The sequence below is a fragment of the Streptomyces sp. MBT53 genome, assembly GCF_016654115.1.
GTDB lineage: Bacteria > Actinomycetota > Actinomycetes > Streptomycetales > Streptomycetaceae > Streptomyces.
The window spans coordinates 1-57,398 of record NZ_JAEQAZ010000050.1 but is presented as its reverse complement, the minus strand read 5'-3'; the positions used below and the strand labels follow the sequence as shown (position 1 = coordinate 57,398).

General features: G+C 69.2%; 49 protein-coding genes (1 of these 49 running past the window's edge). 20 read left to right on the top strand and 29 right to left on the bottom strand.

All coding sequences use genetic code 11. From position 1 onward, the window contains the following. A protein-coding gene (locus tag JHN45_RS20405) for an LAGLIDADG family homing endonuclease (protein WP_201049934.1) crosses the window boundary here: on the top strand, positions 1 to 678 show its 3' portion. 123 nt of this gene lie to the left of the window's left edge; the window shows 678 of its 801 coding nt (coding positions 124-801); the start codon falls outside the window, past its left edge; its stop codon occupies positions 676 to 678. A 41-nt stretch (positions 679 to 719) separates the two neighbouring features. Here the strand turns inward: JHN45_RS20405 and JHN45_RS20400 are convergent, their stop codons facing one another. Then, positions 720 to 1,913, bottom strand: coding sequence for an RtcB family protein (locus JHN45_RS20400; protein ID WP_201049933.1), 1,194 nt, complete (start codon positions 1,911 to 1,913; stop codon positions 720 to 722). A gap of 219 nt (positions 1,914 to 2,132) precedes the next feature. Between JHN45_RS20400 and JHN45_RS20395 the strand changes: the two genes are divergently transcribed. The 3 genes from JHN45_RS20395 to JHN45_RS20385 all read left to right on the top strand — a co-directional run bounded on the left by JHN45_RS20395 (position 2,133) and on the right by JHN45_RS20385 (position 5,480). Beyond that, positions 2,133 to 2,969 carry a DUF3558 domain-containing protein gene (locus JHN45_RS20395; protein WP_200715617.1) on the top strand — a complete coding sequence of 279 codons (837 nt, stop codon included), beginning with the start codon at positions 2,133 to 2,135 and terminating at the stop codon, positions 2,967 to 2,969. Between the two features lie 133 nt (positions 2,970 to 3,102). Continuing rightward, entirely contained in the window at positions 3,103 to 3,990 is an 888-nt protein-coding gene (locus JHN45_RS20390; RefSeq protein WP_234469323.1) for a DUF3558 domain-containing protein, read from the top strand. A 194-nt stretch (positions 3,991 to 4,184) separates the two neighbouring features. Continuing rightward, positions 4,185 to 5,480, top strand: a complete 1,296-nt coding sequence (locus JHN45_RS20385) for a DUF2637 domain-containing protein (protein ID WP_200715621.1) — start codon at positions 4,185 to 4,187, stop codon at positions 5,478 to 5,480. 49 nt (positions 5,481 to 5,529) lie between these two features. Here JHN45_RS20385 and lysS read toward each other — a convergent pair whose 3' ends face one another. Beyond that, on the bottom strand, positions 5,530 to 7,278 hold the full coding sequence (gene lysS, locus JHN45_RS20380; protein ID WP_201049932.1) for a lysine--tRNA ligase: 1,749 nt from the start codon (positions 7,276 to 7,278) through the stop codon (positions 5,530 to 5,532). Positions 7,279 to 7,635: 357 nt separating this feature from the next. On the opposite strand from lysS, the gene argS reads away from it, so the two are divergent. Then, positions 7,636 to 9,402: an arginine--tRNA ligase gene (gene argS / locus JHN45_RS20375; protein WP_201049931.1), complete on the top strand. Its 1,767-nt coding sequence runs from the start codon at positions 7,636 to 7,638 to the stop codon at positions 9,400 to 9,402. 82 nt (positions 9,403 to 9,484) lie between these two features. Here argS and JHN45_RS20370 read toward each other — a convergent pair whose 3' ends face one another. From JHN45_RS20370 to JHN45_RS20350, 5 genes are read right to left on the bottom strand one after another with little or no spacing between them, the layout of a single operon-like run. Beyond that, positions 9,485 to 9,961, bottom strand: coding sequence for a barstar family protein (locus JHN45_RS20370; RefSeq protein WP_201049946.1), 477 nt, complete (start codon positions 9,959 to 9,961; stop codon positions 9,485 to 9,487). An 11-nt stretch (positions 9,962 to 9,972) separates the two neighbouring features. Next, on the bottom strand, positions 9,973 to 10,473 hold the full coding sequence (locus tag JHN45_RS20365) for an Imm21 family immunity protein (RefSeq protein ID WP_201049930.1): 501 nt from the start codon (positions 10,471 to 10,473) through the stop codon (positions 9,973 to 9,975). Next, entirely contained in the window at positions 10,457 to 17,332 is a 6,876-nt protein-coding gene (locus tag JHN45_RS20360) for a polymorphic toxin-type HINT domain-containing protein (RefSeq protein ID WP_236583847.1), read from the bottom strand. Before JHN45_RS20360 ends, JHN45_RS20365 begins: the two co-directional genes overlap by 17 nt. Positions 17,333 to 17,386: 54 nt before the next feature. After that, the gene (locus JHN45_RS20355) at positions 17,387 to 21,007 is read right to left on the bottom strand and encodes a LamG-like jellyroll fold domain-containing protein (protein WP_201049929.1); all 3,621 of its coding nucleotides are present in this window, start codon (positions 21,005 to 21,007) and stop codon (positions 17,387 to 17,389) included. Between the two features lie 32 nt (positions 21,008 to 21,039). Beyond that, on the bottom strand, positions 21,040 to 22,596 hold the full coding sequence (locus JHN45_RS20350; RefSeq protein ID WP_201049928.1) for an integrin alpha: 1,557 nt from the start codon (positions 22,594 to 22,596) through the stop codon (positions 21,040 to 21,042). A gap of 245 nt (positions 22,597 to 22,841) precedes the next feature. Between JHN45_RS20350 and JHN45_RS20345 the strand changes: the two genes are divergently transcribed. Continuing rightward, a complete protein-coding gene (locus tag JHN45_RS20345; RefSeq protein ID WP_201049927.1) occupies positions 22,842 to 24,773 on the top strand; it encodes a glycosyltransferase family A protein in 1,932 nt (643 codons plus the stop codon). Between the two features lie 6 nt (positions 24,774 to 24,779). Here JHN45_RS20345 and JHN45_RS20340 read toward each other — a convergent pair whose 3' ends face one another. The 3 genes from JHN45_RS20340 to JHN45_RS20330 form a co-directional block, all read right to left on the bottom strand. After that, on the bottom strand, positions 24,780 to 25,736 hold the full coding sequence (locus JHN45_RS20340) for a GlxA family transcriptional regulator (RefSeq protein WP_201049926.1): 957 nt from the start codon (positions 25,734 to 25,736) through the stop codon (positions 24,780 to 24,782). A 27-nt stretch (positions 25,737 to 25,763) separates the two neighbouring features. After that, positions 25,764 to 26,810, bottom strand: coding sequence for an acetylserotonin O-methyltransferase (locus JHN45_RS20335; protein WP_234468518.1), 1,047 nt, complete (start codon positions 26,808 to 26,810; stop codon positions 25,764 to 25,766). Between the two features lie 63 nt (positions 26,811 to 26,873). After that, positions 26,874 to 27,290, bottom strand: coding sequence for an organic hydroperoxide resistance protein (locus JHN45_RS20330; protein WP_234468517.1), 417 nt, complete (start codon positions 27,288 to 27,290; stop codon positions 26,874 to 26,876). 304 nt (positions 27,291 to 27,594) lie between these two features. Here JHN45_RS20330 and JHN45_RS20325 point away from each other — a divergent pair, with 304 nt between their 5' ends. From JHN45_RS20325 to JHN45_RS20310, 4 genes are all read left to right on the top strand, one after another. Next, entirely contained in the window at positions 27,595 to 28,170 is a 576-nt protein-coding gene (locus JHN45_RS20325; protein ID WP_200712597.1) for a hypothetical protein, read from the top strand. A gap of 7 nt (positions 28,171 to 28,177) precedes the next feature. After that, positions 28,178 to 29,242, top strand: coding sequence for a DUF4331 family protein (locus JHN45_RS20320; RefSeq protein ID WP_200712596.1), 1,065 nt, complete (start codon positions 28,178 to 28,180; stop codon positions 29,240 to 29,242). Between the two features lie 95 nt (positions 29,243 to 29,337). After that, positions 29,338 to 29,886, top strand: coding sequence for a SigE family RNA polymerase sigma factor (locus JHN45_RS20315; RefSeq protein WP_200712595.1), 549 nt, complete (start codon positions 29,338 to 29,340; stop codon positions 29,884 to 29,886). Further along, positions 29,883 to 30,602 (top strand): hypothetical protein, encoded by a 720-nt coding sequence (locus JHN45_RS20310; protein WP_201049925.1) that lies wholly within the window; start codon positions 29,883 to 29,885, stop codon positions 30,600 to 30,602. The genes JHN45_RS20315 and JHN45_RS20310 overlap by 4 nt, the downstream gene beginning before the upstream one ends. 11 nt (positions 30,603 to 30,613) lie before the next feature. On the opposite strand, the gene JHN45_RS20305 is transcribed toward JHN45_RS20310, so the two are convergent. Beyond that, the gene (locus JHN45_RS20305; protein ID WP_200712593.1) at positions 30,614 to 31,018 is read right to left on the bottom strand and encodes an ATP-binding protein; all 405 of its coding nucleotides are present in this window, start codon (positions 31,016 to 31,018) and stop codon (positions 30,614 to 30,616) included. A gap of 122 nt (positions 31,019 to 31,140) precedes the next feature. On the opposite strand from JHN45_RS20305, the gene JHN45_RS20300 reads away from it, so the two are divergent. Both JHN45_RS20300 and JHN45_RS20295 read left to right on the top strand, forming a co-directional pair. Continuing rightward, on the top strand, positions 31,141 to 31,950 hold the full coding sequence (locus JHN45_RS20300) for a helix-turn-helix transcriptional regulator (protein WP_200712592.1): 810 nt from the start codon (positions 31,141 to 31,143) through the stop codon (positions 31,948 to 31,950). Continuing rightward, positions 31,950 to 32,198, top strand: a complete 249-nt coding sequence (locus tag JHN45_RS20295; protein ID WP_200712591.1) for a DUF397 domain-containing protein — start codon at positions 31,950 to 31,952, stop codon at positions 32,196 to 32,198. Before JHN45_RS20300 ends, JHN45_RS20295 begins: the two co-directional genes overlap by 1 nt. Here the strand turns inward: JHN45_RS20295 and JHN45_RS20290 are convergent. Continuing rightward, positions 32,195 to 33,013, bottom strand: coding sequence for a helix-turn-helix domain-containing protein (locus JHN45_RS20290; protein ID WP_200712590.1), 819 nt, complete (start codon positions 33,011 to 33,013; stop codon positions 32,195 to 32,197). The two genes, JHN45_RS20295 and JHN45_RS20290, sit on opposite strands and share 4 nt — an antisense overlap. A gap of 113 nt (positions 33,014 to 33,126) precedes the next feature. Between JHN45_RS20290 and JHN45_RS20285 the strand changes: the two genes are divergently transcribed. The 3 genes from JHN45_RS20285 to JHN45_RS20275 all read left to right on the top strand — a co-directional run bounded on the left by JHN45_RS20285 (position 33,127) and on the right by JHN45_RS20275 (position 35,389). Then, entirely contained in the window at positions 33,127 to 33,729 is a 603-nt protein-coding gene (locus JHN45_RS20285) for an NADPH-dependent FMN reductase (RefSeq protein ID WP_200712589.1), read from the top strand. 41 nt (positions 33,730 to 33,770) lie between these two features. After that, complete coding sequence (locus JHN45_RS20280; RefSeq protein ID WP_201049924.1) at positions 33,771 to 34,538, top strand: DUF4253 domain-containing protein; 768 nt, start codon at positions 33,771 to 33,773, stop codon at positions 34,536 to 34,538. Between the two features lie 101 nt (positions 34,539 to 34,639). After that, the gene (locus JHN45_RS20275; RefSeq protein ID WP_201049923.1) at positions 34,640 to 35,389 is read left to right on the top strand and encodes an SDR family oxidoreductase; all 750 of its coding nucleotides are present in this window, start codon (positions 34,640 to 34,642) and stop codon (positions 35,387 to 35,389) included. Positions 35,390 to 35,396: 7 nt separating this feature from the next. On the opposite strand, the gene JHN45_RS20270 is transcribed toward JHN45_RS20275, so the two are convergent. From JHN45_RS20270 to JHN45_RS20255, 4 genes are all read right to left on the bottom strand, one after another. Beyond that, a complete protein-coding gene (locus tag JHN45_RS20270; protein ID WP_201049922.1) occupies positions 35,397 to 36,221 on the bottom strand; it encodes an arylamine N-acetyltransferase in 825 nt (274 codons plus the stop codon). Positions 36,222 to 36,256: 35 nt separating this feature from the next. Then, entirely contained in the window at positions 36,257 to 38,158 is a 1,902-nt protein-coding gene (locus JHN45_RS20265) for an FHA domain-containing protein (protein WP_201049921.1), read from the bottom strand. Between the two features lie 134 nt (positions 38,159 to 38,292). Then, positions 38,293 to 39,510 (bottom strand): PLP-dependent aminotransferase family protein, encoded by a 1,218-nt coding sequence (locus JHN45_RS20260; RefSeq protein WP_201049920.1) that lies wholly within the window; start codon positions 39,508 to 39,510, stop codon positions 38,293 to 38,295. 83 nt (positions 39,511 to 39,593) lie between these two features. After that, a complete protein-coding gene (locus JHN45_RS20255) occupies positions 39,594 to 40,496 on the bottom strand; it encodes an SAM-dependent methyltransferase (protein WP_201049919.1) in 903 nt (300 codons plus the stop codon). Positions 40,497 to 40,777: 281 nt separating this feature from the next. Here JHN45_RS20255 and JHN45_RS20250 point away from each other — a divergent pair, with 281 nt between their 5' ends. Then, entirely contained in the window at positions 40,778 to 40,930 is a 153-nt protein-coding gene (locus JHN45_RS20250; protein ID WP_200712582.1) for a hypothetical protein, read from the top strand. Positions 40,931 to 40,945: 15 nt separating this feature from the next. Here the strand turns inward: JHN45_RS20250 and JHN45_RS20245 are convergent, their stop codons facing one another. From JHN45_RS20245 to JHN45_RS20210, 8 genes are all read right to left on the bottom strand, one after another. Next, the gene (locus JHN45_RS20245; protein WP_201049918.1) at positions 40,946 to 41,311 is read right to left on the bottom strand and encodes a DUF805 domain-containing protein; all 366 of its coding nucleotides are present in this window, start codon (positions 41,309 to 41,311) and stop codon (positions 40,946 to 40,948) included. A gap of 49 nt (positions 41,312 to 41,360) precedes the next feature. Beyond that, the gene (gene hemB, locus JHN45_RS20240; protein WP_200712580.1) at positions 41,361 to 42,356 is read right to left on the bottom strand and encodes a porphobilinogen synthase; all 996 of its coding nucleotides are present in this window, start codon (positions 42,354 to 42,356) and stop codon (positions 41,361 to 41,363) included. Positions 42,357 to 42,431: 75 nt separating this feature from the next. Continuing rightward, positions 42,432 to 43,298 carry a lipopolysaccharide assembly protein LapB gene (locus JHN45_RS20235; RefSeq protein WP_201049917.1) on the bottom strand — a complete coding sequence of 289 codons (867 nt, stop codon included), beginning with the start codon at positions 43,296 to 43,298 and terminating at the stop codon, positions 42,432 to 42,434. A 201-nt stretch (positions 43,299 to 43,499) separates the two neighbouring features. Next, positions 43,500 to 45,206, bottom strand: coding sequence for a bifunctional uroporphyrinogen-III C-methyltransferase/uroporphyrinogen-III synthase (locus JHN45_RS20230; protein ID WP_200712578.1), 1,707 nt, complete (start codon positions 45,204 to 45,206; stop codon positions 43,500 to 43,502). After that, positions 45,203 to 46,162, bottom strand: a complete 960-nt coding sequence (gene hemC / locus JHN45_RS20225; protein WP_200712577.1) for a hydroxymethylbilane synthase — start codon at positions 46,160 to 46,162, stop codon at positions 45,203 to 45,205. Before hemC ends, JHN45_RS20230 begins: the two co-directional genes overlap by 4 nt. Continuing rightward, positions 46,159 to 47,871, bottom strand: a complete 1,713-nt coding sequence (locus JHN45_RS20220) for a glutamyl-tRNA reductase (protein WP_200712576.1) — start codon at positions 47,869 to 47,871, stop codon at positions 46,159 to 46,161. The genes hemC and JHN45_RS20220 overlap by 4 nt, the downstream gene beginning before the upstream one ends. After that, positions 47,868 to 48,632 carry a redox-sensing transcriptional repressor Rex gene (locus tag JHN45_RS20215; RefSeq protein ID WP_200712575.1) on the bottom strand — a complete coding sequence of 255 codons (765 nt, stop codon included), beginning with the start codon at positions 48,630 to 48,632 and terminating at the stop codon, positions 47,868 to 47,870. Before JHN45_RS20215 ends, JHN45_RS20220 begins: the two co-directional genes overlap by 4 nt. 247 nt (positions 48,633 to 48,879) lie before the next feature. Beyond that, the gene (locus JHN45_RS20210; protein WP_234468516.1) at positions 48,880 to 49,119 is read right to left on the bottom strand and encodes a glutaredoxin family protein; all 240 of its coding nucleotides are present in this window, start codon (positions 49,117 to 49,119) and stop codon (positions 48,880 to 48,882) included. A 114-nt stretch (positions 49,120 to 49,233) separates the two neighbouring features. On the opposite strand from JHN45_RS20210, the gene JHN45_RS20205 reads away from it, so the two are divergent. The 3 genes from JHN45_RS20205 (at position 49,234) to JHN45_RS20195 (ending at position 52,721) form a co-directional block, all read left to right on the top strand. Further along, positions 49,234 to 50,175: an HAD family phosphatase gene (locus tag JHN45_RS20205; RefSeq protein WP_201049916.1), complete on the top strand. Its 942-nt coding sequence runs from the start codon at positions 49,234 to 49,236 to the stop codon at positions 50,173 to 50,175. 315 nt (positions 50,176 to 50,490) lie between these two features. Continuing rightward, the gene (locus tag JHN45_RS20200) at positions 50,491 to 51,264 is read left to right on the top strand and encodes an ECF subfamily RNA polymerase sigma factor, BldN family (RefSeq protein ID WP_200712572.1); all 774 of its coding nucleotides are present in this window, start codon (positions 50,491 to 50,493) and stop codon (positions 51,262 to 51,264) included. Positions 51,265 to 51,497: 233 nt separating this feature from the next. Next, on the top strand, positions 51,498 to 52,721 hold the full coding sequence (locus tag JHN45_RS20195) for a DUF5667 domain-containing protein (protein WP_200712571.1): 1,224 nt from the start codon (positions 51,498 to 51,500) through the stop codon (positions 52,719 to 52,721). An 84-nt stretch (positions 52,722 to 52,805) separates the two neighbouring features. Here JHN45_RS20195 and JHN45_RS20190 read toward each other — a convergent pair whose 3' ends face one another. From JHN45_RS20190 to JHN45_RS20170, 5 genes are all read right to left on the bottom strand, one after another. Next, positions 52,806 to 53,885, bottom strand: coding sequence for a lysophospholipid acyltransferase family protein (locus JHN45_RS20190; protein ID WP_200712570.1), 1,080 nt, complete (start codon positions 53,883 to 53,885; stop codon positions 52,806 to 52,808). Positions 53,886 to 53,899: 14 nt separating this feature from the next. Continuing rightward, positions 53,900 to 54,961: an NAD-dependent epimerase/dehydratase family protein gene (locus JHN45_RS20185; protein ID WP_200712569.1), complete on the bottom strand. Its 1,062-nt coding sequence runs from the start codon at positions 54,959 to 54,961 to the stop codon at positions 53,900 to 53,902. A gap of 187 nt (positions 54,962 to 55,148) precedes the next feature. Then, positions 55,149 to 55,247 (bottom strand): 30S ribosomal protein bS22, encoded by a 99-nt coding sequence (locus JHN45_RS20180; protein WP_003948845.1) that lies wholly within the window; start codon positions 55,245 to 55,247, stop codon positions 55,149 to 55,151. Between the two features lie 111 nt (positions 55,248 to 55,358). Next, the gene (locus JHN45_RS20175) at positions 55,359 to 55,571 is read right to left on the bottom strand and encodes a helix-turn-helix domain-containing protein (protein ID WP_004984898.1); all 213 of its coding nucleotides are present in this window, start codon (positions 55,569 to 55,571) and stop codon (positions 55,359 to 55,361) included. Between the two features lie 129 nt (positions 55,572 to 55,700). Next, positions 55,701 to 56,516, bottom strand: coding sequence for a phosphatase (locus JHN45_RS20170; protein ID WP_200712568.1), 816 nt, complete (start codon positions 56,514 to 56,516; stop codon positions 55,701 to 55,703). Positions 56,517 to 56,683: 167 nt separating this feature from the next. On the opposite strand from JHN45_RS20170, the gene JHN45_RS20165 reads away from it, so the two are divergent. Next, on the top strand, positions 56,684 to 57,160 hold the full coding sequence (locus JHN45_RS20165) for a spore-associated protein A (protein ID WP_201049915.1): 477 nt from the start codon (positions 56,684 to 56,686) through the stop codon (positions 57,158 to 57,160). Positions 57,161 to 57,398: the final 238 nt, after the last annotated feature.

Sequence of the window (57,398 nt, the reverse complement as noted above, 5' to 3'; positions counted from 1 at the left end):
CTCCTGCGCGAGTTCCAAAAACTGACGCCGTACAACAGCAGCATCACCGAGCGCAGGCGGTCGACGAACTTCGCCGAGTCTCACCACACGGCGACCTGGCGACTGTGCTCCCTCGAAGCCAGGACCAAGGTCAATGAACTCGGCCTGCCTTACGGCCGTAAGTCGAAGACGATAGTCCCGCCACACGGCGAGTTCTCACGCCGCGACTACTTGCGCGGCCTCATCGACGCCGACGGCTCAGTGGGCCACACGAGCGAGGGCTTCCCCTTCGTCTCCCTGACCACAGCCAGCACGGCCATCGCACACTGGGTGCGCCAGTACGCGAAGGACGTGACAGGTATCGAGCGCAACGTCAAACGCAACGCACGCGACAGCATCTACAACGCCCTCTACGTCAAGGAACCGGGCCAGAGCCTGGCCGCCCACCTCTACTATCCCGACTGTCTGTCCCTGGAACGAAAGCGTGCCGCCGCCCAGTCGATCGCCACCTGGCTACGCCCTTCTGGCATGCGGGCCGCCTATACCGCACGCCGCTGGGAAGAGTGGGAAGACCGGGTCCTGCTGGAACTCAACAGCCCATCGACAGCGGCGGAGAAGTTGGGCAGGACCGCCCAGAGCTGCAATCTCCGCAGTTGGCGCCTGCGAACCGGCCAGGTCCCCGTGCCAAACCCTGAGTGACTCGATGGGCGAGACCCCCGGTCAGCCGGGGGCCTCGCCCGTCAGCCCTTCACGCAGATGAACTGCTTCAGCTTCGCCACGACCTCCACGAGGTCCCGCTGCTGCGCCATCACCTGGTCGATGTTCTTGTAGGCACCCGGGATCTCGTCCAGCACGCCGGAGTCCTTGCGGCACTCCACACCCCGCGTCTGCTCCTCCAGGTCCCGCACAGTGAAGTGTCGCTTCGCCGCGTTGCGGCTCATACGCCGACCCGCCCCGTGCGAGGCCGAGTTGAAGGCCTTCTCGTTGCCGAGGCCCTTCACGATGTACGAGCTGCTGCCCATCGAGCCCGGGATGATCCCGTACTCACCGGAGCCGGCCCTGATCGCACCCTTGCGGGTCACGAGCAGGTCCATGCCCTCGTAGCGTTCCTCGGCAACGTAGTTGTGGTGACAACTGACCTCCGTCTCGAAGGTCGGCTTCGCCTTCTTGAACTCCTTGCGGACCACGTCCTTCAGGAGTCCCATCATGATCGCCCGGTTGTGCTTGGCGTACTCCTGAGCCCAGTAGAGGTCGTTCCTGTACGCCGCCATCTGCGGGGTGTCCGCAACGAAGACGGCGAGGTCACGGTCGACCAACCCCTGGTTGTGCGCAAGCTTCTGTGCCACGCCGATGTGGTGCTCGGCCAGTTCCTTGCCGATGTTCCGGGACCCGGAGTGCAGCATGAGCCAGACCGAACCCGTCTCATCGAGGCAGAATTCGATCATGTGGTTGCCGGATCCGAGCGTTCCCATCTGCTTTTGCGCACGCTCGTGACGGAATTTGACCGATTCGGCAACCCCCTCGAACCGCCCCCAGAAGTCGTCCCACCCCGCAGTCGCGAACCCGTGCATCCGCCCAGGCTCCACCGGACTGTCATGCATCCCCCGCCCCACCGGAATCGCCTGCTCGATCTTCGAGCGCAGGCGGGACAGGTCGCCGGGGAGGTCGTTGGCCGTGAGGGAGGTCTTGACCGCTGACATGCCGCAGCCGATGTCGACGCCCACCGCCGCGGGGCAGACCGCGCCCTGCATCGCGATGACCGAGCCGACCGTCGCGCCCTTGCCGTAGTGCACGTCGGGCATGACGGCGAGGCCCTTGATCCAGGGGAGGGTGGCCACGTTGCGGAGCTGCTGGAGCGCGCCCTCCTCGACCGACGCCGGGTCGGTCCACATGCGGATGGGGACCTTCGCCCCGGGTATCTCTACGTACGACATTTCGTCCTCATTCCCCCGGAAAACAACAGAAGTCTAAAATCGCAAAACCGGCGCCAAGGTCAACGAAAGGGACAGCGGACCGGCGTTCACGGCTGTGCGTGCGATACACATTGTCTCCAGGGGGTCCCCCGGTGCGGCAAGCGATTAACCAGCGGGGACACTGGCAGGACCCTTGATCATCGTCCAGGACCCTTGATCGTCGTCGAGAGGAACCCGACCGTGCAGCGGAAGGCATACGTACCCGGCGCCGCCGCGCTCCTCCTGGCGCTGCTGGCCGGCTGTACGAGCGGTTCGGGCGATGGCGGTACCACGGACGACGCCAACCCCGGCGACGCCGGTACGGCGACCGCGGTGGCCCAGCCGGGCAAGTACCGCACGCTTCCGGAGCCCTGCGGTGCCGTCGGCCAGAGCACGCTGGACTCCCTGCTCCCCGGAATCAAGCAGATCACGGACGCGGACCAGCGCGCGGCGGCCTACGCGGGCGAGGCGACGCTGACGTTCGACACGGACCGCAAGGTGGGCTGCCGTTGGAAGGTGGAGTCCACGGACGCGACCGATCATCTGCTGGTCGATTTCGAGCGGGTGGTGTCGTACGACAACGCGGTGAGCGACGACAGCGAGGCGAAGACGATCTTCGCGACGAAGGAGGTGGCGGCGGATCTCCCGGAGCCTGCCGCCAGTACCGGCGCCGCGTCGGACTCGGCGAGCCCTTCGACCTCCGACTCCGCGACTCCCTCGACCACCCCCACCTCTTCCTCCTCCGCGTCCTCCGCGTCCTCCTCTGTCTCCCCCTCCGCCTCCACCACCCCGACCGCCCTCCAGCCCCGCACGCTCTCCGATCTCGGTGACGAGGCGTTCCTCGACGACGCGTTGAGCAGCTCCGGTTCGACGGCCAAGCAGCGGACGGTGACTGTGGTGTTTCGCACGTCCAACGTCATTGTGACCATCGAGTACGAGGAGCAGGCGGCGACGGTCGGGGTGGTCCCGGACAGCCAGAAGATGCAGGACAGGGCGCGGAAACTGGCCTCGCAACTGGCCGACTCGCTCAACGGTTAGGGGCTCGGGGGGCCGCTTTCGGGGGCCCGCTCAAAGCCTGTGAACGGAGACCGCACAGCTGGCTCACCGCGTACCGTGGCCCCTCGGACCCGATCCGACGGCAGGAACCACGAGCGTCATGAGTGAAGGAACCATGCATCAACCAGCACAGCGTGACCGGCAGGACCACCAGCGAGCGAAGCGTCTTCACCGCGTCCTTGTCTGCGCGGCAGCGGTCCCGGTGATGCTGATCGCGGCCGGCTGTTCCTCGGACTCCGGTTCGGGGGACGACGCGGGCAAGGACCCGAGCGGTCTCGGCGCGACGACCTCCGCCGACGCGACGGCCGCTCCGACGGTGCAGGCGGCGGCGTACAAGAAGTTGCCGGAGCCGTGTGCGGTGCTGTCGAAGAAGACGTTGACCGATCTGGTCCCGGAGGGGGTCAAGTCGGGCAAGGAGGGGACGTCGAGCGACACGGCGTCGCGGGGCAGTTGCTCCTGGACGAGCCTGGACAACAACGGGGTCAAGGGTTCGCAGTTCCGCTGGCTGAACGTGTCGTTGCTGCGGTTCGACTCCTCGCAGACGCAGGGTGAGGGCGACCAGCTGGCCGCGTCGTACTTCACGAAGCAGGTGCAGGAGGCGCAGTCGGTCACCGGAGCGAAGAACGTCAAGTCGGAGCCGGTCGCGGGTGCGGGCGCGCAGGCGACGGCGGTGCGCTACGACCTGAAGAAGAAGGAAGGCGCCTTCAAGCAGCAGACGGTGGTGGCGCGGGTCGAGAACGTGGTCGTCACGATCGACTACAACGGCGCGGGTCTGGCGGGCGACAAGACGCCGGACGCGGCCGCGTTGACGAAGGCGGCGGAGAAGGCCGTGAAGGAGGTCGTGGCGGCGGTCACGTCGGCCAATGGCAGCGGGAGCGGCAGCACCGGCTCGCCCTCCGCGTCCGCGTCGAAGACCCCCTCCAAGTCCGCGTCCCCCTCCGCCTCGCCGTCCAAGTCCGCGGCCAAGGCCTCTCCTTCGGCTTCCGCCGGCAAGAAGAGCTGACCGTCACATCCACACCGTTTTTCGGCCTCAACTCGCAGGTCAGCCAAGCCTTTTGACGGAGCTCGGCCCCTCCTGGGTGCCGGGCTCCTGGCGGACCGGGGCCCGGGACGCCGCACACATGTGCCACCCTGTTCCGCGCAAGACCATGCAAGGGGAGGGGAGTACGGGTGTCCGCGCCCATTCAGCTCACACGTATGCACCGGGTGCTCATCGGCGTGGTCGTCTCCGGTGCGATGGTCATCGCCGGTATCGGCTTCGCCGGTTCGTACGCCGCCGTACGCGAACTCGCCCTGAAGAAGGGCTTCGGCAACTTCGCCTACGTGTTCCCGGTCGGTATCGACGCGGGTATCTGCGTCCTGCTCGCCCTGGACCTGCTCCTGACCTGGATCAGGATTCCCTTCCCGCTGCTGCGCCAGACGGCGTGGCTGCTGACGGTCGCGACGATCGCGTTCAACGGCGCCGCGGCCTGGCCCGACCCGCTCGGTGTCGGTATGCACGCGGTGATCCCGATCCTGTTCGTGGTCTCCGTGGAGGCGGCCCGGCACGCGATCGGCCGGATCGCCGACATCACGGCCGACAAGCACATGGAGGGCGTCCGCCTCACCCGCTGGCTGCTCTCGCCCCTGCCGACGTTCCTTCTGTGGCGCCGGATGAAGCTGTGGGAGCTGCGTTCCTACGAGCAGGTCATCAAGCTGGAGCAGGATCGTCTCGTCTATCAGGCGCGCCTCCACTCCCGCTTCGGCCGCGCGTGGCGCCGCAAGGCTCCGGTGGAGTCCCTGATGCCCCTGCGCCTGGCCCGCTACGGCGTCCCGCTCGCGGAGACGGCTCCCTCGGGTCTGGCGGCGGCGGGCATCGAGCCCGTACTGCTGCCCCCCGCCCCGCAGTTGGAGCCGGCGCGCGAGCCGGAGCCGCAGCAGGCACCGGTCCGGGAGCAGTTGCCGCCCCCCGCGGTGAACGAGCAGCCCCAGCGCCAGCCCCAGCGCCAGCCCCAGCAGCAGGAGTACGTCGAGCCGCAGAGTCAGTGGCTCCAGGCGCGCGACCCCCAGGCGGTGGCGTACCAGGGCGGCTACGACCCGACGTACGACCCGGACGCCGCGTACCGGGAGTGGTACGCGGAGCAGCAGCAGGCGGAGCAGTTCCAGCAGTACGAGCAGGAACAGCAGCAGTACGAGCAGCGGCGGTTCCCGCAGCAGTACGACGAGGAGCCAGTTCCGGAACCGTCGCCCGAGGACACCGGTACGTTCCCGATCCCGGCCGGTCCCGGCCGTACCCGTGAGCTGGGTGAGGGCGGCGGTACGGAGCTGTCCGAGGAGGACTACTACCTGGTCTTCAAGAAGTCGATAGACGGCAGTTATCCGACCTCGGGCCAGTTCCGGGGTGACGTGGAGGCCACGTACGGCGTCACGCTCCCGCAGCGCGAGGCCGACCGCATGGTCAACCGCTTCACGAACCGCCACACGGCGGAACTCCAGGAAGACCACATCGCCTGAAATGAGTGAGGGGCCCTCGGCTGAGGGCCCCTCACTCATTTCGGTCGCTCTACTCCCCGAGCAGGGCCCGCACCCGCTCCTGTCCCACCGCGAGGAGCAGCGTGGGCAGGCGCGGGCCGGTGTCGCGGCTGACGAGCAGGTGGTAGAGGAGGGCGAAGAAGGTCCGCTGGGCGGTCTTGATCTCCGGCGGGAGTTCCTTCGCGGTCGCGTCGGCGGAGAAGCCGGCCTGGACCTTCGGGACGCCGTAGACGAGGTGGCTCAGGCCGTCCAGGGACCAGTGGTCGGCGAGTCCGTCGGTGAGCAGGCGCAGGGACTGCCGGGCGGGCTCGTCGAGGGACTTGAGGAGGTCGATGTCGGGTTCGTCGCGCACGATGGTCCGCTGGTCGGCGGGGACGTGCGTGTTGATCCAGGCCTCGGCCTTGTCGAGCCGGGGGCGGACCTCGTCGAGGGTGGACAGGGGGTTGGCGGGGTCGAGTTCGCCGAGGATGCGCAGTGTCTGGTCCTCGGCCCCGGCGGTGATGTCGGCGACGGACGCGAGGGTCCGGTACGGCAACGGGCGGGGTGTGTGCGGGAGTTCACCGGCGGCGGTGCGTACGGCACGGGAGTGCGCGGCGACGTCGGCGGGCAGGGCGGAGCCGTCGGCGACCTTGCCGTCGAGCTTGTCCCACTCGTCGTAGAGGCGCTGGATCTCCTGGTCGAAGGCGATCTTGAAGGACTGGTTGGGGCGGCGGCGGGCGTAGAGCCAGCGCAGGAGCTGCGGTTCCATGATCTGGAGCGCGTCGGCCGGGGTGGGGACCCCGCCCTTGCTGCTGGACATCTTGGCCATGCCGCTGATGCCGACGAAGGCGTACATGGGCCCGATGGGCCGCTCGCCCCCGAAGATCCCGACGATCTGCCCGCCGACCTGGAAGGACGAGCCCGGGGACGAGTGGTCCACACCGCTCGGCTCGAAGATGACGCCCTCGTAGGCCCAGCGCATGGGCCAGTCGACCTTCCAGACCAGCTTGCCGCGGTTGAACTCGCTCAGCAGGACGGTCTCGGTGAAGGCGTCCTCGGTGCAGACGTAGGTCAGCTCGGTGGTGTCGTCGTCGTAGGCCGTGACGGTGGTGAGGTCCTTGCCGCAGGCGCCGCAGAAGGGCTTGTACGGGAAGTACCCGGCGGAGCCGGAGCTGCCGTCGTCCTCCTCGGCGGCACCGGACCCGGCCTCGGCCTCCAGCTCGGCGGCGTCGACAGCCTTCTGCGACTGCTGCTGCTTCTTGGGCGGGGCCTTCTTGGTGCGGTACTGCTCCAGGATGGCGTCGATGTCACCGCGGTGCTTCATGGCGTGCAGGATCTGCTCGCGGTACACGCCGGAGGTGTACTGCGAGGTCTGGCTGATCCCGTCGAACTCCACGCCCAGCTCGGCGAGCGAGGCGATCATCGCGGCCTTGAAGTGCTCGGCCCAGTTCGGGTACGGCGATCCGGCGGGCGCCGGCACGGAGGTCAGCGGCTTGCCGATGTGCTCGGCCCAGCTGGCGTCGGTCCCCTCGACCCCGTTGGGGACCTTGCGGTAGCGGTCGTAGTCGTCCCAGGAGATGAGGTGCCGGACCTCGTGCCCCCGGCGGCGGATCTCATCGGCGACAAGATGCGGAGTCATCACCTCACGCAGATTGCCGAGGTGGATGGGCCCTGACGGGGACAGCCCGGACGCGACGACGACCGGTTTGCCCGGGGCCCGACGCTCCGACTCCTCGATGACCTCATCCGCGAAACGGGAGACCCAGTCGGTGGTCTCGGTGCTCTGAGCCACGATCGGCACGTCCTCTTTTTCTGACAGTTCTGCACGGGCAGCCGGTACGGTCGCACGACTGACCCTGCCATTGTCCCAGGCGACCCGACATCCACGAAAACGGCTTTTCCAAGGCCGTGACTCTGAAGCGGAGGAATGGCCCTGAGGGTGGCGGGTTTTGGCTGCGGGCCGGGGAACTGCGCGACCGGCCCCCACCGGGCCCGCGGCCGACAAGGGCCGAGCCCCGGACGGCGGCGCAGCCGCCTCCTAGGGGCGCGGGGAACTGCGCGACCCGCCCCCACCGGCCCGCACGCGAGAAACTCGCTTTACCCCCCGTGGGATACTGACCGTGTCTACCAAACCCACGAGGAGAACGGCTCTCACCCCATGGCTCCGGTCACGTCGCTCACCGACCTAGTCCACCAGCGCCTCGCGAACGCCCTCTCGGCCACCCTGCCGGAGGCGGACGCGGACCCCCTGCTGCGACGGAGTGACCGTGCCGACTTCCAGGCGAACGGCATCCTCGCCCTCGCCAAGAAGGCCAAGGCCAACCCCCGGGAGCTGGCGACGCAGGTCGTCTCGCACATCACGACCGGCGATGTGATCCAGGACGTCGAGGTCTCAGGCCCCGGCTTCCTGAACATCACGGTCGGCGACAGGGCGATCACCGAGAACCTGGCGGCGCGCTACGCGGACGCGGACCGCCTCGGCGTGCCCGTGGCCGAGCACCCGGGCACGACCGTCATCGACTACGCGCAGCCGAACGTGGCGAAGGAGATGCACGTAGGTCACCTCCGTTCCGCGGTGATCGGTGACGCGCTGGTCCAACTCCTGGAGTTCACCGGCGAGTCGGTGGTCCGGCGGCACCACATCGGCGACTGGGGAACGCAGTTCGGGATGCTGATCCAGTATCTGGACGAGCACCCGGGCGAGTTGGACCACGGCGACGCGCAGGTCACCGGCGAGGAGGCGATGTCGAACCTCGACCGGCTCTACAAGGCGGCGCGCAAACTCTTCGACTCCGACGAGGAGTTCAAGACGCGGGCCCGGCGCAGGGTCGTGGACCTTCAGGCGGGAGACCCGCAAACCCTCGCCGCGTGGCAGAAGTTCGTGGACGAGTCAAAGATCTACTTCTTCTCCGTCTTCGAGAAGCTGGACATGGAGATCCGGGACGCGGACATCGTCGGCGAGTCGGGTTACAACGACATGCTGGACGAGACCTGCCGGATGCTGGAGGACTTGGGCGTCGCGGAGATCTCGGACGGCGCGCTGTGCGTGTTCTTCGACGACATCAAGGGCCCGGACGGCAACCGGACCCCGCTGATCGTCCGCAAGTCCGACGGCGGCTACGGCTACGCGGCGACGGACCTGTCCGCGATCAGGGACCGGGTCTTCAACCTCAAGGCGACCAGCCTGCTGTACGTGGTCGACGTCCGGCAGTCCCTGCACTTCAAGATGGTCTTCGAGACCGCGCGGCGGGCCGAATGGCTCAACGACGACGTGTCGGCGTTCCAGTTGGCGTTCGGCACGATCCTCGGCAAGGACGGCAAGCCGTTCAAGACGCGTGAGGGCGTGTCGGTGAAGCTGGAGGATCTGCTCGACGAGGCGGTGCAGCGGGCGACCGCGGTCGTCCGGGAGAAGGCCGAGAAGGTGGGCCTGACCGAGGAGGAGATCGTCGAGAACGGGCGGTACGTCGGGATCGGCGCGGTGAAGTACGCCGACCTGTCGACGTCCGCGGTGCGGGACTACAAGTTCGACCTGGACCAGATGGTGTCGCTGAGCGGTGACACGTCGGTGTACCTGCAGTACGCGTACGCCCGTATCCAGTCGATCCTGCGCAAGGCCGGCGAGGCCCGGCCGCTGGCTCATCCGGAGCTGGAACTGACCGGTGCGGAGCGGGCGTTGGGCCTGCACCTGGACCAGTTCAGCGAGGTGGTGGCGGACGCGGCGAAGGAGTACGCCCCGCACAAGCTGACGGCGTACCTGTACCAACTGGCGTCCGCGCTCACGACGTTCTACGACCAGTGCCACGTGCTGTCCCCGGACAACGCGCCGGAGGTCGTCGAAAATCGTCTGTTCCTGGTGGACTTGACGGCTCGGACGTTGCAGCGGGGGATGGCGCTGCTGGGGATCAGGACGCCCGAGAAGCTCTAGGCAGCTGGACGCCGTTGGCGAAGTTCTTGGTCACTCGTCGAGTGAGACGGTCACGTATCGCCCGACCACCTCGACCCGGAGGTCATCGCCCGTCAGCCTTGAAGCGAAGTCTCCCGTCGACGCGGTGCGGGAGACGAAGGCGAAGTGCTGGGCGATGCGGCCGGTCCCACGGGTCGCCGTCGGAGTCCACCGCGCTGTTCGCTCGCGCGGCGGCCTGGCACAGCACGGAGACGAACAGGCGCAGGTGATCGGCTTCGAGCAGGAGGTCCGCGTCGTCGATGACGACCGCGATTCCCCTGCCGCCGTGCCAGGACCCGTGCAGGTCGTCCAGGCAGTCGACCATCGCGTCCCAGTTGCGGCCGAAGTAGCCGGGAAACTCCAGCGTCCGAGCAAACGCGGCGAAAACGCCTTCCGGCGTGGCCAGTTCCTCGGCGGGCACGCGGAAGACGAGCCCGCCCCTCTCCTCCAGGGCGACCAGTTGCCGAGCCAGCAACTGGTCGCCCTGTGGAGCGATGACGACCCAGGGTTCCTCGCGACGAGTGAAGTCGTACGCGGTCATGGGTCGCTGGATCACTTCATTGGCACCAGGCGGTGAAGCTTCGCCGCGCAATGCGGAGCGAGCGGCACCTCCGCGCTGTCGACGCGGACCTTCCCGGTTTCGCACTCGAACACGAGCATGTTTTCCTCGGTTGCCTCGGTGCCCGGTGTCGCCGAGTCGACGAGGGCGAGGCTTCCGTCGCTTTCCAGCACCGGTCCCTCACGCCACACAATGGAATCGAGGTCGATCTCGGAGGAATTCTCCAGGATGTCGTCCTCTGAATTCGAGTAGATCCATTGGACGATCAGCGACCGGGATTCCAATACCGTGGTCCTGAGCGACTCGTCTCCGAGGATCGCCACGTTCCGGCCAGGGATTGCATAGCACTCCGATTGCCCGGAGTCCGTCGCGTCGATGACGAGATCGTAGTCACCTTCGTACCCTGTCCAGGAGGGAAGGACCGAGACGGGCGCCAGGAGAAAAGGTCCTCCGTCCGTCTCCAGCCATCGACGCTCCTCAGTCTTTCGCGCCATAGAGACCTCTCATCACTTTCTTCAACTGGCCTGCCCAACCGCCTTGCCGGCTACTGCACGGACGGCACTGGGGGTAAAGCCGCTGGGGGGTTCCGTCCGGCACCCAGGAGCTGATCGGCTGATGGTCCGGGACGTACCTGCCATTGCCACCTGGATCGAGTATGCCGCAGGTGTGGCATCCGTACATGAAGCCCAGTTCGTCGATCTTGTCGTGCTCGGCGTCGGTGAACACCTGTGACTTGCTGCGAGCGGGAATGGATTCGACGGCGTACGCCCCGATGGGGCACACCTGCTCAGGGTTGCTGCGTTTGCCGGCATTGTGGACGAGAACCGCTTCCGTGCCCGCCATCACGTAATACGTGTGCAGATCACTGACCGTGAGGTTGTGCACCGTGGCCGTCAGCAGGGTCCACCGCTTGACCGCGGTGATCTGTACCCGTGTTCCGCTGCTGGTGCTCAGCCACTCGCCCGCTTCGAGGTCGGTGGCGCGGAGCCACTCGCCGAGTTCCGGTACCCAGAAGGGGTGTCCGTCGGTCGCGGTGACCGATGCCGTCCTGGCGCCCTTCTTGCCGTCGGTGTCGACGGTGACCTTGACGAGGTGCTTGAGTCCCGTGCCCTTGATCTCGGCCGTGACGGTCTCGGTTTTGGTCTTGCCGGTCTCCGGATCGGTGGCGAGGACCTTGTCGCCGATGTCGACGTCCTCGATCCTCTTCGTCGAGCCGTCCGCCATCAGCACCCGTGTGTCAGGCGTGAAGCTGTTGCACTCCTTGACGGCGGTCTCGGCCGCTTCCGCCGCCTTCTTGCTCTTCTTCCAGTCCTTGAATCCGGCCCAGAGCTTCTTGCCCAGCCCGACGATCCGCTTCCCCAGCGCGTACGCCTTGTCGACCCGCCAGAAGTACTTCGAGACCAGCTTGCCGATCGGGCCGCCGCCGATGAGTGACGTGACGACGTTCGCGGCGGTCGCGCCGCAGGAGCCGAGGCTTCCTGTCGTGAAGCAGTCCAGCGCGTCCGTGATCCCCAACTCGTCGGCGATGATCTTGCCGAGTTCCTTGGCGACAGCGATCGCTTTCGCCTTGGCCGCGTCCTCCTTCGCGCGGGCCTCGTCCGCTTTCGCCTTGGCCGGCGAGTAGGTGGTGCTGTCGTTCGTGCCCCCGTTCCCGTTCCCGTTGCCGGAGTCGCCCGAGGTCGGCGCCGTGCCGGTCTCGTTGATGGTCTTGATGGTGTCTCTGGTGCAGCTGTAGTTCGGGTAGCAGCTCTCCGTACCCGTGGGATCGCTCATCGAGACCGGGCTGTTGTTCGCGTACGCGTAGCCGTTGATCTGTTGTGGGTCGGTGAAGTCGACGATCGGGTCCGCCGAGATGAACCGGCCCGTGTCCGCGTCGTACTCGCGCGCGCCCAGTGTCGTCAGACCCGTGGACGCCTGGATGGTGCCGCCCACGAAGCCCTTGTCGTTCACCCAACCCGTCGAGGACGACGACGACTCGTCCCGCGCGTTGCCGAAGGGGTCCGTGCGGCGGCGCGTCGTCGTGCCCGTCTTCGCGTCGACCGCGAGTTCCGCCGTGCCCTGGTGGTCCGAGGCGAGGAAGTGGACGCCGTCCGCCTCCCGCATGGCGACCGTCGCGCCGCCGAAGGAGTAGTACCGGGTGGCCGTGACCTTCGCCGTGGACTTGTCGTAGTGGAGTTCCATGCCGGGCAGGTAGAACGTCTTCTCCGTCGGGGTGTCCTGGAGAAGCCGTTCACCGGACGCGTCGTACTTGTACGACGTCACCGTCCCGTCGGCGTTCGTGACCGTGGTCAATTCGCCCTGCTTGTCCCAGGCCAGTGACTGGGTGTCACCGGACAGGACCCGCGTCGCCGTGTTGCCCGACGCGTCGTACGTGTACGAGTCCTGGGAGGTGACCTGCGGGGTCGTGGCCGTGGCGTCGGTCTTGGTCGTCACCGACGACACCGTGTGTGGGCCCGAGTCCGTGCCGTTGGGGCCGGAGCCGTCGCCGTAGACGTACGAACGGGTCGACGTCGCCGCGCCGTTGAGGCCGTGACGGGTCTCGCTCTTGCGGTTGCCGAGCGTGTCGTAGCCGTACTCCGTCCAGAACGGCGAGACGCCGCCGACCGTCGAGGAGGACGCGCCCGAGGCGCAGGCCGACTCCGAACTGCCCGTGCCCCTTGCGCCGTTGGGCGTCACCGACGACGTCCACGTGTCGGACAGCCGCTGGAGGCCGTCGTACGTGAAGCACTGCACGTCGCTCGTGCCGCCGGTCGGCGTGTCCGCGATCGAGAGGACGTTGCCGGAGGCGTCGTACGTGTAGTCGGCGTCGTACGCGACGCTCGACGCTCCCTCCACGTCCACCCGTGAGTTGGTCAGACGGTCCGTGCCCTGCTCGAAGGTGTTGGTGATCCACGTCTTCTTCGCCGTGGACTCACCGGTGTACAGCTCCAGTTGCTCCAGGTTCGAGGTCGGCGAGTACGACGCGTCCGTTACGTAACTCAGGCCTCCCAGCGACGAGTTGAGACCCACCGGACGCTGGAGGTCGTCGTAGACGTACCCCAGCGACTCACCGGACAGGTCGGCCGCCGCGGGCAGGCCCTCGCCCTGGACCGAACCGTCGCGGTTGTACTGGGTCGTGTACTCGTAGGTGCCGCCGAGCTGCGGCTCGGCCGTCTTCGACAGGTAGTACTTCGTCGAGGTCGGCTTGAAGTCGTTGGTCTCGTCGAGGACCGGATAGGTCACCGACGAGTAGACCGCGCCGTCCTTGTACGTGTAGACGCCGTACAACTCGCCCTTGGCGACCGTGTCGTACTTGGTCACCGAGAGCCTGGTGCCGGTGGTCGCCTCGCCCTGCCAGGTCGAGACCGCGCGGCCCAACTCGTCGTAGACCGTCGACGTCTTGTCGCCGTTGACCGTGGCCGACGTCTGCCGGTCCAGGTCGTCGTACGTGTAGGACGACGAACCCGTGTCGGGGTCGACGGCGCTCTTCTTGCGGCCCAACTGGTCGTATTCGTAGGACCAGTTGTTGCCCTGGTCGTCCGTGACCTTCTTCAGCTGGCCGGCCGCGTTGTAGCCGTACGACGTGGTGACGGCGTCGCCGTCCGTCGGATACGCGATCTGGGTCGTGGTCAGGTCCCGGCCGTTGGTGACCACCGTCGTCTTCGTGCCGCCGGTCGGCGGGGTCGTCGTGACGCGGTCGCCGCCGTACGTGTACGTCGTGCGGTTCTTCTCCGTGCCCTGGACCTTGAAGATGGAGGCCGTGGTGCGGCCCGCGCCGTCGTACTGGGTGACCGTCGTCGCGTCCAGGTCGGCGAGGACCGGATCGAAGAGGGTCGAGGACGGAGCGCCCGACGTGTAGTAGGTGTCGTTGACCTGCACCACGCGGCCGGAGCCGTCGTAGAGCGTGTCGGCCACCATACGACCGCCCTCGCCCTGCGTCTGTTCCTGACGTGGCCTCAGATAGCCGTCGTACAGCGACCATTCACTGCCGTACGTCGCACCGTCGGCCTGGATCTTCTGCGTGTGGACGGCAGTTGGGCCGTCGCTCCCGCGCACCAGGTACTCGTACTTGAGGGAGGCGGTGAAGCTCGACGCCTTGGGGCGGTCCGGGAGCCAGACCGACACCAGGCGGCCGAGACCGTCGTAGGCGAGGTCCGTGCGCTTGCCGTTCATGTCGACCTTGGCGGTCGCCAGGCCCCACTGCGGCGCGTACTCGGTGGAGGTGGTCCAGCCGTCGATGTTGGTGACCGTTGACTTGGTGGCCAGGCCGTAGGTGTCCGTGTAGGCGGTGGAGGACGTGTACTGCGTCGACGAGGACGCCGTCGTCGCGTCCTTCGCCACCAGCGGACGGCCGTAGGCGTCGTACGTCGTCACGGCGGTCGTCCGGTACGTCGCCGTCGTGCCGCTGTACGACGAGAGCCGCTTCGTCGTGGTCACGTCGCCCTTGGTGGGGGCCGCGCCCAGCGTCGTCGAACCGTCGTAGTACGTCAGGTCGTCGGAGATGACGTCCTTGGTGCGGTCGGGGGTCGAGGCGCAGTCGACACCGACCTTCTCCACCCGCGAGACGTACGTGTAGAGGTGCAGGCTCGCGCTGTCGGCGTACTCGGTGCGGGTGCACTGGTTGTCGGAGACGCCGACCTCGCCGTCGTCGTCGACCTGGGTCGCCCGGCCGGTCACGCCGTCGTACGTCGTCGTCGACTTGGTGTGCCGCCAGCCGCCCACCGCGAGAGCGGTGTACGTGTCCGTCGAACCCGTGGACATGTAGCGGGACTTGCGGGTGCCCCAGCTCTCGGTCTGGGTGCCGGTCACGCTCGTCCACGGCACCGTCACCGACTTCTCGGTGACCGCGGAGCCGTTGTAGGTGATCGTCTCCAGCTCCTGGCCGGCCTTCCAGTCGGTGTCCTCGTAGGAGACGCCGTTGGAGTCGGTGACCGTCGCCGAGCGGGTGTCGCCGTCCTTGTCGACGTCACCGTCGAGGCCGCGGAAGAAGACGTGCTCGGTCTTGGTGTTGGAGGCGGAGTTGGTGCCGTCGGAGGTGACGACGGTGACCTTGCCGTAGCCGCGCCAGTCGCTCCAGGTGCGGTCCTCGTCCTTGGTGATGCCGTCGGCGGGGTTCTTGCGCCAGCCCGCGTCACCGCCGTAGGTGTACGAGGTGACCTGGTCGGCGGTGTCGCCGGTGAGGTCGGTCTGGACGACCGAGGCGACCACGTACTTGTGGAACCAGTCGACGATGGTGTCCGTCGCGCCCGGCGGAATCCACTTCACCGGGAAGCAGCGCTTGGTGGAGGAGTCCTCGGCCGGGACGGTGCTCGGTGTGCACTGCGTGTCCGCGTAGTTGACGCTGAGCGCGCCGCCCGTCTCGTTCTTCACGCCGGACAGGCGGAAGCGGTAGAAGGGCTGGAGGTTGTCGCCGGTCGTGTCCACGCGGTTGGCGAGCTGGGTGCCGTACAGCTCCACGGAGGGCACAGACACATCGGTGCCGACCTTGCCCGTGTGGTCGATCTTGCTCAGCCAGAGGGACTTGGAGCCGTCGCCGTTGTCGGTGAAGACGTGGGTGAGGCTCCACTCGTCGACCGGGGTGTAGGTCGCGTCACCGGTGCGGATCTGCGTGGTGACCTTCGTCAGTTCCTTGCGGGTCCAGAACGTCGGGGAGTTCTGGCCGGGGCACTTCGTGTCGGCCTTGCAGTTCTGGTCCCAGGGGACATCCGGCCAGTCGGCGGCCGTGGAGTCCGTGAGCGCTCCGGCGGAGCAGTCCGTCAGGGAGCCGATGCAGCGCTCGGCGGTGGTGAAGACGACCTGCGCGGCCGGCTTGGTGGAATAGACCGTGCCCGCGCGCTGACCGTAGTCGATGCGCTTGAGGTAGCCGCCGCGGATGTAGGCCTTGCCGTTCTCCGTGGTCTTCAGGCCCTGCGTGTAGTAGTTCGTCTCGGTGCCGTAGTAGAACGACATCGCGTCACCGTGCGGGTCCACGACGTAGTCGAGGTTCCAGCGCCAGGCCTGGGTGCAGTAGGCGTCGGCGAAGGTCGCGTTGTAGCAGGGCTCGCCCGAGTCGTCGCCGTAGACGGGGGTCGTCCAGGTGGAGGCCGTCTGCTCGTTGCCGGTGGCGTAGCCGGGCAGCTGGTTGAGGCCGAAGAAGTACTGGGTGCCGTCGCCGGTGGTGATCTTCCAGTACTCACCGTTGTTGTCGCCGTTGGTGGCGCCGGTCAGGTGCTCGACCTTGGAGTTGTCGTCGGAGCTGATCCGCCACGCGCCGGTCGTGTCGTCCTTGATCAGCTGGCCCGAGGTGCCGCCGGCGAGAGCGATCGTGGCGTTGTCGTACGCCCAGCACTGGTCGCCGTTGGTGTCGTCGTGGCCGTCGTCGGCGCAGGCCTTGTAGCTGCGCTCGATGTAGCCGGGGTCGTAGGAGAAGCCCTGGCCGACCCATGAGCCCTGGTTGTTCGTGGTCGCCGTCTGGCCGTCGATCGACTGGGAGTTGTAGCTCAGGCCGACGGTCGGCTGGAGGCCGCCGGGGACGGGAGGCGTGGTCAGCGGGTAGTTCCACGTGAACGCGCCCGACGAGGTGTCCACACCCCACTGGGAGGACGCGGACAGGCTCGTCGCCTTGTAGTCGCCGCCTTCACCGCCGCTGCTCGCGGTGGCCGCGAGGACGGTGGCGGAGGAGTCGGAGGACGCCTCCAGCAGCTGGCTGGAGAGACCCGAGGTGTCGCCCGCCGCCTGAACGGTCGCCGAAAGCGTCTGCTTCGCCGCGTTGTTGGTGCTCTTCAGGTACGTCGGGGTCGAGCACGCCTTCTTCTCCGGCGTGGTCAGGACGCACTCGGGATACTGCACGAGCTGCAGGCGTGAGCCGTAGTTGCCGCCGTAGGCGTCCGCGAAGTCCGAGTAGTCCAGGCTGACCTGGGCCGGGCCGCTCGCCGTGTCGCCGTCCGAGCGGGCCACGGTGAACAGGACGCCGTCGACGCCCGCCGCCTTGGTCGCCTTGCGGCCGAAGACCTGGACGCGGACGGAGTCGGCCGCCTTCGTGCCGCGGGCCGCCTTCGCGGACACCGGCAGCCCCTTGGCCCTGACCGCCTTGCCGGACAGGGTGACGTCCGCGCTGCCCGCCGCCGGCCAGTGCGTCGTGTCGGCCTTCTTGACCGCGGCCTTCTTCGCCTGGTCGGTCTTCTTGAAGGTCTTGGCCGTGGCGTTCTCGCCCCGGACCGGGTCGTCGAGGTTCGTCTGGGTCTTCGGCTTGGTCAGGCCCGTGTCGGCCGTGGCCTCGGGCGCGTACTGCGGGAGCAGACCGATGGACAGCGCCAGTCCGAGGACCAGCGCCGCCCGTCTGCGACCGCTCCGCCAGACCGGTCTCGTGGACCGGTACCAGGGAGACTGGGACATCAACTCTCCTAGTTGATAAAGGGGGACGGCCGGTCAGGCCAAGGTCCTGTCGGTTCAGGCCGAGGACTCGTCGATGCTGTCGCCGCCCGGCAGCACCGCCACGAGCGCCACCAGCGAGGCGTCCAACGGCCCCTGGTACATGCGGACTTCGTCGACCGCGCCGGAGAAGTACTCGCTCGCCGTCGTCCCGGTCAGCGTCCGGCCGACCTGGAGGCTCGTCGTGCTGAAGTCCCAGGTGTTGTCCCAGGAGGCGTCGGCCACGGCGGTGCCGTTGACGTACAGGAGCACGTCACCGAAGACCGCGTTGTAGACCAGCGAGAGGTGGTCGCCGTCACCCTCCGAACTCGGCGGGTCGACGTTGTCGAGCAGCGACGTGGTCACCGATGTCGCCGAGTCGGCGGAGGTCACCACGAGCTGCCAACGGGCGCTGGCGGCAGCGTACTTGACCTTGACCGCACTGCCGTTGACACCGGTCAGCGAGAGCACCGTCTCGTCCACCGTCGGGCTCGCTGAGGCGAGCCGGGCGCGGGCGGTCACGGTGAAGCTGTCCTGCGCGGTGAACGGTCCGGTCGCCGCGCGGGTGGCGTAGGCGGAGGTGCCGTTGAGAGCCAAGTGCCCGTCGCCCCACAGGGGTTCGGCCGGCGGCAGGCAGTCGGGGTCGGCCTCCGGGTCGCAGGAGTCGTTGGGCAGATAGACGGAGGCGCCGCCGCCCAGCGTCAGTCCGGTACCGCCACCCGTCTCCGGCGAGACTCCACCGGTGGCCGAGTCGAGTTGCCAGTAGGCGAGTTGGTGCGGCTGGATGCCGCCGAGTTCCTGGCCCTCGGTGGGCGGGATGACCCGGTCGTGCAGCTTGACGTCGGCGACGCTGCCCTTGAGCTGGTTGGTGTAGCCGTCGAGGGCGAGCTTGCGGCCGATCTGCACACCGCCGGTCGCGCTCCACGTGGTGTGGCGGGCCTGCACGTCGTCGGCGACGAGGACGCCGTTGACGTACAGCATCATCTTGGCGAGTTCGGCGTCGTACACCCCGATGAGGTGGGTCCAGCTGCCCGCGACGGCCGCGGCACCCGAGACCTTCCAGGTGCCGAGCGACTCCATGTCGCTGACGGGGATGCGGAAGGTCCAGGACGCGGTGTCGACGTCGTAGCCGAGTTCGAAGCCGGGCTGGGCGGTGCCGTCCTGGCTGACGACGGTGACGTTCGAGGTGGGCAGCGTGGGCAGCATGACCCAGGCGCTCACGGAGAAGGTCTTGCCGGTTTCGACGCCGGCCGTGCCCGCGTCCAGGTAGGCGTTCTCGGTGCCGTCGAAGGAGGCGGCGGTGTCGGTGGAGCCGAGTGGGCCCGCCGCGCCGAAGGTCACTCCGGAACCGGCACTCGCGTCCGGGGTGTCGCTGCTGCCCGCCGCCTTCGTCGACCCCTTGGCGTCGCCGAGGGTCCAGCCGGCCACGGGCGCGCGGCCGTCACTGACCAGGAAAATATGGACAGTTGGCGTCTTCTGCGCGTTGCCCGCACCGTCGATCGCGGTCACGTGCAGGGCGTACGTGCCCTCGCTCGGCGGCATCCAGCGGACGGTCGCCGGACCGCCGGTGGACTCGGCGGCGATCGTCTTCTTCGTGTTGTCGGCTTTCGGGCCGGTGAAGTAGTACGAGTACGCCGTCACGTCGGTCGACGGGGAGTCCATGGTGAAGTTCCCGTAGTCGCCGACGCCCGCGTGCCAGGCCTCGTCGTCCGGGTACGCGGCCGAGGTGATCGCGGCCGAGGCAGGCTTGCTGGTGTCGTAGATGAACTCGCAGCGGGTCTGGTCCCCGTCGGTGGACCAGGCGCCGTACGACTGCTGGTCGTAACCGCGCACCGCCCAGGCGACGGTGGTGTTCGACGGGACGGTGAAGCCCGCCTCGCCGTCGCCCGAGACATCGCTGCCGATGGTGTAGAAGAACGTGGCGACGCCCGTCTGTTCACTCCAACTGGAGTCCACCGTCGTCTTCTTGGCGGTCGTCGCGTAGTGCGTGACCGTGTTGCCGGAGCTGTCCGTCCAGGTGACCTTGAACTGGGCTTGCAGGGTCTCCGAGTTGGAGCCGGTGTCGCCGTGGTCGTAGTCCCGGATCACCGCGGTGACACGCGGGGCCTGGGTCACGTAGTGCTCGGTGGCACTGCCGTACTCGCAAGAACCGCCCGGCTTCATCTGGAGGTCGTCCTGGACCGGCTCCAACGGCGGCCGGTTGTACGTGACTTCGAGGTGCGCGTTGCCGCAGAAGCGGCGCCAGTACGAGGTGTCGGACTCGACTCCGGCCTTGAGACGGAACGTGGTGGTGTCCCAGCCCTTGTCGGCCGCGGTCTGTACGGTGCTCGTCGCGTCGAAGCGGACGTTCTGGTTGGTCGAGGTGCAGGAGCCCGCCGTCTGCGTGGTCGACTGGGTGTCGACCACCGCCTTCGAGGAGGGCTGATTCGCCCAGTCCGTCGACGAGTTGATCGCGCTGGCGCCCGTGCTGTTGACGCGGGCCAGCTGCACATCGCGGGCCGCGGAGCTGTAGGTGAACACCTGCGTCACCGCGAACTCCGCGCTGATGATGTCCTTGTCCGCGAAGCTGCCGGTCGGGATCGCGAAGAACTGCCGCTTGACGTCGGAGGTACTGGAGCAGCGCACCGAGACGTTGGAAGGACACAGGCCGACGCCTTCGTCGTCGTCGAACTTCCAGAACGAGTCGCCCGGGGAGTCCGAGGACACCATGGTCCAGCTGCTGCGGTTGGCGGTCTTGATCACCGGGTCGATGTAGACCGGGTAGACGGTGTCGTCGTCGGTGAGCAGACTGGCGTCGGGGGTGAGCGTCATCGTGTCGGACGTGACGTCCACGCCGACGTCGGCCACCTGGGCGCCCTCGGGCGGCGTCTGCGTGACCTCCTCGGCGGCGGGCTGCTGCGCCGTGCCGTGACTGGAGTCCCACATCAACGGCTGGGGTGCCTCGAAGACAGCGCCCCCGGCCCCGGTGTCGGTGGCTTCCAGCCCGCCACCTTCGGTCTCCTTCAGGTCCAAGGACGCGCTGTCGAGCGGGAGTTGGAGCTGTTGCAGCTCAGGATTGGCCGCCGCCCCGGCATCCTTGACCACGAGCACGTGCGAGAAACCCTCGGCGCTCGCGGTGACCTTGAGGTCGACTCCGTCCAGGACGTTCTTGTACGTCGCGGTGGAACCGTCGATCGTCGGCTCGGGCAGTTTCCCGGGCCAGTCGAGGGAGAGCGAGCGCCCGTCCTTCTCGATCTCGGCGAAGGTCGTGTCACCGCCGCCGGAGAAGGCCATCGCGGACAGCGCGGCCTTCGGGGCGTAGGTCCCGTTCTTCTGCTTGACCAGCGTGGTGTCGATGTCGGTCCACTTGCCGTCGACGCGGGTGCGGACCGGCTGGACGTACTCGGTGGTCGTGAAGGTGCCGTCCGGGTTGGCGACGGTGGTGCTGCGCTCATCGCGCAGGCTCTGGATCTCGACGGCCTTGCCGGACTTCTTGGCCTTGGTCCGGGCGTCGGTCGCGGAGAGGGACGTGGTGGTGCTCGCGTCGGTGCCGCTCGTGCCGTCCGCTGCCGTGTGCTCGGCGGCGGGGGCGGGGAGGGCGTTCAGGCCCGCGGTCAGCAGGGCCGCGATGGTGGCGGTGACGATCAGGGGGCGGCGGCCGGGTCTCGCACGCGTGCTCATTGCGCTCTGCTCTCTTCTCTTCCGTCCTTCGCTCATCGGATCGCTCCGAGTGCCGCGCCCGCGTCGGGCAGACCGCCCGCGCCGGGCTGGTAGGTGGTGGCGCCGACGCTCGTGGTGCCGTCGACGTCCGTCCAGCGCGTGACGTAGAGGACGCCCTTCGACGTGTCCGAGGCCTTGCTGAAGGGCACGCCCACATAGAGGTTGGTGCTGCCCGCTCCGAGTGCGATGCCCGTGTAGTCCCGGGCCGTCGCCGTGCCGGGCAGTCCCGAGCCGCGGGTGAGTTCCTTGTCGGCGGCGCCGATGGCCGTGTCGAGCGGCCGGAAGATGTGGACGGCGCCCGCGTCCTTGACCGTGGCGGTGTCCTTGCCGGGCTCGCCGACGGCCAGGCGGACGTTGGCCGAGACGGTGACGACAGTGGTGTCGGTGTTGGCGATCGCCACCCGCTGGCCCATGAAGTCGCCGGCGGCGGCGTCGCCCTCGGCGTCCGTCGCGTTGCCGTCGGCCGCCGCGACCTGGGTGTAGGCACCGGACGGCTGGACGCGTACGACCAGCATCCCGCCCGCGTCCGCCAGCGTCCCGACGTCCTCGCCGGGCATCCCGATGGCGAGCAGCACGTCGGAGTTGTACGTCTGATCGCTCGGCCGGTAACCGGTCATGGAGACCGAGCTGCCGAAGCCGTCCCCCGCTTCGGCCGTTCCGGCGATCCCGGTGCTGTTCTGGTCGAGGCCCAGAAGTGGCGTGGGCATGCCACTTGAGAGTGTGTGACTGAAGACCGCCACCCCGCCGGCGAACTCCTCGTCGCCGATGGCCTCTCCCGGACTGCCGACCGCGAAGTAGCGGTTGGTCCCGGCCAGCGAGTAGCCGAACTTGTCGTTCGTCTCGACCTCGCCGGGCACCCCCGGATCCTTCTCGGTCACGCCGATCGTGGTGGTGCCCTGGCGGTACTCGATGGAGCCCGCGTCCCCGTAGGTGGTGCTGCCCACCGGGACGTTCTCACCGGGGACCCCGATGACCAGGTACGGCGTGCCGCTCGCGTTCGCGCCCGCCTTGATGGCGAAACCGAACCAGTCGTACGCCTCTGTGGTGCTGTTCGCGTTGAAGGCGGCCTGGCTGTATCCGTCGATCACGGAGCCCGCGCCGATACCGGTGGCGGAGCCGTGGACGACGTAGACCGCCCCGGCGTCGACGAGATTGACGCCGCCCTTCACGACGTCCTCGAACGGCGTGCCCACCACCAGGTCGGTGCAGCCGTCGCCGTCGGCGTCGTAGGTGTCGTAGGCGGATCCGAAGCCGTCACCCGCCTCCGGCGTCGCGGGCATTCCGGTAGTGGCCTGGGATATCTCGGACACCCCCTTGCCGCCCCCGAGGACCACGCGCACGAGCCCGGCCTTCTGGGCTCCGTTCACCGTGGCGTCCGGGTCCGCGAGCACCGTGTCGGTCACGCCGTCGCCGTTGAAGTCGTTCGATGTCCCCGCCGTGCACGTGGCAGCCACCGCCGGTGGCGATGCCAGTGTCACGACCCCCATGGCGGCCAGGCACAGACCGGCCAGACCGGCCAGCCCCCCGGCCAGATGCGTGCGAGTACGCACACCCCACCCCTCGTTAGCCTTCCGGGTAAGGCCAGGTAAGGCCACCCTGTGAATGACGTAAGAGGAGACTAAATACGAGTTAAATAAAGACCGTCAAGGACATTTTAGAAACTGGATGCACATAGCAATCGCACAGGATGTGACCATCTTCACCTCCGGGGCGAAAAGCCACACCCCTCACATCTCAAGGCAAGCCAGCAAGCCGACAGTTCACCGAACCTTCATCGGACGGTAGGGTCCATGGAATGCCGAGAGTCAAAGTCAGCGTGATCGTTCCCGTCTACAACACCGGGAAGTACGTCGACGAGTGCGCGCCGTCGCTGCTGGGACAGAGCCTGCCGGCCGACGAGTACGAGGTCATCTACGTCGACGACGGTTCGACCGACGACACCCTCAGCCGCCTGGAGAAGATCGCCGCCGGCGCTCCGAACGTCCAGGTGCACACCCAGCCCAATTCCGGCTGGCCCGGCGCTCCCCGCAACCTCGGCATGAAGCACGCCAAGGGCGAGTACATCCAGTTCGTCGATCATGACGACACGCTCGGGCCCGAGGCCCTTGAGCGGCTGTACGAGCACGCGAAGCGCAACGACGCCGACATCGTCCTCGGCAAGATGTCCAGCACGATGGTGCGGCCCCGGCGGCTGTTCCGGCACACGGTGGACGCCTGCACGATCGAGAACGACGAGCTGACGCAGAGCATGTCGCCGCACAAGATGTTCCGGCGCGCGTTCATCGAGGAGCACGGACTTCGTTTTCCGGAAGGGCCCTGGATTCTTGAGGATCTGGCCTTCGTCAGCGCCGCCTATCTGAAGGCGGAACGCATTTCGATCCTTGCCGACTATCCGGTCTACTACTGGATGAAAAGGGATGACGGCGGCAACAACACCCAACACCGGTTCAACCCGCGCCACGGCTTCTGGCCGAACACCCGCACCGTCGTCCGCCAGATCAAGGACGGCACGCCCGCGTCCGACGACATCGACGCGCTCCAGAACCGGCTCCTCCACCGCCTCTACCACGTGGAGATCCTCTCCCGCACCCGCGAGCCCGAGATCCTCCGCGAGGACCCGGCCGAGCAGCGGCAGCGTTTCGAGGCGGCGCGGGAGGTGGCGGTCGAGGAGTTCCCGGCAGCCGTACGCGAGGGTCTCCCCGCCGTGTCACGACTGCGCGCGGAATTGCTGGAACGCGGCGACTTCGACGGCGCCGTCACCCTCGCCGAGCGCGTCCGTGAGGTGAAGGTCCGCACCGAGGTCGGCGAACTCCGCTGGGAGGACGGCCTCTTGGTCGCCGACGTCACGCTGGACCTGCTGCGCGGGGACGGCGAGCCGCTGGTTCTCGTCGAGCGGGACGGAAAGCAGTGGCTGGACCCGGAGTTGATCGCCGGAGTGCCGGGGACCGAGGACGGCTGGGAGGTCCCGGACCCGTTCCGGCGGGCGTACGCGGAGTTGGTGGTCAAGGACCGGGACCGCGAGGACTGGTGGTACCCGGAAGGCGACCTGGAAGTACGGCTGAGGCCCCTGGGGGACGGCCGTTCGCAGGTGATCGCCTCCGGCCAGCTGCGTCTGGACCCCGAAAAGCTCGCGGGCGGACGGCCGTTGGAGCGCGGGGTGCACGATGTATGGGCGTACGTCCAACTGCTGGGCGTGGACCGGATGGTGCGGGTCACCAGCGACAGCAGCACCGGCACCCCGGCCGCGGCCCCCGCACTGACCGAAGGCCGGCTTGCCCTGCCGTACTGGACGATCAAGGGCCAACTCGCGCTCGACGTGGACCAACGGCTGCGCAAACTCGGCCCGGACACGGCCCCGGCCGCCGCCCGGAACACGGCACGCGGCAGACGCTCCCTCCCGTTGCCGTACATCGTGACGACACCGACCGCAGCCCCGGCCCGCGTGAAGGTCACCGTGGCGACCCTCTCGGTCCAGGCCGACCTCCTCCCCACCCCCGAAGGCTCGACCGCCTATCTCCGCCTCCCCACCCGTCTCGAACTCCCCTCCGGCCGCCACCCGGTCAGCCTCCCCAAGACCGCCGGCCCCATCGCGTACGCCGTCGTCCGCAACGGCACGCTGCTTCGCGTGGAGGGCCCGGCGTACGAGGCCGGTGCCGGGCGGCGCCTGCTCGACACAGTCGCGGACAACCGTCAAGTACGCCGGGCGCGGCGGCTGTTGGGGCGTTGAAGGGATTCACCTGCCGCGCAGGGCGGCCGTGGTCTTGCCGGTGCGTTCGCGCAGGAGTACCCGCAGAGTGTTGGGGTGTTCGTAGCCGACCTTCCGGGAGATGGTCTCGAGTGACAGGTCGGTGGAGCGCAGCAGGTGGGAGGCGTGTTCGATCCGCAGGTCCTGGACGAAGCGGATGGGGGACGTCCCGACGGCGCGCTGCACGGCGCGTTGCAGGGTCCGTTCGCTGACGCCGACGGCTTTGGCCGCTTCGAGGATGCTGATGGGGTCGGCCAGATGCTCGCGGGTCCAGAGTTCGAAGGCGGTGACCGTGGGGTCGCTCTGGGCCAGGGCGCTGGCGATGGTGTAGGCCGCCTGTGAGGGGCGTTCGTCGATGACGAGGTAGCGGGCGACGATGTCGCAGAGGGCGGGGCTGCCGGTCCGGACGATCGACAGTGCGAGGTCGACGTGGCCGAAGGCGGCGCCTGCGGTGGTGATGCCGTCGCTGCCGACGACCATCCGGCTGTGGTCCAGCCGCACCTTGGGGTAGCGGTCGCGGAAGGTCGGCGACAGCCACCAGGTGGTCGTGGCGCGCAGTCCGTCGAGCACTCCCGCCTCGGCCAGCAGGAAGGTGCCCGCGCACGCGGAGGCGATGGTCGTGCCGCGGGCGCGGGTGCGGGCGATCAGGTCGCGGACGGGCCGGGACGCGTCGCCCGCGACATGGTCGACCAGCGCGGAGGGGTCGCTCTCCGCCGGTGCCGGTACGACCAGCAGGTCCGTCGTCTCGGCGTGCGCGAGGGGGCCGGGCGTCACGGTGAGCCCGGCCCCGGTCCGCACGGACGGGGCGGCGCCGACCATGGTCACGTTCCAGGTCGGCGGTCGGTGGATCTGTCCGCCCAGCGCGTTGGCGTTGCTCAGGATGTCGAGGATCGCTGCGAGCCCGGAGTCGAAGACCCCGTCATAGACGACGACTGCTACGTGCATGGCGGGGCTTCTTCTCTCCGGAGGGGGTCAGGCCGTGGGTTCGGCCTCGATGACGGCGAAGGCCCCGGCAGTGCTCACCTTGACCCGCCGTAGGCCGGCCGCGGTGAACAGGGCGTCGAATTCGGCGAGTTGGCGTTCCCGGCCGCCGGTCATGCCGAGCATGTTCATATCCATCAGAGGAGCGAGCCCGGGCTGACCGATGTCCCCGACCAGGTGGTCGACGACGGCGATACGGCCGCCCCGGATCAGCGCCGCCCGGCAGTTGCGGAGTACGCGGACACAGTGGGCGTCGTCCCAGTCGTGGAGGATGTATTTGAGGACGTAGAGGTCCGCGGCCGGAACGGACTCGAAGAAGTCGCCGCCGACCGCGATGAACCGCTCTTCCAGTCCCTCGGCCCGGGCGGCTTCGGCAGCGGCGGGGACGATGTGGGGCAGGTCGAGGACGCCGCCGTCGAGTTCGGGGTTGGCCCGCATCATGGCCAGGACGACGTCACCGCCGGCTCCGCCGATGTCCAGGGCGCGGGTGACGCCCTTGGTGTCCAGTACCTCGGCGATGTCGAGGGCGGCGGCGCGGGAGAGGTTGCTCATCGACTCGGTGAAGGAGGACGCCTCGTCGAGGTGCTTGGCGAAGTAGTCGAAGATGTTCGCCTCGCCGTGGGCCGCGGTCACCTGGTGCCGGCCCGTGCGGACGGCTTCGGGGAATCGGCCCCAGGGCAGCCAATGGCCCGGTGCGGACTGGGAGATGGCGAAGTGCCGCAGTGAGTGCGGGTCGTCGTGCCGCAGTGTGCTCAGCAGGGACGTTCCGGTGAAGTGCCGCCCGTCCTCGGAGGTCATCAGGCCGAGGGAGGCGCAGGTGCGCAGCAGGCGGCGGGTGGCGTCGGGGTCGGTGGACTCCGCTTCGGCGATCGCCTCGGCGGTGTCGGTTCCGGACGCGAGGTGGTCCGCGAGGTTGTACAACGCGGCGGCCCGAACCGTCTGGGTGACCCAGAAGCCCGTGACCATGCCCATCATGCGGTCGTGGTCGTGGCCGTGGGACTCCGCCGGGCGGGGCGGCGACGGTTGTGCGCTGGTCAAATCGGTCTCCTCCGGTGGGCGACGGCGCGCTGCCGTCATGAACTGTCGGGTGGCGGGCGGGAGTTACTCCACGACGAGTTCGACCGGGATGTTGCCGCGGGTGGCCTTGGAGTACGGGCAGCCCGCGTGCGCCTGCTCGACCAGCTTGCGGCCGGTCTCGTTCCGCAGGGCTTCGGGCAGCTTGACGCGCAGCACGGCGGTGAGCGCGAAGCCGCCGTCCGTCTCGTCCTTGGCGAGGCCGATCTCGGCGGTCACCGAGATGTCGCCGGTGGGCACCTTCGCCGCCCGGCCCGCGACGCCGAGCGTGCTGGTGAAGCAGGCCGCGTAGCCGGCCGCGAAGAGCTGCTCGGGGTTGGTGCCCTGGCCGTCGCCGCCGAGCGCGGGCGGGAACGCGAGGCGGACGTAGAGGTGTCCGTCGGTGCTGGTGGCGCGGCCGTCCCGGCCGTTGGCGGTGACGACCGCGGTGTAGACAGCGTTCATGGTGCGCACTGCTTCCTCTGCTGGTTCACGGGGCGCCGGACTCCCGGCGCACGACGAACCTACGGTCACAGCCCGTTACCGCGTCAGCGGCAGAACCGACACGTTCCATAGGGTTCCCGACCCGGGGAATCCCCCTCACCATGCACCTGCCGCACCACGCTGACCAGGACGTCCTTTCTCGCTGCTGGGAGCCGCAGCCTTCCAGCGCAGGCGGAGACGGCAATGACGACCATGACGGCAACGCTATGGATCGTGTCGTCTCTGCCGCTGACGCGCTCACGGGCGGTGACCGTACGTTCGTCGCGTGAACATCACCCCAGGCCCGACGCCGGGCCGACGCGGCGTTCTTGGGGGCCTCGCGGCCCTTCCCCTTCTCTACGGCCTCGTCGGCGCGGCCTCCCCCGCGTCGGCCGCCCCGGCGGTCACCGGTGCGCCGGCGAGCGGCCGGGAGCGGCGTTACCACGCTCCGCTGCTCACCCCGGGCACCCGCCTGGTGCTGCCCGCGGGCGTCGAGGCCGTTCCCGTCCGGGACTTCTACACCGGTCCCTACGTCGGGTCGGCCCGCTCGGCGTGGCCGTACCTGTCGGCGGCCGACGGCAGCACGGTCGACGCGTCGGTCGTCCCCGCACGCGGCGCCCCCACCCGGGTCGCGGTCCTGAGCGGCTTCACCGAGGGCTGGTACGAGCTGCTGCACACCAACGGGCGTTCCGACCGCGTGAGTTGGGATGCCGGGCAGCTGCCCTTCCTCTGGCTGTACGGCGAGTTCGGCGGCACGGACGAGGCTCCGTACCGGGACCGGTTCTACACGCTCGCGCTGCAGCCGTTCGCCCGCAATCCGTACGCCCGTAATCCGTACGCCCGCACCCCCCGGATCGGCTAGGAGCACCATGTCGCACCACTTCGACTACCCCGAAGACGAGACGCTGGACATCACCGACGCCTACTGCTTCGCCGGGGCCGGTGACCGCCACGGCCCGCGCACGGTCTTCGGGATGAACACCTCGCCGCTCGACGGCAAGCCCTGGAACCCGGCGGGCTACTACGAGTTGAGGATCGACACAGACGGCGACCACGTCGAGGACATCACATTTCGCGCCACCTTCCCGATCGGCGCCGACGGCACGCAGCACGTCCGGGTGGAGCAGCTCACCGGGGCCGCGGCCACCGACCGCAACGCCTCGGGCACGGTCATCACACCCCCCGACGCCCCGGTCGGGGAGGTAGTCGAGTGCCGTCACGGCGTCAGGCTCTTCGCCGGGCGGCGCCGTGACCCGTTCTACAACTTCATCCCCTTCCCCGTCGCGACGACGAAGGCGCTGGCGACCGGCACGTTCCCCGACCTCGACGCGCTGCGTCCCGCCCACGACGACTTCGCGAACACCGCCGTCAGATCCTTCGTGCTGGAGGTGCCCGTGGAGGTGACGGGCCGCGGCCGGCTCCACTTCTGGGCGACGACCGCGTACTTCGACAAGGGCCACAACGCCTGGGCCCAGCTCCAGCGCGCCGCCGAGCCGAACATGACCACGTTCTTCGACTTCGCGGGCGGTTCGGCGCACGTCGACTACAACGCGAGCGTCCCCACGGACGACCTCAAGGGCAGGCCCGCCCACCCCGCGACCGCCCCCGCCTCGGGGATCTGGGGCCAGGTCAGGGACAACATCGCGGCGGTGGTCGAGGCCGGCGGAACCTACGGCCACGGCCCCCACCGCTTCCCGACCGCGCGGGCCTACGGCGCCTGGGCGGCGGACGCCCTGCTCCCGAACGTCCTCACGTTCACCCCCGGCACCGTCGCCGACTGGAACCCCTGGTGCGGCCCGCGCAACGGCAAGGGCGTACGGGAGGACATCGCGTCCAACATCATCAAGATGATCGTGAACCAGGACTTCTCCTCGGGCCTTCGACACGGGCCGCTCCTGGACCACTTCTCGTACCTCTCCGAGTCGGCCGGGTGACCCGGCCTTGCCGAAGTCCGGTCAGAAAGTCTGACTGACAGGGCAGTCGAATCCCCCTCCGTACCCGTCTTTACGGGGGAAAGAGGGAGGGCGCATTGAACGCCGACGAGGAACGCGAGTTCCGCGAGTTCGTGGCGGCGCGGTCGAGATCGCTGCTGCACACGGCCTACCTGCTGACCGGGGACTGGGAGCAGGGCCGTGATCTGGTCCAGACCGCGCTCGCGTCCACCGCCCGGCGCTGGTCGCGGCTGCGCGACCGGCAGCAGCCGGAGATCTATGTGCGCCGGGCGATCTACCACGCCCAGGTGGACCGCTTCCGCCTGCTCAGCTGGGGGAAGGAGACGGTCACCGACAGGCTGCCGGACCCGCCGGGGCAGGCCGTCGACTGGGCCGACATCGTGATCCAGCGGCAGGACATCATGGCCGCGCTGCGGCGGCTGCCCAAGCGCCAGCGCGCGGTGATCGTGCTGCGCTACTTCGAGGACCGGCCCGACCACGAGATCGCCGAGATCCTGGGCGTCGCCCCAGGGACGGTCCGCAGCCAGACCCACAAGGCCCTCGCATCGCTCCGCGCCGCCTTCGCCGAGGCGGAGCGGTCGGCCGGCACCTCTTCCCCTGCCTCCGGAAGGGGCGTCATCGCATGAGCGACTCGACCGAACAGCCGTTGCACGAAACGCTGTTGCACGACGCCCTGCACACTCATGTCCAGGAGAGCGGCGACAGCACCGCCGGTCCCTACCTGGTAGGCCTGGCCGACGGCGCACTGCGGGTCGCCCGGCGGCGCCAACGGCTGGCCCGCGCCGGGGCCTGCGTCGCCGCCGCCGCTGTGGTCGCCGTCGGCGCGGTCGCCGTCGCGGACAGCACGACCACCCGGCACGCGCACGTGGTTCAGCCCGCCGCAGGGGACACGGGGAACACCGAGAAGGCGGCCCTGATCTCCATCCTGCCGGTCACCTCGTCCACGGAGACCGCCTGCACCCACGGCAGCGGCGGCTACACCGTGGCCGCGAGCGCGGCCCACCCGGCGTTCTGCGTCAAGGCCGACCGAACCAAGGGCATGACCGGCGTCCGTGTCGCCTCCGCGAAGGCCGGCAGAAGCACCCTCGACGGCACCTGGCAGGTCGAGGTGACCCTCAGTCCCGCCGACCGGACCCGCTTCGCCGCCCTCACCGGCTCCATCGCCTCGGCCCCGCCCCCGCGGAACGAATTCGCTATCGTCATCGACGGCAAGCTCTGGGGCAACCCCAGCGTGAACTCCTCGCTCACCGGCGGCCGTCTCGAAATCGTCGGCGCGTTCGTCGGAGACCTCACCAGCACCACCGCCCACGACCTCGCCCTCCGACTGAACGCCGACGGATGACAGCCTCGACTTCATGCCCCCTCCAACCGACGAGCCGTGACGAACTCCGCCCACACCACCTTGCCCAAGTCCCGTTCCCCCACGCCCCACTTGTCGGCGAGGGCGGCGACGAGCAGCAGCCCGCGTCCGCCCTCGTCGCCGTCGTCGGCCTCGTCCACGTGCGGGACACCGCCCCCGCTGTCGTGCACCTCGACCCGCAGCGCCTGGCCGTCGTAGCACAGGAACACCCGGAACTGCCGTCCCGGCGGCACCCCGTGCACCAACGCGTTGGTCGCCAACTCACTGACGCACAGCAGCACATCACCGCAGCGCTCGGCCTCCGCGAGCCCCCACTCGGCGAGGAACGCGTGCGCGAAGCGCCTGGCAGCGGGAACGGACCGGCGTTCGCGCCGGAAGAACTTCTCACTCGGGTTCACGGGACAAGAGTTGCTGAGCGTCACTACTGTTGACAGGGCGTGAGGCCTGGATCCGTTTTTGTACGGGCGGAGTACGGGTCGGTGCGGGGTCCGAAACGGGTGGATGTGGGGAGCACCACAGCATGAACTCCAAGAAGAACCGCTCGACGATGCGGCTACTGGGCTCACAGGTCAAAGCGGCGCGCATGGCCGCGGGACTGACGCAGCGTCAACTCGCAGAACGCGCCATGGTCGACGAGGAGACCATCGCGTCGATCGAGCAGGGCAGGCGACGGCTGATGCTGTCGCTGGCCAAGACGTTGGATCTGATCCTCGACACGAAGGGGACGCTGGCGGCGGGGGTGGACAACCTGCCGGAGATCGACCAATTCCCGCTCTACGCCGAGGAGTACATGCTGCACGAGCGTGAGGCCATCGCTCTGTCCTGGTACGACGCCCTGGTCGTCCCCGGCCTGCTCCAGACCGAGGAGTACGCCCGCGCGCTGCTGAGCAATCGCCTTCCGGCGTACGACGAGGACGAGTTGGCGACGAAGCTCGCGGGCCGCATCAGCCGCCAGGAGATCCTGCACCGCAAGAACCCGCCGACGATGAGCTTCGTCGTCTGGGAGCCCGCGCTGCTGTGGCCCAACGGAGGCCGCGAAGTGCATCGCGAGCAACTGCGCGCGCTGCGTGAGTACTCCGAACTCCCGGGCCTGTCCCTCCAGATCCTTCCGCTGAATCGGACCTCTCATGTCGGCGACGCGGGCCCCTTCATCCTTCTGGAGACGCCGGATCACCAGCACCTCGCCTACACCGACTCCCAGCGGGGCAGCCAGTGGGTCTCCGACCCCGATGAGGTATCCATCCTCACCCGCAGATATGCGATGCTGCGGACGCAGGCCCTCACCATCGAGGACTCACGAAGCCTGCTGGACCGTCTGCTGGGAGAGTAATGAGCACCGCACTTCAGTGGTTCAAGTCGAGCTACAGCAACAGCGACGGCGGCGCCTGCCTCGAAGTCGCTTACACCTGGCGGAAGTCCACCTACAGCAGTGACGAGGGCGGCGCCTGCGTCGAAGTCGCCACCTGCCCCCACACCATCCACATCCGCGACTCCAAAAACCCGGCAGACAGCGGCCCCACCCTCACCGTCTCCCCCGCCGCCTGGACCGCGTTCACGACCCACTCGGCAACCCGCTAGCCGATCGCGCGAAGCGCCCGGTGGCGGAGCCGTTCCACCGCCTGGGCCGTCGTCTCGTCCGCGGGCAGGAGCACGACCAGTTCCTGCGCGTCCGTGCGCGGCAGCTCCAACCGCTCGCGCTGCCAGCGCAGTTCGTGCCCGGTGCGGAGCGGGACCTGTGGTGGAGGCAGGTGACGGTTGAGGCGCCGGGTGAACTCCTGCCCGGCCAGCGGAGCGAGGTCGGCCGTGAACCACTCCGACGTCTCCAGGGACGGGCCGAGCCACAGGTCGAAGGCCTGCTCGTCGGCCACCTGGTCCCAGTCGGGGAAGAACGTCCGGGCGCGGGGATCGATGAACACATAGCGCGTGAGGTTCGGTTCGCGTGTGTCCAGCAGCCCGCTGCCGCGCATCACCAGCTCGAACCCCGTGGTGTGCGCGAGCACGTCGCCCAGGCGGTTGGTGACGAACGCCGGTGCGGGTTCGAGGAGTTGGAGGGTCGCCAGCACGGTCGGACGGACCTCGCGGCTGGGCGGCGCGGGCCGCCGGTGCGAGGGGCAGGCCCCGCCGGTGATCTTGGCGAGGTAGCGGAGGTGTTCGCGTTCCGCCGCGTCCAGACTCAGGGCGTCGGCGATGGCGTTGACCACGGCGGGGGACGGGTTGCGGTCCCGGCCCTGCTCGATGCGGGTGAGGTACTCGACGCTGATCCCGGCGCGGGCGGCCAGGTCGGAGCGTCGTAGGCCCGGTGCGCGTCGGCGGCCCCGCTCGGGGATCCCGAACGACTCGGGCTGGATGCTGTCGCGCTTGGCTCGGACGAAGTCCCCCAGTGGCGTGCCCATGACTCAAAGTTTAGTGGCGGTGCCCGATCGCTCGAATGTCTCAGCGTGGCCCTGCGGGGGCCAGCCTCCGCCCGGTCTGGTTGCCGCTGCTGCCGCGGTGGACCGTAGATCTCATGAGTGAGAAGCCGCAGAACCACAAGCTGGTCATCGTCGTCGGAAGCGTGCGGGAAGGGCGGTTCGGGCCCGTCGTGGCCTCCTGGGTCGCCGAACAGGCGCGTGCGCACGGCGGGTTCGACGTCGAGGTCGTCGACCTCGCCGACGTGGAGATCCCCCTGTCCTTGCCCGCGGAGTCACCGAAGTACGCGGGCGACTCCTACCCGCGCCCCGAAGGAATGGCGCCCCTGACCTCCAGTCTGGAGGGGGCGGATGCGTTCGTCCTGGTCACTCCGGAGTACAACCACAGTTACCCCGCCGCGCTCAAGGCCGCCATCGACTGGCACTTCACCCAGTGGACGGCCAAGCCCGTCGCCTTCGTCAGCTACGGCGGCGCGGCCGGCGGCCGTCATGCCGTCCTCCACCTGGAGAACGTCCTCACCGAGCTGCACGCGGTGACCATCCGCGACGGTCTGGCGTTCCCGAACTACTTCACCGCGTGGGAGGACGGGCAGCCACTGGACCCCCAGGCGCCCGGCTACGCCAAGACCCTGCTGGACCAACTCGCTTGGTGGGCGGCCGCCTTGAGCGCGGCCCGCGAGGCGAGCCCGTACCCGGCCTGACCGGTCTCCGGCTGTCAGTGGTCGCCTCTAAAGTCTCTGACATGGCGACTCTTCCCAATCCGCTGCCGAAGCTGGCGGCCGACCCGAGCGGCAGCTCGTTCGGGCTTGAACTCCCTCTCGGGAGACTGATCGACACGACGGCCGAAGGCCCGTCGGACGAAGCGCTGTTGTGGTGCGCGGACGGACCGGCTGGGCCCGGTGACTACGACGCGCTGCGGTCCGCGCGCACCGCCGGGCTCCTCCCGCTGCTCATGGACGTGAACGGCGACCAAGGCGGCCCAGGGGAATGGGAGTTGAGCCCCGACGAGATGTCGTATCCCGGGGACCACGACGCCGACGAGGTGCTGGAGGAGTTCTGGGAGGAGTACACGGACGAGGGCGACGAGTGGCCCGGCCTCGCCGAACCGCTCGCCCTCGTCGCCGATCCCGACGAGCGGGCGGCCGAGGTCGCCGACTCCCTGACCGGCGGCGGGCCAGGGTTCAAGGCACCGCACCTCGCCCTGGTGCCGGCCCGCCGCAGCGCTGACATCCCGGCGGCGATCGGCTGGATGGGCCCCGCCAACCACGAGAACGACACGGCCCGCCTCTGCGCGGTCCTCCGTTCCTGGGAAGACCGCTTCGGCATACGGGTCGTGGCCCTCGGCTTCGACCGGCTGACCGTGTCCGTGGCGGCCCCGCCCGCCGACCTCGACGAGGCCGAGGAAGTGGCCGCCGAGCACTTCGCCTTCTGCCCGGACGACATCGGCGACCTGGAGACGTACGCCCAGAAGCTGATCGACCGGCCCACCTGGCACTTCTGGTGGGACTGACCCGAGCCTGACGCGGCACCGCACTCCGGTGGTGGGGCCCGGCCGCCCGGGATACGTTCGGGAGGCCCGTCCCTTTTGTCGCCCACCGGAGGCTGGCTGTGATGAGCGGAAGCGAGCCCGACCGGCCGCAGGAGCTGGCCGGTCGGACCGTCGTCGTGATCGGTGCCAGCTCGGGCATCGGGCTCGAAACCGCGCGCCAGGTCCGCGCCGCCGGTGGCCAGGTCGTCATGGCCGCGCGCGATCCGCAGCGGCTGGAGCGGGCCGCCGCGGAGGTCGGACCGCTGAGCACCGCGATCCTGGACGCCCTCGACACGGACCGGCTGCGGGAGTTCTTCGACGAACTGCCCGGCCCGGTCGACCACGTCCTCTCGACCGTCGGCGGCCCCTTGTACGGGCCGCTGGCCGACCTGGACCTGGCGGAGACCGGCCGGTACTTCGGTGAACGCCTCGCCATGGTGCTCGGGATCGCGAAGTACGGCCGGGAGCGGGTCAGGGCCGGGGGCACGCTGTTGTTCATCGGCGGCACGGGCGGGCGCCGCCCCGGCGTCGGCATGTCCGTCATCGCCGCGATGACCGCCGCCCTCCCCGCCCTCACCAGGAACCTGGCCCTCGAACTCGCGCCGGTCCGGGTCAACGTCATCGCCCCCGGCTTCGTCGACACCCCCCTGTCGGCCTCGCTCCTGGGCGACCGGCTCGACGCCCGCCGGGAGGAGCTGGGTGCCTCGCTCCCCATCCGCCGGGTCGTCGGCCCGGCGGACGTCGCCGCCCTGGCGGTCCACATCATGCGCAACGAAGCCCTGACGGGCGCGACCTACGACATCGACGGCGGGCAACAGCTCCTGCCCCAATGACCGCCGTTCAGGACAGCAGCTTCATCCCCTCCGGTGCCTCGATCCCGAACTCCTCGTCCAGCACCCGCCGTACGTCGGCCTCGTCGGCCAACTCGCGCTTGTGTACCTGCCCGTCGGCCCACGTCTCCGTCAACAGGCTTCCGTGGAGCAGGAGATGTCGATCGGCAGTGACCCGCTGGACGAACAGGCGCTGGGTGAAGGGAGAGCGCGGATTCGTGGCGATGTGCCAGTTGATGACCTCGAAGTCGACGTGCTCGAAGGGCTCCAGGGTGAAGGCGTACTGCGGCTGCCAGGAACCGTCGATGTACGCCTCCAGCATCCACATCTCCAGCGGGCCGCGATGCGGCACCCGGACGAAGCGGTGCCTACGCCCCGCGTCCTCGAACTCCCCACCCAGCACCAGCGGCACCGGTTCCAGCAGCGCGCCGATCGCCCCGAACCCGACGTCGGCCAGATAGGGCTGCGGATCGCCCGGCACGTCCACGCGGAGCGTCATATGGGTGCGCGGGCGGCTCTCGATCCGGTCCGTGCCCACGACCACCCGGGCCGTCAGGAGGGTCACCCCGAAGCCGAGCGCGCGCAGCGCGGTGGCCAGCAGCGTGTTCTGCTCGTAGCAGTAGCCACCGCGCCGGCTGCGCAGCAACTTGGCCATCAGATCGGACAGTTCGAGGGAGGGAGCGGTACGCCGGAGCGCGTCGAGGTTCTCGAAGGGGATGCCCCGCATGTGCGCGAGGTGCACCCCCTTCAGCGTCGCCGTGTCGGGCCGCCGCTCCCCCGCCCACCCGAGGTGCGCGAGGTACTCGTCGAGGTCGAAGCCATCACTGTCGGACATGCGCCCAGCCTAGGCAACACGATCGACCCCACCGCTCACTGCTGCGTGGCCGGCTCCAGCGCCTCCACCGCCGCGGCGGCGGCCGAGGAGTCGGGGCCGTAGAAGATGTCGATGTCGACCTCCTCGCCGCCCATGGTCAGGGTGTCCCACGCGCCGCTGAGGACCAGCATGCGCAGGGTGCGGTCCTCCAGGGTCGCGAGGCGTTCGAGGATCGCCTCGTCGTCCGGCATGCCGGGCAGGCGGGGCGCCAGCCTGTCCCGGATCGCCGCCATGCGCGCCAGCAGCGTCGCCGTGTCCGCCTCGCGGTCGGGTTCCTCGGCGATGCCGTCGATGCCGTGGTCGATGATGTCCTTGATGGCCCAGGTGACGCCCTGGTCGTCGGTGGTGACCATCGCCTTCCAGGCGCGGCTCTTGTGCCGGTACTGGAGCATCGACATCGCGGCCTCGTGCCGCAGGAAGTCCGCGTCCCGGAAAGGCCGCCCGTTCCAGGCGCTGTTGAGGGAGCGGGCCAGTGAGATCGCGGACGCCAGGCCGCTGTTGAGGCCACGGCCGGGCCAGAAGTGGATGGAGTTGGCCGCGTCGCCGAGCAGGAAGCCGTACGTGCCGGGGGTGTTGACGGTCGGGGGCAGCAACTCGGCGGAGAAGCGTGGGCGTTGGACCATGTCGAGGCGGAAGCTGGTGACCGCGCTCAGGTCCCCGTCCTTGACGTTGAACAGCCGCAGCCCTTCGTGCACCCGCTTCCACAGGGGCGAGCCCTTGATGAGGGCGGGGAGGAACAGCGTGCCGTGGGTCGCGCACTGGAAGTCGCCGTGCTCGTCGCGGTTCATCAGGCACGGGCGGGAGGCGATGCACTCCTCGAAGACCCGGCGGACCGGGTCGATGCCGATGACCTCCGTCAACTCGGAGTCGGTGAGCCGCATGTTGAGGAAGCCCTCGCCGCGCAACGAGTTGAGCAGGAACCGGTTCTGAGCGACCGTCAGCAGGATCGCCATGGGGTCGGGGAGTTCCGACTTGACGCGCAGGCCGAGGACGACGTCCCGCAGATGGACCCCGTCGAGGGAGTAGATCGACTCGTCGGCCTTGCCGAAGCGGGCGGCGAAGTGCTCCCGGGTGCGGGACCGGCCGCCGTCGCAGATGGCGAGCACGTGCTGCGAGGCGAGTTCGTCGCGCTGCTCCGCCGGGTCGAACTTGGCCGGGATCAGCCGTATGCGGTCCCGCTTCTCGTTCGCCAGCTCCAGCAGCTTGTCCTCGATGTAGGCGATCCGCATGTTGCGCGGGTGGTGGTCGCCGATCGAGTCCGGGCCCGACGGCCACATCTCGGTGTAGTTCTCGGGGTCGAAGAGCCGGTCCTGCACGTACTGCGGCCAGGCGAGGTACTGCCGGCTCTGCACGGTCACCACCTGCTGGCGCCGTACGTTGCCCTCGTCCGCGTCCTTCCAGACGATGCTGCGGCCCTTCTTGCGCCACCGGCCCTCGAAGACGGTGATCTTGACCTGGGCGCCGAGGAAGTGCTCAAGGAGCAGCGCCATGGACAGGCCGACCGGGCCGCCGCCGACGACGGTGACCCGCACCTCCGAGCCGTCGCTCTCCTCCGGGTGGGTCACCGAGCGGGGCAGGTTGAGTGCCATGAGGGTCTGCATGGCGTCGGCGACCTCGAAGCGGAACTCCTGGTCGCCGATGGTGATTTCATCGCCGGCCTGGAGCAGCCGGGACTCGATCTCCTCGCCGTTGACCTGTGTGCCGTTGCTGCTGCCGAGGTCGGTCAGGACGTATCCCTTGTCCTGGTCGAAGACGATCTCCGCGTGGAATCGCGAGACACTCGGGCTGGCGATGGCGACCGTGTTCCCCGCGTTGCGTCCGAAGGTGACGCGGGTGTCGACGATCGGGATGCGCTCTCCCGCGAGCAGGCCTTCGCGTCCGACGAGCACCGGTGCCATGGCACTTCCTTCCAGGACTTCCTGGACCACCAGGATTTTCGGGGGTGATGACATCAGCAGCGCTGTGACACATCGACTCTATTCTTGCGTGATCAAGTATTCCAGAGCCCAACTCGACCCGTTACCAAGGGGATTCAGGCACCGCTCCTCAATCCCTCCCCCAGCCTCCTCAGCCCCTCCCGGATCTCCCCCGGCGTCTGCGTCACGAAGCACAGCCGCATCGTCGAACGGTCGGGCTCCCCGGCGTAGAAGGGCGCACCCGGCACATAGGCCACGTCCTGCCGCACCACCCGCGCCAGCAGCTCCGTCGTGTCGTACGACTCCGGAAGCCGCGCCCACAGGAACATGCCGCCCTCGGGCCGCTCCCAACTCGACCCCTCGGGAAGTGAGTTCGCGAGCCCCCCGAGCATCGCGTCCCGCCGCTCCCGGTAGACGGCGGCCACCCCCGCCACATGCGCGTCGAGGTCGTTGTCCGCCAAGTACCGTGCCGCGGCGAGCTGGTTGACGGTCGGGGTGTGCAGGTCGGCGGCCTGCTTGGCGACAACACAGGCCCGGAGCAGGTCCCTCGGCGCCCGCAGCCAGCCCAGCCGCAGCCCCGGCGCCATCACCTTGGAGAAGGAGCCGAGCAGGACCGTACGGTCCGCCGCGCCCTCGTGGGCCGCGATCCACGGCAACCGCTCACCCTCGAAGCGGAGTTCGCCGTAGGGATCGTCCTCCACGATCCACAGCCCGCGCCGCGCGGCGACGGCGGCGACCGCGGCCCTGCGGTCGGCGGGGAGGGTGCGGCCAGTGGGGTTCTGGAAGGTCGGCACGGTGTAGAACAGCTTGGGCCGCTCACGGACGACGAGTTCGTCCAGCGCCTCGGGATCGATCCCGTCCTCGTCCCCCGGCACGCCGACGATCCGCGCACCGGCGAACGCGAACACCTGAAGTGCCGCCAGATAACAGGGCCGTTCGACCAGGACGACGTCCCCCGGCTCCAGCAGCGCGGTCGCGAGGAGCGACAGCGCCTGCTGCGATCCGGTGGTGACGAGCAGGTCGTCGGCGTCGGTGGGCAGCCCGCGGACGGAGGTCCGCCCGGCGAGCGCGGCCCGCAGCACCGGCTCGCCCTCGGTCGTCGCGTACTGCAGCGCCCGCGCGGGCGTCCCGTCGAACACCGCCTGATAGGCCGCGGCGATACCGGTGGCGTCGAAGAGTTCGGGGGCCGGGAGCCCGCCCGCGAAGTTGATCACCTCGGGGCGGGCCGTGACGGCGAGGATGTCCCGTACCGGCGAACCGCCGATCGCACGGGCCCGCGCGGCGAGCGGCGGGAGCGGGGCAAGGGGGACGGGGACCGACTCGGTGATGGCCATGTCCGGCAGCGTAGGAAAGTACCTGCCGCCTACAAACAGGTTTCCACGATCCGGACGGTCGCCGTCACCGGTCTCAGGCGGCGTCAGGCTTTGGTGCCCGTCGCCCCGTACACGTTGATGTCGTCGTCCGTCACATCGTTGATGTCCCGGTAGGTGATCTTCTCGATGTCGTCGAGACTGTCGAAGTACGCCTGTTCCACGGCCGGGGGCGCGGGCGCCGGGCCGGGGTGCCACTGGTGGGCGGGGATCACACCCGGCTCGTCCAGGGTCAGCCCGGGGGTCTCGGTGAAGAACCGCTCGACCTCCGCCTTCGTACGGAACACGAAGGTGAACCCCCGCTCCGTGTACGTCCGTTGGACCGCGCGGGTCGGGATCGGGTGCATCTCGTCGGTGAGGTGGCTGAGCACGACATGACTGCCGGACGGCAGCACGTCCACCAGGTCGCGCACCAGCGGATACGCCTCCTCGTCCTCGACGAAGTGCAGAATCGCCACCAGCAGCAGCGCGATCGGCTGGTTGAAGTCGAGGGTCTTGGCGGCCTGTTCGAGGATGTCGTCCGGGCGGCGCAGGTCCGCGTCGATGTAGTCGGTACGGCCCTCGTCCGTGCTGGTGAGCAGCGCGCGGGCGTGCGCCAGGACAACCGGGTCGTTGTCTACGTACACGATCCGCGACTCGGGGGCGATGCCCTGGGCGATCTGGTGCACGTTCTCCGCGGTGGGCAGCCCGGTGCCGATGTCGAGGAACTGGCGGACCCCGTGCTCCTGCGACAGCCGGGTCACCGCGCGGCGCATGAAGTCGCGGTTGTGCCGGACGTCGAGATAGCCGCGCGGGTTGGCGGCGAGCGCGGCGGCGGCCGCCTGGCGGTCCACGGGGTAGTTGTCCTTGCCGCCGAGGAAGACGTCGTAGACGCGGGCCGGGTGCGCCTTGGTGGTGTCGATCCTCCTTCTCAGCTCGGCGGGATCTTGGCTGAGGGCGTCGCCGGACATGCGTGTCTCCCAGGAGAGTGGGTCATTCGGACGTCAACCGGAGCAGTGTCAACAACCTAACTCCCGGCGGGACTTGATGGTGCCCAAGTGGGAGGAAGGGTCCCGGCGTCCTCCCGGCGTCCCGTACCGCGCCCGGGAGGGACTGCGTCCCCGCAGGTCAGCGCGGGCGGGACGGTCCGGACGTCCCGAATCCCGCGCGGGCCGTAGCGCGGGCGGGGCTCGACCGCCCAAGCTGCAACCTGCGATCCACACCGCATCGCATCGCTCCGACAGGGGGACCCATGCCCGTCCGCACGATCCGCGTCCGCCGCCTGGCCGTCTCCGCGACGGCCGCCGTGCTCGCCGCGCTGCTGCTCACGGGCTGCAAGGACGGCATGGGCGTACGCGACGAGGGCCCGTCGGGCACGACCCCCACAGCCCGGTCCCCGCGCTGAGGGCCGGTGTCGGGGTCAGGCGTGCGCCGGGATCCGCTTCGGGCACGGACCGAACCGGTTCTCGTCCGGCTCGCTCTCCGTCAGCGTGAAGATCAGCATCACGACGGTCCCGACGAACGGCACGAGCCCGATGAGGACCCACCACCCCGAGCGGTCCGTGTCGTGCAGCCGCCGGACGGTCACGGAGAGGCCGGGCAGCACAAGCATCACGCTGAACACGAACGCGGTGGCGACGAGCGCCGGCGACCTCCCCGCGGCGCCGAACCCGACCAGCAGGACATAGCCGACGTAGGCGAACGCCACGAACGTCCAGTACTCCAGGCGCCGCGCACGCCCGCCGAAGTCGGCGTACTTCCGCATCGCCTCCACGAACCAGTGCACAACTGCCCCCTGCCCGCCCGGGCGGTCCCGTCCCGCTCCCGCCATTCCCTCAGTCGCGCAGCTTAAGGGCTGCCTCGACCGCCCAGTAGGTCAGGATGTTCCGCGCCCCGGCCCGCTTGATCCCGGTCAGCGTCTCGAAGATCGCCCGGTCCCGGTCCAGCCAGCCCTTCTCGGCGGCGGCCTCGACCATCGAGTACTCGCCGGAGATCTGATAGGCGGCGACGGGAACGTCCGAGACCTCGGCGACCTTGGCGAGGATGTCGAGATAGGGCCCGGCCGGCTTCACCATCACCATGTCGGCGCCCTCTTCGAGGTCGAGCGCCAACTCCCGCAGGGACTCACGGGCGTTGGCCGGGTCCTGCTGGTACGTCTTGCGGTCCCCCTTGAGCGAGGACCCGACGGCCTCGCGGAACGGACCGTAGAACGCGGACGAGTACTTGGCGGTGTACGCGAGGATCGCGACGTCCTCCCGCCCGATCTGGTCGAGCGCGTCCCGCACGACCCCGATCTGCCCGTCCATCATCCCGCTCGGCCCGACGACATGAGCACCGGCGTCGGCCTGTACCTGAGCCATCTCGGCATACCGCTCAAGGGTGGCGTCATTGTCGACGCGCCCGTGCTCGTCAAGCACTCCGCAATGCCCATGATCGGTGGTCTCGTCGAGACAAAGATCGGACATGACGAGGAGTTCGTCCCCGACCTCGGCCCGCACGTCCCGCAGCGCGACCTGGAGAATCCCGTCCGGATCCGTCCCCGGCGTCCCGAGCGCGTCCTTCTTGCTCTCCTCCGGCACCCCGAACAGCATGATCCCGGAGATCCCGGCGGCCACGGCCTCGGCGGCGGCCTTCCGCAGACTGTCCCGCGTGTGCTGCACGACCCCGGGCATGGCCGCGATCGGCACCGGCTCACTGACCCCCTCCCGCACGAACGCCGGGAGGATGAAGTCGGCCGGGTGCAACCGGGTCTCGGCCACCATCCGCCGCATGACGGGGGTGGTCCGCAGCCGCCGGGGGCGCGAGCCGGGGAAGGATCCGTACGTCGTCATGCCGTCTACGCTACGCCCGCCCCAGGGGCACCTTTGCCGACGACCAGTCGGCGACGGCTTCGGCCCACAGCGCGCCTATTCCTGTCCGCGCGCATCCTCTTCGGGCACGGCGAGGATCTGAAGTGCGCGCCGCGCCGACTCGTCCCCCAGCTCGGCGGCCTCGCGGAAATACCCGACGGCCTCGTCCCGGCGGTCCAGACCGACCAGAAGGCGACCCAGGGCGTACATCCCGCCGGCATTCCCGTCGGCGGCGGCTTGGACGAGCCAGTCCTCGGCCTCCCCCAGGCTCCCCTGCTTCTCGTACATCAGCCCCAGATTCACCGCCGCACCGCTGAATCCGGCCCGGTAGGAGTCCAGATAGAAACGGGCGGCGCGCTCGGTGTCTCCGCGCTCCTTGGCCAGATCCCCCAGGAAACCGAGCGCCCCGGGATGCCCCTTCTCCGCCGCCCGCCGCAGAATCTCCTCGGCCTCCGCCCGACGCCCCCGACCGAGCCAGAGCCCAGCCAGCGACACGTCCGCGTCGAGGTGCCCCTGCTTCGCCGCCATCGCGAAGAAGCGCTCGGCGGTGGGCAGTTCACCCGCCGTCTGGTAGTGGAGCCCCATGTTGTACTGCGACGGCGCATGCCCGTCCCCGGACGCTTTGGCGTACCAGCGCAGCGCCTCGACGACCTCCTCGTGATCGCCGCCGAGGAGCTGCCGCGCAAGACTGTGCATGGCCCCGGTGTCCCCCGCTTCGGCGGCCCGCCTGAACCATCGGATCGCGTCAGCACGCTCACCGAGATCGACGTGGACGAGCCCAAGGTTGTACTGAGCGTCGACGTGCCCCGCCTCCGCCGCCCGCAGATAGGCGTCCCGAGCCTCCTCCAGCCGCCCCTGCCCGGCCAGAGCGACTCCGCGCCTGAACCACTTCCGCGCCCCGAACCCACCCAAGACAACCCCCACGGTGACTGCGTTCAGCCCGTCCGGTGTCTTCCCGGCACAGGCCGACAAAAATCAGCCCGCGCGGCGCCTTCTCAACGCAGGCCCGCACAATCAGCCCGTCCGGCGTTTGAGGACGAGGCCCCTTCAGGGCCGAAGCGCGGGTGTGGGGGCGCAGCGCCCCACGGACGCCCGCCCCCACTCACCGCAAACCGACACTCAACCTCAGGTCGTACGACGCCGCCGAGCCCCCGGCCGACGCTCACTCGGCCGCGTGACCGGATCCCCGGCCTCCTCCGCCGCAGCGCGCCGCCGCAACCCGAAGTTCGCCAACGCCTCGGCCAGCTTGTGCACGGACGGCTCCGGAGCCATCACATCCACCCGCAGCCCGTGCTCCTCGGCCGTCTTCGCCGTGGCGGGACCGATGCACGCGATCACCGTCACGTTGTGCGGCTTCCCGGCGATACCCACCAGGTTCCGCACGGTCGACGAGGACGTGAAGAGAACGGCGTCGAAACCACCCCCCTTGATCGCCTCCCGCGTGTCCGCCGGCGGCGGCGAGGCCCGCACGGTCCGGTAGGCGGTGACGTCGTCGACCTCCCAGCCCAGCTCGATCAGCCCGGCGACCAGCGTCTCCGTGGCGATGTCGGCACGCGGCAGGAACACCCGGTCGATCGGGTCGAAGACGGGGTCGTAAGGAGGCCAGTCCTCCAGCAGGCCGGCCGCCGACTGCTCACCGCTCGGCACCAGATCCGGCTTCACACCGAACGCGATCAACGCCTTCGCGGTCTGCTCGCCCACGGCAGCGACCTTGATCCCCGCGAAGGCCCGCGCGTCGAGCCCGTACTCCTCGAACTTCTCACTCACGGCCTTCACCGCGTTGACCGACGTGAAGGCGATCCACTCGTAGCGCCCGGTGACCAGGCCCTTGACCGCGCGCTCCATCTGCTGGGGCGTGCGCGGCGGTTCGACGGCGATCGTCGGCACCTCGTGCGGAACGGCGCCGTAGGACCGGAGTTGGTCGGAGAGCGAGGCCGCCTGCTCCTTCGTGCGCGGGACGAGGACCTTCCAGCCGAACAGCGGCTTGGACTCGAACCACGACAACTGGTCGCGCTGGGCGGCGGCGGAACGCTCACCGACCACGGCTATCACCGGCCGGCCGCCATCCGGTGAGGGCAGCACCTTCGCCTGCTTCAGCGTCTGCGCGATCGTGCCGAGCGTCGCGGACCAGGTCCGCTGACGAGTGGTCGTACCAGCCACTGTGACCGTCATCGGAGTGTCCGGCTTGCGGCCGGCCGCCACCAACTCACCGGCGGCGGAAGCCACCGAGTCCAGCGACGTCGACACGACGACCGTGCCGTCCGACGCGCCGACCTCGGTCCAGCAGCGGTCCGAGGCGGTGCGGGCGTCCACGAAACGGACGTCCGCGCCCTGCGCGTCCCGCAGCGGGACACCGGCGTACGCGGGCACGCCGACGGCCGCGGCGACACCCGGGACGACCTCGAAAGGCACACCCGCGGCGACGCAGGCGAGCATTTCCTCGGCGGCGTACGTATCTAGTCCGGGGTCCCCGGACACCGCACGTACGACCCGCCTGCCGCCCCGCGCGGCCTCCATGACAAGATGTGCCGCATCCCGCACAGCGGGTAGGCCAACGGTCGTTGACGCACCGTCAACAACCGTTAGTTGAGGCGTGCCTGTGCCCGGGAGCGAGCCCGAAGAAGGACTCGGATCCGGGTGCACGACGGCCACGCCTGATCGGGCGTGCGCACGTACGACGTCGAGCACCTCGTGCTCGGCGACGAGTACGTCCGCGTTCGCCAGCGCCTCCACGGCGCGCAGTGTGAGCAGTCCCGGATCTCCGGGTCCGGCACCCAGGAAGGTGACGTGCCCGTGTTCCGGACCGGCGGCGGGAAGAGTGGTGGGGCTCACTTGGCTTGCTCCCCCATCAGACCGGCCGCGCCCTGGGCGAGCATCTCGGCGGCGAGTTCGCGACCGAGCGTCAGTGCTTGGTCATGCGTCTCGGGCACGGGACCGGTGGTGGACAGCTGCACCGTACGCGAACCGTCGGTCGTGCCGACTATTCCGCGCAGGCGCATTTCCTTGACAATCTGCCCGTCGGCCAGAAGGTCGGCCAGCGCGCCCACAGGGGCGGAGCAGCCGGCCTCCAGGGCGGCGAGCAGGGACCTTTCGGCAGTCACGGCGATCCGCGTGAACGGGTCGTCGAGTTCACCGAGTGCCGCGATCAGGTCCGCGTTGTCCGCGGCGCATTCGATCGCCAGGGCCCCCTGGCCGGGGGCGGGCAGAACAGTGTCGACCGACAGGAAGTCGGTCACTTCGTCGAGGCGGCCGATCCGGCTCAGTCCGGCGGCGGCCAGGACGACGGCGTCCAGCTCACCGTCCCGCACGAAGCCGATCCGGGTGTCGACGTTGCCCCGGATCGGGACCGTCTCGATGTCGAGGCCGTGGCCGCGCGCGTACGCGTTCAGCTGGGCCGTGCGCCGCGGGGAGCCCGTACCGATGCGCGCCCCGCGGGGCAGGTCGGTGAACTTCAGGGCGTCACGCGCGACGAGCACGTCCCGCGGGTCCTCGCGCTCCGGTACGGCGGCGAGCACGAGCCCCTCGGGCTGCGCGGTCGGCAGGTCCTTCAGCGAATGAACCGCGAAGTCGACCTCACCGCCGAGCAGCGCGTCCCGCAGCGCGGTCACGAAGACTCCCGTGCCGCCGATCTGGGCGAGGTGCTCGCGGGAGGTGTCGCCGTAGGTGGTGATCTCGACGAGCTCGACGGGCCGTCCGGTCACCTGGCTCACGGCGTCCGCCACCAGCCCGGACTGAGCCAGGGCGAGTCTGCTCCGCCTCGTCCCCAGTCTCAGTGTCTTGCTACTCATGCGAGCCCTCGGTTCTTGCTGATCTCGTTCTCAGAGTCTTCTTCGGCCCTGGAGACGGAGGCCACCGTCTCCTGGTCGAGGTCGAACAGGGTGCGCAGCGCGTCCGCGTACCCGGCGCCGCCGGGCTCGGCCGCGAGCTGCTTGACCCGTACGGTCGGCGCGTGCAGCAGCTTGTCCACCACGCGCCGCACGGTCTGGGTGATCTCGGCGCGGTGCTTGTCGTCGAGGCCGGGCAGCCGTCCGTCGAGCCGGGCGATCTCGCCCGCCACGACCTCGGCGGCCATGGCGCGCAGGGCGACCACGGTCGGCGTGATGTGCGCGGCCCGCAGGGCTGCCCCGAAGGCCGCGACCTCGTCGGAGACGATACGCCGTACCGCGTCCACGTCGGCCGCCATCGGAGCGTCCGCCGAGGCCTCGGCGAGCGTCTCGATGTCGACGAGCCGTACTCCGGCCAGCCGGTGCACGGCCGCGTCCACGTCACGCGGCATCGCGAGGTCGAGGACCGACAACACCGGCGCGGGGCGCGGGATCCGGTCCACGGGCTCGGGCCTGCGCCGCTCGGGGATCCGGCCGACGGTCACGGCCATGGTGGCGAGTTCGGCGATGAGTTCCGCCTCCGCCTCGGGCGTACGACGGCCGCTCTCGCGCCGGTCGACACCGGCCCCGGAGACCCAGGCCGCGTGCTGCTCCAGCGTCGCCGCGTCCATCCCGGCCACGGCGGCCTCCCCCATCACGGAGAAGCCGGTCGCACCCTGCACCGCGGAAAGGTCCAGCGGACAGCCGTCCTCGGCCCCGACGGAGGTCGGCGGAAGCTCTTCGCGTACGACGCCCTGCGCGGCCGTACGACCCGCCGTCGCGTCCTGCGACACCCGGCCCTCGACCGCTCCGGCGATCGTGTCGGCCGTCAGGACCAGGCCCGTCGCGCCCGTGCAGGACACGGTGACATCGGCACGTGTCAGCTCGAACGGCACCGAATCCATCGGTACCGCGCGGGCCGACACGTCCGTTTCGGGGCTCTCGGTGATGATCTGGGCGAGCCGCTCGGCGCGGTCGGAGGTGCGGTTGGCGACGACGATCTCGGCGACCCCGGCACGCGCGAGGGTCGCGGCGGCCAGCGACGACATGGAGCCGGCGCCGATCACCAGGGCGCGTTTCCCCTTGGCCCAGGCCTCCACCGGCGTACCGGAGGAGAGCTGCTGAAGGCCGAAGGTGACCAGGGACTGGCCCGCGCGGTCGATGCCGGTCTCGGAGTGGGCGCGCTTGCCGACCCGCAGGGACTGCTGGAACAGGTCGTTCAACAGCCGCCCGGCGGAGTGCAGTTCCTGCGCCTTGGCGAGGGAGTCCTTGATCTGGCCGAGGATCTGGCCCTCGCCGACCACCATCGAGTCGAGGCCGCAGGCCACCGAGAAGAGGTGGTGGACGGCCCGGTCCTCGTAGTGCACGTAGAGATAAGGAGTGAGCTCGTCCAGGCCGACGCCGCTGTGCTGGGCGAGCAGCGTGGAGAGTTCGGCGACGCCCGCGTGGAACTTGTCCACGTCGGCGTAGAGCTCGATGCGGTTGCAGGTGGCCAACACGGCGGCCTCGGTGGCCGGTTCGGCGGCGACCGTGTCCTGCAGCAGCTTGATCTGGGCGTCCTCGTTCAGCGTGGCCCGCTCCAGGACGCTGACCGGGGCGCTGCGGTGACTCAGCCCGACGACGAGGAGACTCATGCCGGCATCACGGCGGGGACGTCCCCGTCAGGGCCCTGCTCGGTGGAGTCGGCGCGGCGCTTGGCGGCCGGGTGCGCGCCCTCGGCGGCCGCGGCCTCCTCGCCGGCCTTGCGCTGCTCGTGGAAGGCGAGGATCTGCAGCTCGATCGAGAGGTCGACCTTGCGGACGTCGACGCCGTCCGGGACGGTCAGCACGGTCGGCGCGAAGTTCAGGATGGACGTGACACCGGCGGCCACGAGCCGGTCGCAGACGGGCTGGGCGGCACCGGCGGGGGTCGCGATGACGCCGATGGAGACGCCGTTGTCGCTGATGATCTTTTCCAGCTCGTCCGAGTGCTGCACCGGGATGCCCGCGACGGGCTTGCCGGCCATCGCCGGGTCGGCGTCGATGAGGGCGGCGACACGGAAGCCGCGCGAGGCGAACCCGCCGTAGTTCGCGAGGGCGGCGCCGAGGTTTCCGATACCGACGATCACGACCGGCCAGTCCTGGGTCAGGCCCAGTTCGCGGGAGATCTGGTAGACGAGGTACTCGACGTCGTAGCCCACACCACGGGTGCCGTAGGAGCCGAGGTAGGAGAAGTCCTTGCGCAGCTTCGCGGAGTTGACGCCCGCGGCGGCGGCCAGCTCCTCGGAGGAGACCGTGGGTACCGAGCGCTCCGAGAGTCCGGTCAGCGCGCGGAGGTACAGCGGGAGACGGGCGACGGTGGCCTCGGGAATCCCTCGGCTACGGGTCGCCGGTCGGTGAGTTCGGCCAGTTGCCACGGTGCTCCTGCGGGTAGAGCGGGGCTGTGGGCGGTCACACGAACCCAGACCGCCCCGTCGGAAGCAGGCTATGTCTTTGTGAACGCGTGCACAAAGATGGTGTCCGATTTGCCCACCCAACGTGACCGGGGTCACGCACACGCGTTCCCGACGCATTCCAGGGGGCAAAACCGCCACACTCCTCGTAATTCCCGCCCCCGAGACCAAACCGCCGTCGATCCTAAGCGACGTTCGGGTGCGCGTTGAACTACTTGGTCAGTTCCCGGCGCAGGCGGCCCTCGTCCACCCGCCAGAAAGTGTGCTGTTTCCCATCCACCAGGACGACCGGAATCTGCTCCCAGTACTCGTCGTGCAGGCGCTGGTCCACGGTGATGTCCTTCTGTTCCCACGGGACCCCGAGATCGGCGCAGACCTTCTCCACGACGAGCTGCGCGTCCTCGCACAGATGACAGCCGGGCTTCCCGATGAGGGTGACGAGATGACTCATGCACCCCATTCTCACGCCGTCCGGCCACTTCTTTAACGGCCCGGTCGCGGAGAGTTCACAGCCTCCGAACCTCTTGGCTCCGGAACCACCGAACAAACTGGCTATGCTCACGACATGGCCGCTCTCGGATGGCTCACTCCCCGTAGGCGCTCCGCCACGGCGCGGAGCGTGTTGGCAGGCGAGGCCTCTGCGGAGGCAGCGCGCAAGTCGTCGCAGGACGTCCAGGACATAGAGGACGCCCTCGCGGAAGAAGCAACCGCGGAACCGGAGTTCCCGGTCCTCGGCGACGACAGAGCCGCGGCCTTCTTCGACCTCGACAACACCGTCATGCAGGGCGCGTCGATCTTCCACTTCGGCCGCGGCCTGCACAAACGGAAGTTCTTCGAGACCCGCGACCTCCTCAAGTTCGCCTGGCAGCAGGCCTATTTCAGGCTCGCCGGCTCCGAGGACCCCGAGCACATGCAGGAGGCGCGCGACTCCGCGCTGTCCATCGTCAAGGGCCACCGCGTCGCCGAACTCCAGTCGATCGGCGAGGAGATCTACGACGAGTACATGGCCGAGCGCATCTGGCCCGGCACCCGCGCCCTCGCCGAGGCACACCTCGCCGCGGGCCAGAAGGTGTGGCTCGTCACAGCGGCCCCGGTGGAGATCGCCAACGTGATCGCCCGCCGCCTCGGCCTCACCGGCGCGCTCGGCACGGTCGCCGAGTCCGTCGACGGCGTCTACACCGGCAAGTTGGTCGGCGAACCGCTGCACGGCCCCGCCAAGGCGGAGGCCGTCAAGGCACTGTCCGCGGCCGAGGGCCTGGACCTCTCCCGCTGCGCCGCCTACAGCGACTCGCACAACGACATCCCGATGCTCTCGCTGGTCGGGCACCCCTACGCCATCAACCCGGACGCCAAGCTGCGCAAGCACGCCCGGCAGTTGGACTGGCGGCTGCGCGACTACCGCACGGCCCGCAAGGCGGCCAAGGTCGGCATCCCGGCGGCGGCCGGCGTGGGCGCGGTGGCGGGCGGCACGGCCGCGGCGATCGCATTGCATCGCCGACGCCGGTGACGCGGTAAACACAGCCAATCCACGGGTCGTACCCGCGTAACCCCCTGTCCAGTCACGTTGGCTGCACACGGCCACAACACGCCCTGCTCCCTGACTGAATTCGGACCGTTCTGATCAACAACCGTTCACTCTGCGGTACTTGATCGAGCGCCAATCGGTTACAGAAGCGACGTAATCGATGATTTGAGCAACTGGGTGTAGCAGCGCCTGCACGAAGCGTTATTCTCCTCAGACGCAATCCGGCACCTCTCTGTCGCTACGACGGGTGAACGTTCCGGTACTGCACGTGATGGAAGCTCTGCCTCTGGGAGTCCCGTGTACCCACACGTCGGGGTTGACGCCTCGGGCCTGGCTACGCTGCGCGCAACGGTCCAAGACCTGTTGCGCGGCTTCGTCCCCACCGCGTACGCCGTCCCCGCCGCCTTCGCCACCACCGCACCCGTCGGTCCGTGCTACGCACTGGCCGACGGCGGCGCCGCTGTTGGCAGACGAGGGCGCTCGGCCGGCGCCGCCACCGCACGACGTCCGGCCGCTGACAGCGACAGCGCCCGGATGATGGACCTCGTGGAGCGTGCCCAGGCCGGCGAAGCCGACGCCTTCGGCCGCCTCTACGACCAGTACAGCGACACTGTGTACCGGTACATCTACTACCGAGTGGGAGGCAAAGCCACCGCCGAGGACCTCACCAGCGAGACCTTTCTGCGCGCCCTGCGCCGCATCGGCACGTTCACCTATCAGGGTCGGGATTTCGGCGCCTGGCTCGTGACGATCGCCCGCAACCTGGTCGCCGACCACTTCAAGTCGAGCCGCTTCCGGCTGGAAGTGACCACCGGCGAGATGCTCGACGCCAACGAGGTCGCACGCTCCCCCGAGGACTCCGTCCTGGAGTCCCTCTCGAACGCCGCACTGCTCGACGCCGTACGACGACTCAACCCCCAGCAGCAGGAGTGCGTCACGCTCCGCTTCCTCCAGGGCCTCTCCGTCGCGGAGACCGCCCGGGTGATGGGCAAGAACGAGGGCGCGATCAAGACCCTCCAGTACCGCGCCGTGCGCACGCTCGCCCGGCTCCTCCCGGACGACGCCCGCTGACGGCACACGCTCGGTAACGCCCAACTCGCGCTCAGTGAAAGTCCGTTGAGTTCGCGGTCGGATCATCCGTCGTCCGTAACCCAAGTGCCGCGCCACTCGTTGTGCGGGATACAGGCTCCCTGTGGTCACACCCTGACCCTCTCCGATCACTCGATCGTGTGGATGCGGTCAGGAGGTGCAACCCTCAGGACCCCCTGGGGAGTCGACCGTCATGACGAGAGGAGGTGCCGCCAGTGATCGCGAACGTATCGGCGCACCGGCGGGCGAACGCCTTCGCCCAGGCCCTGGAAGAGGAGCAGTCCGACCGGGGCACGGCGGCCGAACAGTCCGAAGGACCGGCACCGGCCCCGGCTGCTGCGGAACAGACCGAGCAGGGCCGCATGCTGGCCTTCGCCACCGGTCTCGGCGAGCTGCCCAAACCCGTGCTGGACCCCGAGGTCAAGGTCGTCCAGCGGGCTCAGCTGGTCGCCGCGTTCGAGGCCATGCTGCAAGGAGGCGAGGCACCACAACCTTCGGTACCGGAGCAGCGATCCCACCGGTCCCGGGGCACCCACCGGGCCACCGGACTGGGCAAACTGCGACCCCGGTCCCGGCTCAGCAAGGGCCTCGCGGCCGGCGGCCTGAGCGTCGGAGTCGCCGCCGGAGCCTTCGGCGGAGTCGCCGCCGCCAGCTCGGACGCCCTGCCCGGCGACGGGCTGTACGGCCTGAAGCGCGGCATCGAGGACTTCAAGCTCAACTACCTGTCCGACGGCGACGACCAGCGCGGAGTGTCCTACCTCGACCAGGCGTCCAACCGCCTGAGCGAGGCACGCCGGCTGATCGAGCGGGACCGCGGCGGCCACCTCGACCACGAGCAGCTCGGCGAGATCCGCCGCACGCTCGCCGGGATGACGCACGACGCGTCCGAGGGCCACCGTCTGCTGCACCAGGCCTACGAGCAGGACCCGAACTCGCTGGGCCCCATCCAGGCCCTCTCCGCGTTCTCCCGCTCGCACCGCGAGGCCTGGGGCGCCCTGCGCGACCGCCTGCCGGTCCAGCTCGGCGACGTCAGCGATCAGGTCTCCTCGGTCTTCGACGCCATAGACGAAGAGGTCGCCCCGCTCCAGTCCCTGCTCCCGCAGCCCCCGGCCAAGACCGGCGGCGGCACCGGCAGGCACCGCGCACCCGACACGGGGTCCACCGGCTCCACGGGTTCGCACCGCTCGACCACCCCGAGCACCACGGCGGACTCCCCCGAGAGCAAGGGCAGCCACTCCAGCTCCCCCACCGAGTCCGCCACCGACGGCGACGGCCTCCTCGGCGGCAACACGGGCGGCCTCCTGGACCCCCCGAAGTCCTCCGGCACGGCTTCCCCGTCCACGAGCAAGCCCTCGATCACCGAACCGGACGTCACACTGCCACCGCTCCTACCGGGCCTGTTGCCCGGCCTGGGCATCGACAGCGAGGACGCGAACTAGACGATCAACACCTGTGGGGCTACGAGGAGTTCCTCGTAGCCCCACAGGTGCATGTCAGCTTTCTCAGACGAAGCCCGCAAAAAGCTAGAAGAACACCGACCGCCGCTGCACCAACAACTTGTACAGCGTGTGCTGGATCTGTTCCCTCACCTGGTCCGTGAGGTTGAACATCAGCATCGGGTCCTCGGCCGCCTCCGGCGGGTAGCCGTCCGTGGGGATCGGCTCGCCGAACTGGATGGTCCACTTCGTGGGGAGCGGAATCGCGCCGAGCGGGCCCAGCCACGGGAACGTCGGGGTGATCGGGAAGTACGGGAAGCCCAGGATCCGGGCCAGCGTCTTGGAGTTGCCGATCATCGGGTAGATCTCCTCGGCCCCGACGATCGAGCACGGGATGATCGGCACGCCCTTGCGCAGCGCCGTCGACACGAAGCCGCCGCGGCCGAACCGCTGGAGCTTGTAGCGCTCGCTGAACGGCTTGCCGATGCCCTTGAAGCCCTCCGGCATCACACCCACCAACTCACCGCGCCCCAGCAGCCGTTCCGCGTCCTCCGCGCACGCGAGCGTGTGACCGGCCTTGCGGGCCAGCTCGTTGGCGACCGGCAGCATGAACACCAGGTCCGCCGCGAGGAGACGGAGATGCCGGTTCGCGGGGTGGTTGTCGTGGACGGCGATCTGCATCATCACGCCGTCCAGCGGAATCGTCCCGGAGTGGTTGGCGACGATCAGCGCGCCACCGTCCGCCGGGATGTTCTCGATGCCCTTCACCTCGACCCGGAAGTACTTCTCGTACAGCGGGCGCAGCGCCGGCATGAGGACCTCGTCGGTCAGCTCCTCGTCGTAGCCGAAGTCGTCGACCTCGTAGTCCCCGGTCAGCCGGCGGCGCAGGAAGGACAGGCCGTGGGCGATACGGCGTTCCAGGCCCCCCTGGCCGCTCTCACCCACCTCGCCGCCCTCGTTCTGCGGCCGCTCCGGCTCCTGCTCCTCACGTGTCACAGGAACATCATCCTGCGCGAAGTCCCGGCCCGGCAGGGGCTGGACCTCACGGACCAGTACGGGTTCGCCGTTCTTGCGCCGGCTTCCCCCGCTCCGGCGCCGCTGCGGCCGCTGCACGGCACCCGCGCGGGACCGGTCGTCGTCGAACGGAATGACCTTGGCATCCGCCATCGTTGATGCGCTCCTCAGTTGGCGCTCGGCGTCGGGGGGTGGCCACTGTCCGGCCGGGACAGCGCGGCGATCCGGTCGACGGCCCCCGCGAGGGCCTCCGGCGGCAGCAGCCCGGGACCCTGGCTCCGCGCGAAGTCCGCGAAGGTCTCGGCGGTCGTGTACTTGGGCTGGTACCCCAATGTCTCCCGCATCTGCACCGTCGACACGACCCGGCCGTGGGTCAGCAGCCGGATCTGCTCCGGGGAGAAGTCCGTCATGCCCAGCGTCCGCACCAGGGAACCGGCCCAGGTGACCGCCGGCAGCAGCAGCGGCACGGTCGGGCGGCCCAGGCGCCGCGAGCACTGGGAGAGCAGCAGGACGCCTTCCCCGGCGATGTTGAAGGTGCCGCTGTTGAGCGTGCCGCGCTCCGGTTCGTGCGAGGCGATCCGCAGCACCTCGATCACATCGTCCTCGTGCACGAACTGCAGCCGCGGGTCGTAGCCGAAGACGGTCGGCAGGACCGGCAGCGAGAAGTACGAGGCGAGCGGCGAATCCGCCGTAGGACCAAGGATGTTGGCGAACCGCAGCACGCACACGGCGACGTCGGGCCGCCGCCGGGCGAAGCCGCGGACATACCCCTCGACCTCGACGGTGTCCTTGGCGAAGCCGCCGCTCGGCAGGGACTTCGGCGGGGTCGTCTCGGTGAAGACGGCCGGGTCGCGCGGGGCGGAGCCGTAGACGTTGGTGCTGGACTTCACCACCAGGCGCTTGACGACCGGCGACTTCTGGCAGGCACCGAGGAGCTGCATGGTGCCGATGACGTTGGTCTCCTTGACCGTGGTCCGGCTGCCGCTGCCCAGCGCGGTGCCCGTCACGTCCATGTGGACGACCGTGTCGGCGCCCGACTCGGCGAGCACCCGCGCGATGGTGGGCTGCCGGATGTCGGCCTGGATGAACTCCGCGCCTCCCAGATGGTGCCCGGGCGGGACCGCGTCCACGGCGATCACCCGGTCCACTTCCGGGTCACGCTGAATGCGTCGTACGAACCGGCCCCCCAGCTGGCGGGCCACTCCGGTCACGAGCACGACCTTCCCCAAGATCAGCGCCTTCCTTCCGAGTTACCCGTGTGCGGCCAACCTAGCGGTTCGGTGTTGCGCTGTGATGACCGCCTGACGCACGAAGTCACGAGTACACGCAAACGGGCACATGCCGGGAACATAACTGTGGCCCCCCACCGGAGACCGGTGGGGGGCCACAGGAGACGCTCTCGCGGCGCCGCGTCGCCTACTTCTTGTTACGACGCTGCACGCGCGTGCGCTTCAGCAGCTTGCGGTGCTTCTTCTTAGCCATCCGCTTGCGCCGCTTCTTGATAACAGAGCCCACGACTACCCTCGCTCACTTCTCATCACTCGGTGCTGGGCATCATGGGCCCATACGACCTACAAGGGGCCAGCCTACCCGTCCGAGCGCTGAGGTCGTAATCGAGGTATCGCCTCAGGCTGTCTCCACCCCCACGTAGCTCTCGCGAAGGTACTCGTGTACCGCTTGCTCGGGGACGCGGAAGGACCGCCCCACCCGGATAGCGGGCAGATGACCGCTGTGCACCAACCGGTACACGGTCATCTTCGACACTCGCATCACCGAGGCGACCTCCGCCACGGTAAGGAACTGAACCTCGTTCAGAGGCCTCTCGCCAGCTGCAGCCATGACACACCTGAACCTTCCGCACTCGACGGTCACCGGCTTCCCCTTCCGGTGACTCTTCGTCGTTGCGTGCTCACTCCCCAATGTAGGGGCGGGTGATGCGAGTGGGGAAGAGGTGCACCCATCGGCGGCCTACTGTGACAGACACGCTCGATTGAGTACGTAGCGGGTAAGCGGGCGGTAGTAATCGGACCGCACGGCGTCATCAAGTGGAACTGCCACGGACACCGACCCCTCGGCCTCCCCCACGAACAGCGCAGGGTCGTCGGTATCGGCCAACCCAATCGCCTCAAACCCCAGCTGACCTGCCCCGCAGACCCATCCGTGGTCTCCGATCACCAGCTCCGGAAGCACCCCGCCGGCCTCCGCCGCCGCACCCAGCACGGTACGAACCGGGAGCGGTGAGTGCGTGTGTGCGCCGGGCTCACAACCGGGGCGTTCGGGGCCCGGATCGCGGACGAGGGCGACACCTCGTACGTAGGCCAGGTTGTACGTGCGTAGACCGAACCGGGTCGTTATGTCGACACAGCGACCATGCGCAGGGGTGAGAACAGCACATCCTGCCGCCGACAGCGCGTCCGCCAACGCGGCGTAGAACCCGAGCAGCCGGTGCGGGTGCCCGGTACCGAGCAGCACGGGTCCGTTGCGCTCCGCCACCGCACCCAGCCGGTCGGCGAAGGCATCCAGAGCGGTCAAAGTCCGCTCCGGATCGATCACATCATGCCCGGAAACATGTCGCGGGTCGGCCGAAACCCCACACTTGTCCGCCATGAGACCGATCAGATCCCCTTGCCCCCATGTCCATTCGGGATCGAGTCCGATCAGCACGCGGGGGTCACGGGCGGCGAAGGCCCGATAGCTCCGCAGGCTCTCCTCACGCGAGGTGGCCACGGGTCCGGCCAGCCGGGCGGCCAGCAGATGCGCGCGGAGCGCGCCAGTGGTCAACACGGAAGCGATGCTGACGGACCCCGGCACCGCCCACGGCGGGAACGCCGGAAACTCCGCACCGTTGGCGTAACACCGGTGACAAGACAGTGACAAAGACAGCCACAACTGTCGTACGGCTTCCTGGGTCTCACCCTGCGTGGACGGAACGACCAACCGTCCCGCGCAAGTTGACCAGCACGCACGCCAACTGGGGGAACACCACCATGAACATGAAGCTGTCCCGTCGCACCACGACCGCCGCCGCGCTCGCCGTCCTGGCGCTCGGCGGCACGATCGCAGCAACCGCTCCCGCGTCCGCGGCCACCACCAAGGCAGCGGCAGCCACCGCCACCTACAACGGCGCCTGCGGCACTTGCTACAAGGTCATCGACTCCACGCCCGTCGGCAACTCGGGCAAGGTGTTCGTCACCTGGAACGAGTCGACCGGCAAGAACTGCGCCGTGACCGTCCGCAACGCCGTCGGAAGCCGGATCAACATGCGGGTCACCCTGGACGCCCTCGGCGACTCCGACGACCCCGCCGTGGACTCCGGCACCTACACGAGCTACGCCGGCCCGGTCTACGTCAACGGCCGCGACTCCTGCATCGCCTGGGGCGGCACCATCGGCAACGCCTCGGCCGAGGACTCCGGCCACTGCAGCTGACCTCCCACCCAACGCCGGACGGGCAAATCCAGCCCGTCCGGCACTCTTCCAACCCAGGTCAGCTGCAGTCAGCCCGTCCGGCACTGGTGAACACCGGCCGGCATCACTCAGCCCGTCCGGCACTTGTGAACACCGGCCGCCACCAATCAGCCCGTCCGGCACTTGTGAACACCGTCTGGCACCCCCAGCCCGTCCGGCGTTTGAGGACGAGGCCGTCCAGGCCGAAGCGGGGGTCTGG

Coding starts and splice junctions, on each gene's coding strand:
- JHN45_RS20400 (WP_201049933.1), bottom strand. CDS start 1,913: ATGTCGTACGTAGAGATACCCGGGGCGAAGGTCCCCATCCGCATGTGG.
- JHN45_RS20390 (WP_234469323.1), top strand. CDS start 3,103: ATGCATCAACCAGCACAGCGTGACCGGCAGGACCACCAGCGAGCGAAG.
- JHN45_RS20385 (WP_200715621.1), top strand. CDS start 4,185: ATGCACCGGGTGCTCATCGGCGTGGTCGTCTCCGGTGCGATGGTCATC.
- argS (WP_201049931.1), top strand. CDS start 7,636: ATGGCTCCGGTCACGTCGCTCACCGACCTAGTCCACCAGCGCCTCGCG.
- JHN45_RS20370 (WP_201049946.1), bottom strand. CDS start 9,961: ATGACCGCGTACGACTTCACTCGTCGCGAGGAACCCTGGGTCGTCATC.
- JHN45_RS20365 (WP_201049930.1), bottom strand. CDS start 10,473: ATGGCGCGAAAGACTGAGGAGCGTCGATGGCTGGAGACGGACGGAGGA.
- JHN45_RS20360 (WP_236583847.1), bottom strand. CDS start 17,332: ATGTCCCAGTCTCCCTGGTACCGGTCCACGAGACCGGTCTGGCGGAGC.
- JHN45_RS20355 (WP_201049929.1), bottom strand. CDS start 21,007: ATGAGCACGCGTGCGAGACCCGGCCGCCGCCCCCTGATCGTCACCGCC.
- JHN45_RS20345 (WP_201049927.1), top strand. CDS start 22,842: ATGCCGAGAGTCAAAGTCAGCGTGATCGTTCCCGTCTACAACACCGGG.
- JHN45_RS20340 (WP_201049926.1), bottom strand. CDS start 25,736: ATGCACGTAGCAGTCGTCGTCTATGACGGGGTCTTCGACTCCGGGCTC.
- JHN45_RS20330 (WP_234468517.1), bottom strand. CDS start 27,290: ATGAACGCTGTCTACACCGCGGTCGTCACCGCCAACGGCCGGGACGGC.
- JHN45_RS20320 (WP_200712596.1), top strand. CDS start 28,178: ATGTCGCACCACTTCGACTACCCCGAAGACGAGACGCTGGACATCACC.
- JHN45_RS20310 (WP_201049925.1), top strand. CDS start 29,883: ATGAGCGACTCGACCGAACAGCCGTTGCACGAAACGCTGTTGCACGAC.
- JHN45_RS20300 (WP_200712592.1), top strand. CDS start 31,141: ATGAACTCCAAGAAGAACCGCTCGACGATGCGGCTACTGGGCTCACAG.
- JHN45_RS20295 (WP_200712591.1), top strand. CDS start 31,950: ATGAGCACCGCACTTCAGTGGTTCAAGTCGAGCTACAGCAACAGCGAC.
- JHN45_RS20290 (WP_200712590.1), bottom strand. CDS start 33,013: ATGGGCACGCCACTGGGGGACTTCGTCCGAGCCAAGCGCGACAGCATC.
- JHN45_RS20285 (WP_200712589.1), top strand. CDS start 33,127: ATGAGTGAGAAGCCGCAGAACCACAAGCTGGTCATCGTCGTCGGAAGC.
- JHN45_RS20280 (WP_201049924.1), top strand. CDS start 33,771: ATGGCGACTCTTCCCAATCCGCTGCCGAAGCTGGCGGCCGACCCGAGC.
- JHN45_RS20275 (WP_201049923.1), top strand. CDS start 34,640: ATGAGCGGAAGCGAGCCCGACCGGCCGCAGGAGCTGGCCGGTCGGACC.
- JHN45_RS20270 (WP_201049922.1), bottom strand. CDS start 36,221: ATGTCCGACAGTGATGGCTTCGACCTCGACGAGTACCTCGCGCACCTC.
- JHN45_RS20265 (WP_201049921.1), bottom strand. CDS start 38,158: ATGGCACCGGTGCTCGTCGGACGCGAAGGCCTGCTCGCGGGAGAGCGC.
- JHN45_RS20260 (WP_201049920.1), bottom strand. CDS start 39,510: ATGGCCATCACCGAGTCGGTCCCCGTCCCCCTTGCCCCGCTCCCGCCG.
- JHN45_RS20255 (WP_201049919.1), bottom strand. CDS start 40,496: ATGTCCGGCGACGCCCTCAGCCAAGATCCCGCCGAGCTGAGAAGGAGG.
- JHN45_RS20250 (WP_200712582.1), top strand. CDS start 40,778: ATGCCCGTCCGCACGATCCGCGTCCGCCGCCTGGCCGTCTCCGCGACG.
- hemB (WP_200712580.1), bottom strand. CDS start 42,356: ATGACGACGTACGGATCCTTCCCCGGCTCGCGCCCCCGGCGGCTGCGG.
- hemC (WP_200712577.1), bottom strand. CDS start 46,162: ATGAGTAGCAAGACACTGAGACTGGGGACGAGGCGGAGCAGACTCGCC.
- JHN45_RS20220 (WP_200712576.1), bottom strand. CDS start 47,871: ATGAGTCTCCTCGTCGTCGGGCTGAGTCACCGCAGCGCCCCGGTCAGC.
- JHN45_RS20210 (WP_234468516.1), bottom strand. CDS start 49,119: ATGAGTCATCTCGTCACCCTCATCGGGAAGCCCGGCTGTCATCTGTGC.
- JHN45_RS20205 (WP_201049916.1), top strand. CDS start 49,234: ATGGCCGCTCTCGGATGGCTCACTCCCCGTAGGCGCTCCGCCACGGCG.
- JHN45_RS20190 (WP_200712570.1), bottom strand. CDS start 53,885: ATGGCGGATGCCAAGGTCATTCCGTTCGACGACGACCGGTCCCGCGCG.
- JHN45_RS20175 (WP_004984898.1), bottom strand. CDS start 55,571: ATGGCTGCAGCTGGCGAGAGGCCTCTGAACGAGGTTCAGTTCCTTACC.